The sequence below is a fragment of the Streptococcus caprae genome, assembly GCF_042649745.1.
GTDB classification, from domain to species: Bacteria; Bacillota; Bacilli; order Lactobacillales; family Streptococcaceae; genus Streptococcus; species Streptococcus caprae.
Genome location: NZ_JBHRZV010000027.1, coordinates 1 through 57671, shown reverse-complemented (window position 1 = coordinate 57671; position 57671 = coordinate 1). Strand labels below are relative to the sequence as shown.

Sequence of the window (57671 nt, the reverse complement as noted above, 5' to 3'; positions counted from 1 at the left end):
ACGATTGAAAAATGGCGATTCGAACTATGTATAGGAGACTCAAATTTTAAGAACAATTATTTAATTGAAGATTATATAGAGTGCTTTTCTATGATTCATAAAGTTTGTAAGAACTATTCTGATAAAATACTATTAGGAGGCCCCGGCTATTCTGAATATTATCACGTAGATGAAAAAATTTGGAAACTGTGGAAAAATAAAGATACAAAACCAGATTTTATTAGCTTATGTTCTTACAATTATATTGTGGATAAGAACAATACAGAACTTGGGAATACGATTCGTGATAAAAATAGGAAGAGAGTGTTTGAAGATGTTGTGGCTCTAAAGGCTGTCTTGGAAAAATTTGATATGGAAACTATTCCTATTTGGGTGACTGAGTGGAATTTAACAATATCTGATAGGAATTTTATCAATGACTCTTGTTTTAAAGGTTGTTATATCTTAGAGAATGTTTTCATGAATGATGTAAGTGTTTTGAGTTATCATTATCTAAGCGATTTAAATTCAGAGTACTACGATTCAGGTAATTTTATTTTTGGTGGTCTAGGGTTGATTGCGAATGAAAATATTATTAAACCATCTGGATATGCCTACTCATTTTTAAATCAGCTATATGATTATTGTCTTGCTAAAGGCGATGACTATATTGTTACGACTGATTTGAATGACAATTACGCGATTATCTGTCACAATAAACAAGAATTTTCCGATTTATACTATGCTACAGATGAGGACAAACTAGATATTTCAGAAATTCCTTCATATTTTGAAGATACGGATAAAACATTGAATATTGTAATATCTGACATCAGTACAGGAGTGTACAAAATTAAGACAAGGAGTATTTCTCCTAATAAAGGGAATTTAATCAATATATGGAAACAATTAAGTTTTTATCAAGATTTATCACAAAACGATATTGAATTTATCAGAATAAATTCAGCTCCAGACTTAAATATTGTTAATGTTGAATCAGTAAATAACAAAGTATCACTAGTAAGAGAGTTACAGGCTAACGAATTTATTTTAATTAGAATGAAGCGTCTATAGTAAGAAGGACAAGAAATTAATCATTTTCTTGTCCTTTTCTTTTTGGGAGATAGGTATGAAAGTGTAAAGGATGATATTTTATGGATAATTAGACAATAAAGGATAATTTTTTTATGTTTTGAAATTGTATAATTAACGTGTTAAAAGATTAAAGAAAGAGGAAAAGATATGAAACTAGGACTTGTGTCAGCGATTCTTGGTGATTCAGATTTTTATGAATTGATTGATATCGTTGCTGAAAATGGTTTGAACTGTGTAGAAGTGGCATGCTGGCCACAGGGAAAAGCTGCGCGCCGCTACGCTGGAGTGTCCCACATTGATGTGGCAAATTTGAACGTAGAAAAAGCGGAAGAGCTCAAAGCTTATGCAACTGGTAAGGGGGTGGAAATTTCATCACTTGCTTACTATCCAAATCCGCTTGATGAAGATTTAGAAAAACGTCAAGAAGTGATTGATCACTTGTACAAAGTCATTGATGCGTCAGCTCTGATGGGTGTGAATATGGTAACGACTTTTATCGGACGTATGCCAAGTAAAACTGTTTCAGTTAATATTGAGGAAGCCAAAAAAGTTTGGACACCAATTCTGACTCACGCTAAAGAAAAAGGTGTTAAAGTGGCGATTGAAAACTGTCCAATGCTCTTCACAGAAGACGAATGGCCAGGAGGACAAAACCTCTTTACAACACCAGCCATCTGGCGTCAAGTCTTTGAAGCACTGCCATTTGACAATCTAGGTATTAACTATGACCCATCGCACTTCGTATGGCAACAAATCGATTACATCGCACCGCTTTATGAGTTCAAGGATAAGATTTTCCATGTTCACTATAAAGACATCAAGGTTTATCCTGATAAATTGAAAGACGTTGGTGTGATGGCGACTCCGCTTCAGTACATGAGTCCAAAACTTCCGGGTCTTGGTGACGTTGATTGGGGTAAATATGTATCAGCTTTAACGGACATTGGCTTTGATGGTTATACAGTAATTGAAGTTGAAGACAAAGCTTTTGAAAAAACGTTTGAAGATGTGAAAAACTCAATTACACTTAGCGCACGTTATCTCAGAAATTTTGTGATTTAGAAAGAGGAAGTCTTATGAAAATTAAACTAGGTATCATCGGCTATGGTGGGATGGGAAAATGGCATGCAGAAAATGCGCCTCGTGCTGGCGTAGAGATTGTAGCGGTGTGTGATATTGTTCCTGAAAAAGTTGCAGAAGCTCGTGAAAAAGGCTTTACAGCCTATGACAGTGCTGAGGAACTCTTACAAAATCCTGAAGTCAACACTGTTATTTTGACCGTACCCAACCATCTGCATCATCCTATGTGTTTACTAGCGGCGAAGGCTGGAAAAAATGTTATCACTGAAAAACCAGCTGCGCTCAACGTTAAAGAATTGGATGAGATGGAGGCTGCTTGTAAAGAAGCAGGTGTTTTCTTTACCGCCCACCAAAATCGTCGCTGGGATAGAGATATGTTGATTGCTAAGAAGGCAATTGATGAAAACAAATTAGGGAATGTTTTTACAATTGAATCTAAATTACATTCTGGTAATGGTTACATGCATGAGTGGCATATCTATCAAAAATATGGCGGTGGGATGATTTATGATTGGGGAGTACACCTTATTGATCAAATCTTGTTTATGATGCCGACTGCGAAATTGAAAACAATTTTTGCTGATATTAAAAATGTTCTTCATGAAGAAGTTGATGATTATTTCAAAATAATTTTGAAATTTGATAACGATGTAACTGCTCATATTGAATTATCAACCTATATTTTGAATTATCAACCACGTTGGCTTGTTGGTGGTGATAAAGGAACCTTGATTATTAATACCTTTGGATGTGATGGGGAAATTTACCATACAGGAAAATTACTTGAAAAACTCCCACCACAAATAACAGAGACTGAGGCAGGACCAACTAGACAATTTGCCCCAGTTCCGCCAGGTGGTATCGTGACTGAGCAATTACCAGAAGTGCAAACGGACTGGGTAGACTTCTATCGTAATGTTTCGGATGTTCTTGATGGCAAAGCAGACTCTAAAATTAAGATTTCTGAAGTGCGTCGTGTCCTTGCAGTTATGGAAGCAGCAAGGGAATCTTCTGAATTAGGAATTGCAATAAAATTTGAAAATTAAATAAAAAGGAGAACTATAAATATGACTAAACTTGGAATAGGTATCATTGGATGTGGCGGTATTGCAAACCAAAAACATTTTCCAGCACTTAAAAATAATACAGATTTAGGTGAAATGGTTGCTTTTTGTGACATTATTGTAGAACGAGCTGAAAAAGCAAATGCAGATTTTGGTTCAGAAACATCAAAAGTCTATAAAGATTATCATGATTTGCTTGCTGATGAAAATGTTGATGTGGTACATATCTGTACGCCGAATGTGTCTCATAGTGAGATTGCTATTGCAGCTTTTGCAGCTGGTAAACATGTCTATTGTGAAAAACCAATGTCTCATAGCACAGTGGAAGCAGAAAAGATGGTTGAGGCATGGAAAAAATCAGGCAAGAAATTTACGGTTGGTTACCAAAATCGTTTCCGTCCAGATGTCCAAAACCTCCATGCTGCTTGTGCAGCAGGTGATTTAGGTGATATCTATTATGGTAAAGCTCACGCAGTTCGTCGTCGTGGTGTCCCAACATGGGGTGTCTTTCCTGATAAATCTCAACAAGGTGGTGGCCCACTTATTGATATCGGTACACATGCTCTTGACATCACTCTATGGTGTATGGACAACTATGATGTTGATAGTGTAAACGGCTCAGTTTTCTACAAACTAGGTGGTTTGAAACAAGCTACGGAAGGAAACCTCTTCGGTGCTTGGGATCCAGAAACGTTTGAAGTAGAAGATTCAGCTGTAGGTTTTGTCAAAATGAAGAACGGTGCTACTATTTCACTTGAAGCATCGTGGGCGCTCAATATTTTAGAATCACGTGAAGCATCAACAACACTTTGTGGTACATTAGCAGGTGCTGAAATCCATTCAGGTATGAGTCATAGCAAAAATGAGTTGATTTATAACCGTGGTCGTAACAATCAATTGATGGAAGAAACACTTTCACCAGTTGGTGGTGTTGCTTACTTTGGTGGCGGCGGTGGTGAAGAGGGAGCCATTGATGCGAAGCAATGGCTTGAAGCTGTTCAAAATGATACAGATCCTTTAGTTAAACCTGAAGAGGCTCTCGTGGTAACAAAGATTTTGGATGCTATTTATCAAGCAGCTGAAGCAAATAAAGAAATTAAGTTCTAGAATTTCGTTTATATTAAGGTAAGCAAACAAGCTTGCCTTAATATAACATCTGAAATTTAAGCGCTTTCAAAAAAGAAAGGAAAAGCAAATGGCTTTTGCAATGAGGATGCCTCTGAATGAGGAAATTATTAAAAAAAATTCTTATAAAGAAGAATACATTAATGGAAAAAATCAAGGTTTTAGCTTTAATATCCAATTAGCTTACTATCGTGGCCACTATTTGTCTGATATTGATCATTTGTCAGTCACAGTGGATGGTGAGGAAATACCACAAGAAGCTATTACCTTTGAACTTAATGGTAAAGAGTTACCTGTTTACAAGGTCAAAGAAGGTTATACAGAATTTTGGAGTCAGGTTGATCCTGCGACGATTCATGTGATTAAACCAGGCGGTTTAGCACCAGGTAAACATGAAGTAAAACTTGATTTAATGTTACGTATACCTTATATGGAAATCGGTCCAAATCATACTTTTATGCCACTTGATTCTGGTGATACAATTGTTTTTGAAGTGAAGGAGTAGAAGGATGAGTAAAGAAAATATTAAAATTGGAGCGACACTCTTCTGCTATGGAACTGAGTTTGCTCGCTATCAATATGATTTTGAGGAATGTGTAAAACAAGCTGCACTTGCTGGAGCAACTGGATATGAAATTGTTGGGACTCAGATGCTTGTTGGCTATCCTGGTGTGACGGATGAGTTTCTTGGTTTTATTCAAAAACTAAAGGCTAAGTATGGTATTGGCCCTGTTGGGTATGGAGCAAATAATGATAAAGGCAAGCGCCCTGATCGTAATCTGACAGATGATGAGATGCTGGCTGATGCAATTATTGATCTTAAGACAGCTCATAAACTTGGATGTAAAGTGATGCGTGCACAGATGATGTTATCTCCAGAAGCATTTGAACGTTTGGCACCTTATGCAGAGCTTTATGATGTTAAAGTCGGCATTGAAATTCATAATCCAGAAACACCACTATCTGACAATATGAAACGTTATCTGGAAGTTATCAAGCGCACAGGTTCAACCTATCTAGGCTTTATTCCTGATTTAGGATGTTTTGCGACAAAACCCAATAAGCCACATTGGGATAGGGCTCTTAAAGCAGGTGTGTCTAAAGAGCATTTACAAGCTGCAGCTCAAATGCGTTATGACGGTGTATCAGTTCAAGAAGCACAAGAGAAGTTACTTGCACAAGGTGCTAGTCCAGCTATTATTCCAGCACTTCAAGGAATGTATGGTTTTGTTCAATTTAGGCCAGAATCTTCGTTACCAGCTTTACTTGATGAATTGAAAGCAATTTTACCATATAGTTTTGAGATTCATGGTAAATTCCATTATTTGGATGACAATAATGTTGAAGCAAGTATTCCTTATGATGACATCTTAGCAGTGATTGCAGAATCTGATTTTGATGGCTACATTGTTGGTGAGTACGAAGATGAATTATATTGTGGCGGTACTGAATTTACCAAGCGACAAATTAAAATGCTTAAACGAATTTTAAATAATTAAAAAAATTAACTTAAAAGGAGTTTGTCTATGACAAAAGTAGCAGTACATACTGTGACATGCACAGAGAAGCAAGGAAAAATTTCTTTTCTTCGTAAAGTTGGTTATGGTTGTGGTGAGTTGGGTTCCTCCCTTTCTTGGACAATGATTTCATCTTATTTGACTGTATTTTATACAGATGTAGTTGGTCTGACACCATTAATTATCTCAGCCATTATGTTAGGAGCTCGTATTTGGGATGCGATTAATGATCCCATGTTTGGGGCAATTGCTGAAACTACTGAATCAAAGTGGGGACGATTCAGACCGTATATCATATATGGAGCACCCGTCTTAGCACTTTTTGGTTCATTAACATTCTTGAATCTTGATATTCCAATGTTTTGGAAAATTGTATGGTGTACCTTTACGTACGTAGGATGTGGTATGGCTTATACTGCAGTAAATATATCTGTAGGTAGTTTTGCTAATTCAATTACTGCAAATAATGATGAACGTGTACAATTAAATGCTTTTCGTGGAGCAATGGGATCAGTAGCCGGAGTTTTAATAAGCGCTGTTACGATGCCACTGATTTTATTTTTTGGAAATGGATCAACATCATCTGGGAATGGTTATTTTTGGGCGGCAGTAATTTTTTCAATCATAAGCATTCCAGCTTTTTGGATTTGTGCGTTCTCGAATAAAGAAGCTATTGGAGGAGATGGCAAAGCGCATACAGTTGGTGATACGATGCGACGACTTTGGGGAGCTTTTCGAACTATTATAATTAATCGTGATGCCATGTGTGTAGTTGCAGCTATGTTCCTATTTTTGACTGGAGTTTTTGGACGTCTGGGGATTATGGCTTATCAATTCATCTATGTGCTTAAAAATCCTATGGCAATGGGGTATTTTGCAGTAGCTCTACAATTTGGTATGGGACTGGTTAACTTATACGCACCATTTTTACTTTCTCGAGTTGACAAAAAGATTTGTGGAGCTTTAAGTAGTGCAGCTCAAGTGATTTGTTGCGTTCTATTCTTTATTTTTGGTCAGCAGGGAAATGTAATGGCAAGTGTTATTGTCGGATTCTTATATGGTTTCACGAATCTTGGAGGTCTTGTCTCTTATGGATTATGTGGTGAGATTATTGATGATAGCTGGTTGAAGACAGGTGTTCGTTTTGATGGTGTTATCTACTCTGTTATTTCATTTTCTACTAAGCTTGGGAATGCTATTGGTGGTTCAATTGGTATTGTCATACTTGCAGCAGTTGGATTTGTTGCTAATAGTGAGATGAGTAATGAGGTACTAACACGTATGAATGCCGTTATCAATTTTGGTCCAGCATTATTCTTTGCTTTAGCAATTATTCCATTCTTAATGATTTCAATGACAAATGCTAAAGGACGTGAAAATGAAAAATTGATTGCTGAAAAACAATAGTGATAAGAAAAGTAGTTGCAATAATATATCTGCAACTCTTTTTAGAAATGAGGAAAGATGAAATTATCAGCTGAACAAGAAACGAAAATTCAATCTCTCATAAGAGAAATGACTCTCGATGAGAAAATTGCTCAACTTAATCAAGCCTCTGTTTCTATCGTTGGTGGCTTTGATGTCCCCTTTAGTGAATTAATTGAAATGATGACCGATGGGCGTCTGTCCCAAGATGAGTTCCATAAGATCATGGCAACCAGTGAAAAAGACTACCATGAAGAAGAGATTAAGCAGGGACTTGTGGGATCTATTATGGTTCAAGACCCAGAAACGTCCAACCGTCTTCAAAAGATTGCCATTGAAGAGAGCCGTCTTGGCATCCCTTTGATTATTGGGCTGGATGTCATTCATGGCTATAAAACCGTCGTTCCTATTGCGCTAGCAGAAGCAGGAAGTTTTGACCGTGATTTAATGAGACGGACGGCTCAGATGGCTGCCAAAGAATCACGAGCTGATGGCATTCATTGGCATTTTGCTCCAATGCTTGATATTAGTCGAGATGCTCGTTGGGGACGTGTGTCAGAAGGTGGAGGGGAAGATCCTTATCTCTTATCACAATTTGCCAAGGCAAAGATCGAAGGTCTGCAAAACGACCAATCGTCTCACCTGAACTATGTTGCGGCTTGCTTGAAGCATTATGTCGGCTATGGCGCTTGTGAAGGAGGTCGTGACTACAATACAGTGTCCATGTCTGAGTCCCTTCTGCGCAATGTCTATCTCCCGCCGTTTAGAGCAGCTATTGATGCCGGTGCCACAACGGTTATGGCAGCTTTCAATGATTTAAACGGTGTACCTTGTACGGTTAATCGTGAGATGTTGACAGACAAATTACGTGAGGAATTTGGATTTGATGGATTTGTAGTTAGTGATGCTAATGCGATTCGTGAATGTGTCGCCCATGGTATCGCTTCAGATGAGGCAGAAGCAGGTGCTAAAGCGCTCTATGCAGGTCTTGACATGGATATGGGAACGGAAATTTATTTGAAGACTTTAAAAGGCTCTTTAGCGTCTGGAACGATTTCACTTGAAACCGTTGATCAAGCTGTTGAACGTATCCTACGGGTAAAAATGTGGTTGGGTTTATTTGACCATCCGTATGTCGAACTTCCTGAATCAGATGAACTTTCTGAAGACAATAAAGCTCTCGCTTTAGAAGCTGCTGAGAAATCCATTGTTTTGTTAAAAAATAAAGACGACCTTCTTCCACTTCCAATAGATACTAAGATTAGTATTATTGGGGAATTGGCTAATAAAGCTTCAGAAGTTTCTGGTGCTTGGGCGATTAGTTTTCGAGAAAAAGATGGCGTTTCTCTTGTCGAAGGAATCACGAAAGAATTTCCTAATAGCCGCTATTTTGAAGTTGGAGGTCTTGAGACACCAATTAATGAAGCAATACTCCAAGAAGCCCTTGCCTATGGTGATGTGATTATTTTAGTAGCAGGTGAATTGGTTTCCATGTCTGGAGAAGCGACGTCAAGAGCAGACATTTCATTGCCAGGTGAACAGAGTAAACTTTTTGCGGCTCTGGAGAACCTCGATAAGCCAACCGTTGCCATTTTGATGAATGGTCGTCCAATGGCGATTGAAAAAGAAGTTGGTCAAGTGGATGCAGTAATTGAGGCTTGGCATTTGGGCATTCAAATGGGTCATGCGGTGGCGCGCACACTTTCGGGAGCCAATAATCCCAGCGCACGTCTAACAGTTTCATTTCCGAGAGTATCAGGACAGTGTCCAGTTTATTATAATCACCCCAATACAGGTCGTCCAGCTGGCCGAAGCAAGTTCACGTCTAAATACATGGATATTGAGCCAGGGGCGCTTTATGATTTTGGCTATGGTTTAAGTTACTCGCGCTTTGCATTTGGGAATGTTGTGTTAAAAGAAACAGCTGAGAGTATTCAAATCATACTTGATGTTAGTAACATCAGTGACCGAGATGGCGAAGAAGTGGTACAACTCTATGTGACAGATAAGGTTGGTTCTCTTGTTCGTCCAGTGAAAGAGCTTAAAGGTTTTGAGAAAGTTACGGTTGCCTCTAAGGAAAAAGTGGCAGTAGAGCTCCGTGTTGATAAGAAAGACTTAGGTTTTTGGAACAATCAAGGTCAGTATTGCCTTGAGGATGGCGACTTTATTTTTACAGTTACTGATGGCAATGAGAATAGTGAGAGCTTTGAGTTAAACTTATCATTTTAAGAGGAGGAGTCTGAGATGGTAACTGTTACAAATCCTATTATTTCCGGTTTTTATCCAGATCCTAGTATCTGCCGTGTTGATGAGGATTATTATCTTGTCTGTTCTAGTTTTGAACTTTATCCAGGGATTCCAATTTTTCATAGCAAGGATTTAGCTAATTGGGAATTAATTGGGCATGCTCTAACGGTAGATAACGATTTTTATGTTCGTGCTAATAGCTATACTGGAGGTGTCATGGCACCAACAATTCGTTATTATAACGGAACATTCTATGTTATTAATGCCAACTTTGCAGATAAAGGGAATTTTATTGTGACAACTGAAGACCCTATGAAAGGATGGTCAGAACCAATCTGGCTAGATGATATTCCAGGGATTGATGCATCACTTTTTATTGATGATGATGGTTCTGCGTATATCATAGGTACTGGAAAAGTTGTTGAACGAGCAGATGGTTCAAAAGATAAAGGGATTTATATTGCACCTTTTGATTTAAAAAATATGAAAAGGACAGGGAATCCTAAAGCAATATGGGACTCTGCACTTCGTGATGCTTCTTCACCTGAGGCGCCACATATTTATAAAAAAGATGGGTATTATTACTTAGTGATTGCGGAAGGAGGAACAGAACATTTTCACTCTGTTTCAGTTGCTAGATCCAAAACTATTGATGGTTGGTATGAGGGAAATCCAGCAAACCCAGTAATGACACATCGACAACTTGGTTTTAAATCTGAAATATCAAATGTCGGACACGCTGACTTTGTAGAGGGACCAAATGGAGATTGGTACGCAGTCTTGTTGGCATCGCGAACTATTGATGGATATTATAAAAATTTAGGGCGTGAAACTTTTATTTGTCCTATTTCTTGGGAAAGAGGATGGCCTTATCTTAGTCCTGAGACAGGTAAAATAGAATCCTCTTATGAGATTGAAGGAGTTGTTGAAACGGGTTATAAGCTGAGCCAAACGATTAATCTTGATATGACTTCTGGAGTTCTACCTAATGAAATGGTATTGTGGGGAACACCATATGAAGAGGTTTATCGATTTGAAAACAATGAACTTGTGATAAATTGCCTGGAACGCAGTATTTCAGAAAGGCTTCGCCGTACAATTGATAAAGAAAAAAACACTGAGTGTAATCAAGTTGTGGGGTTTATTGGATGTCGTCAGAAGGAGCCAAACGCCCTTGTAGAAACAGCATTTACTTTTGAACCGAAAGGGAAAGAAGTAGCAGGACTTGTCATAATGCAAGCTAGTAACCATCAGTTTAAAGTACAGCTTGTTCGAAATAATGGACAAAAAGTATTAGAACTGGTTCAAGTGACAACGAAAATGAATAAACCACCACATTTTCCAGGTTTTGAATCTGAGACAGGTCAGAAGGTTTTGGCTAGTATTTATCTTAAAAATAATATAGTAGAAATCAAATTTGAGGCGGTTGGTCAAGACTATACTTTCCATTATAAAGTAGATAATGAATGGGAGTTGCTTGGCAAGACAGATGGCCGGATTATCAATCCTGAAATTGTTGGTTGTATGTCTGGAACGATGATTGGCATGTTTGCTAGTGCTAATGGGGACAAATCTGACAATGCTGCACGTTTTAGCAAGTTTTATTACACAGTTAAATAGTTTTGGTACAAAAGACAATGAACAATTATTTTTCGCTTATGGTGAATAAAGAATTATGAAGATTACATTTTAGAAATAAGTATTTAAGAAAAGGGTATCCCATGAAAAATCATATTTTCCCATTTTTATGGATGAGAGGCGAGTCAGACGAGGTGATTCGCGAAGAAATGGATAGAATTAACTATTGTGGCATTAAGGCGGTGTGTGTTGAGGCAAGACCTCATGATGATTATTGTGGCCCAGACTGGTGGCGTGATTTAGGGATTGTACTTGAAGAAGCTGAAAAACGTCAGATGAAAGTCTGGATTTTGGATGATAAACACTTTCCAACTGGTTTTGCTAATGGCTTAATTAAGGACAAATACCCAGACCGTAAGAAGCAATACATTAATTGTTCGACTGCTGACGTTTTTGGGAAATCCCGACTGATGACCTTGGATATTAATCGTATGTTAAAACCAAGTATTGGTTTTTGGCAAATTGGAGATGCTGTAGATTACGATGAGCGATTAAATAATGAAGTGGTTGCCATTGTTGCTCTCAGATTTGACGAAGATAATATTTTTCATGAAGATACGATTGATTTGACAGAACTCTACACAGTAGATAATCCTGTGATTAGGTTTCAACTACCAGAAGGTGCGTGGCGTGTCCATTTGATCTATAAGACAAGAACTGATGGTGGAGATGACACTTATATCAATATGATTGACGAAATATCTGCCTCTACTCAGATTGAAGCTGTCTATGAGCCTCATTTTGGAAAATTTAAGGAGAAATTTGGTACTACTATTGCAGGATTTTTCTCAGATGAACCACAATTTGGTAACATTTTTGAGCAATGTTTTGATACGAAAGTTGGTCATAAAAAGATGTCTCTGCCTTGGAGTGAAGAGCTAAAAAAACTATTGGTTGAAGCGTATGGTGATAGCTTTACTGAAAAATTAGTATATCTCTTTGCTAGCACAAAAGAGCGTATTTTAGAACCTCAGGTTCGATATGATTATATGGATTTTATTTCCAGACTTTATGCTAAAAATTTTGCTCAACCTATTGGACATTGGTGTGAAGAGCATGGTGTGGAGTATATTGGTCATGTTGTTGAAGATAATAGTGTACATAGTCGTTTAGGTTTAGGTGCGGCACATTATTTCAGAGCAATCAGTGGTCAGCATATGGCAGGGATTGATTGTATTGGTGGTCAAGTTGTTTATGGAGCTGGAAGGCAAACTCATGGAGGTATGAGTGATTCGGATGGTGAATTTTTCCACTATATACTAGGTAAACTTGGTGCTTCAAGTGGTCACTTAGAACCTAAGAAAAAGGGGCGTACTATGTGTGAGCTATTTGGTGCTTATGGTTGGAATTTTGGTGTTAGGGACATGAAATACGTCTTGGATCATCTGCTAGTACGTGGTGTTAATGAACTGGTACCTCATGCCTTTTCTATGGCTAACTATCCAGATTCTGATTGTCCACCACATTTCTATGCACGAGGTCATAATGGTCAATTTGATTACTTTGCAGATCTAATGAGATATGGTAATCGGATGTGTGATTTACTTAGTGATGGTCAACATGTGGCTTCTGTAGCTGTTCTCTACGATGGAGAATTAGACTGGTCAGGAGAGCGTATGCCGATGCAGAAAATCTGTCGTCAGCTAATTGAACATCAAGTCGAATTTGATATTGTTAGTCTTGATATGTTGACAAATCTTGCCGATTATAATGGTACTATCCAAGACAACGCTCTTGTCATTAACGGCATTGCTTTTAAAATGCTTCTTGTTCCGAGTGCTGAGTATATGCCACAAGCCCTATTGGACTTCGTGGAACAACACCCAGCATTTCCAGTAATAGTAGTAGGAGACAAGCCGCTTAATGTACTTCCTGTAACGGCTCATTCTTATGAAAAGTTAGATCTTTTTACTTATCAAAATTTGGAAGGACTTGGAGAAAGTATCCAGAGGCAGGGGTTATCTCGCGTAAGCTTAGAACAGCCATTTGCTGACTTGACGGTTTACCATTACGACAAAAATGGAAATATTTTTGCTCTCCTTAATGAATCTTCAACAGCAGTTTTTTCTGGAAATATTACATTTAAAGGTAGTGAAGAATTGATAGCCTATGATGTTTATGCTGATAAAAAGTACGCTGTATCTGGTCAAATAATTGGTTCTGATTATTGCGTTTCACTCAATCTAGAACCAGGACAGGCAATAGTTCTACTAGAAAATTTTAATCAGGAAATTTACCCTATTTACCAAAGTTATCAAGAAAAACGTCAAGCAAAAACAACTGAGCAAGTACTTACTGGCGACTGGACAGTTAAGCTAATGAAAGCAAAAACATATCCGACGGTCGAAGAGGAGTTCGAGACATCAGTATTAAGCCCAATTTCCGATTGTTATCCTGATTTTGCTGGAATTATTAGGTATGAGCTTGATTTTAGGACAGACGATCTCAAAAATGTCCTCCTTGAAATGGAGCATGTCCACGAAGTGGTGACTGTGGAAATTGATGGTGTAAGAGTAGGTAGAGTAATCACAGCCCCATATGCAGTTGACCTAGAGCAACTTTCCGCTGGAGACCATCATATGGCCATTGAAGTGGCAACAACGCCAGTTAGAGACCAAGCCAATTATCCGCAACCACCGTTTGACTTCTCATATGAAGGACAGGAAGCGACAGGTTTTTGGGGGAAGGTAAGCTTGCGTTATTGAGTAACAAAAATGAGAGGAAGCGTTATGTTTACACTTGAACATTCAGTTAATGACATTTTGGCGAATAATATCATAATGTCACATTTTGAATATTTGATGCCAGTATTTTTTCTTGAACTGGTACCCGAAGAATTGAGGCATTTACCATTAAAGGAAGTTCGTCATCAAGTGATAATGCCTTGGGGAGTTCCCTATGTAGCAGATGATGTTATTGAAGGAGCAAATCAATTGATAAACTTATCTCAAGATTCGGAAAACTATGAGTTTATCAAAGTTTGGTCTGAGGAGACACCAGAGGATTATTTTCCCGCATCAGATGGAGCGCGTGATGGCGTGGGGCTCTTACTTATCAAACAATCATTTAAACCAGGGAGAAAACTAGCTCTAATCTGCCCTGGCGGAGGCTATAGTGCAGTCTCTATGTTAAACGAAGGAATTCACACTGCTAAAATTTTAGTAGAGAAAGAGTATGCTGTAGCAATTCTAAATTATCGGTGTTCGCCAAACCGTTATCCTCTCCCCCAAGAAGATTTAGCCTTAGCAATAAAACGATTGAAACTTCTGGCTAGAGAGCGTGGTGTGACGAGTGAACTGTTGACAATTGGCTTCTCGGCGGGTGGACATTTAGTTGCTTCAGAAAGTTGTTATCACAAAGAAATCGAAGAATCTCTCCAGAAAAAATTGGACAAAGAGTTTCCAGGGTTAGCTGAAAATCTTCGAGATATTTCAGCTAAATCTGATATGACTTGCCTTTCTTATCCTGTCATCAGCTTTTTGTCTGAACATCACGAAGATAGTTTTATAAATTTAACGGGAAATGATGAAATCCTCAGAGAAAAATTATCAATCGAAAAAAATGTGACAGCAGATTTTCCAAAAACCTTTGTTTGGGCCTGTCAAGATGATCAACTGGTACTAGCAAGTAATGCAGAGCGTATGTACCAAGCATTGCAAAGGATTAGTGTGGATGTTTCTTATAGATTGTATCCTACTGGTGGTCATGGTATTGCGACAGCAGAAGGGACATCGGCCGAAGGTTGGTTGAATGAATTGGTTGAATATATGAGTATTGAAGATGAAAAAATCTTTTCAAGAATCTGAAGTAATCGAGATAATTTTTACTATACGTATAATCTAGGAAAATCAACTAATCAACCTGAAGATTATTAAAATTATGGCTGTAGGTAATCCCGAGACTTTGGAAAATGCAAAGTAGGGCTTCTTGCAAGCTATTAGCGCCAGCTTTTCACTAAATAAAAGTGAAGCCTTTTACCTTGAAATCATGCAAGGTGGTGATAACAAAGCAAGAGCTTTAAAAATTTTACTAAACAAGTTTAATTTATCCTCAGAGCAGCTAATGGCCTTTGGAAACAATTTGAATGACTTAGAAATGCTTACTTTTGCCCAAGTAGGTATAGCAGTTGGGAATGCCGTTACAGAGTTGAAGGAAGTAAGTGACTATGTTACTGAGACTAATGATAATGATGGTGTTGCACAGTTTTTAGAACAGTATTATGTACGAAAGGAAGAGTTATGAAAAAAATTATCGGAATAGACCTTGGTGGAACCAGTGTTAAATTGGCAATCGTTTCACAAGAAGGAGAGGTCTTAGAAAAATGGTCAATTAAAACCAATTCTTTAGAAAATGGGAAACATATTGTTCCAGATATTATTCAATCTATTACGGAACATTTAGACCTATATCAATTGACAGCCGATGATTTTGTTGGTATTGGGATGGGATCACCTGGTAAAGTTGATGCAGTACACAAAACCGTTATCGGTGCCTACAATCTCGGTTGGTCAAATCTCCAAGAGGTCGGAAAGGCATTTGATGAAGCCTTCGGCTTACCATTTTATATTGGTAATGATGCCAATGTGGCAGCTCTCGGGGAACAATGGAAGGGAGCAGGAAAAGGAAATAGTGATGTTGTTATGTTCACGCTTGGAACAGGAGTTGGCGGAGGTATTGTTACTAACGGTCAATTGGTCACAGGAGAAGGCGGAGCAGCAGGAGAGATTGGGCATTTAACGGTTGATACGGACTATTTGACTCCATGTACCTGTGGTAAAAAGGGCTGCCTTGAGGCAGTTGCTTCAGCGACAGGGATTGTGAACTTAGCTCATCATTTTTCAAGCGAATATGAGGGTGATTCTCCTATTAAAGCTAGTATTGACAATGGAGACGAAGTAACCTCAAAAGAGATTTTTGACGCTGCCAAAGAAGGAGATGTTTTCGCCAATATGGTAGTCGATAAATTTGTTAGCTACTTAGGTCTTGCCGTATCTCACATTGCCAATACCTTGAGTCCAAGTCATATTGTTATCGGAGGCGGCGTATCAGCAGCAGGAGAGTTCTTGCGAGAAAAGATTGCGACTAAGGCATATGACTACATTTTTCCACAAATTCGTGAAACCTGCCATATCGTTCTTGCAGAGTTAGGGAATGATGCAGGTATTATTGGTGCGGCACAACTCGTTAATTTAGGGTAAAATCAAATCGATTAGATAAACGTCTTATTATAAGCTTATTGCTTATTTTAAGGCCGGACATACCGCCTATGATTACTATAAAAACTACAAAGCTAACAAGCAACGTTGTGGTCGTCGTAAAACCCAACTCACTCAAAATGAACAAACAGTTATCCAAATGCATTTAAATCGCGACTGGAGTCTAGATGTTGTTGAAGGAACTTATCCTGATAAAATCTCTTGTTCTATGAGAACTCTTTATCGCCTAGTTGACCGCGGTATCTTCAAGAAAGAGAATCTACCCTGGAAGGGAAAGCGCAAGCCAAATGGTAAGACAGAAAAACGTGGCAAGCAAGCTTTTCGTCGGGATATTCGTGAGCGTTCGAAAGTCTATCCAGAATTTGATAGGGAGTTTGGTCATCTTGAAGGTGATACTATTGTTGGTAAAAACCATAAAAGTGCAGTTATCACTTTGGTAGAGAAGCAGTCTAAAGCTATTATCACGCTTCAAACAAAGGGGCGAAAAGCTAGTGATATTGAACAAGCACTAACTAGATGGCTCTCAAGATTTCCAAAACATCTCTTTAAATCAATGACCTTTGATTGTGGGAAAGAGTTCTCTAATTGCAAGACGATTTCCAACCAGCACGATATTGATATTTTCTTTGTGGATCCAGGTTGCCCTGGGCAACGTGGATTAAATGAACACTCAAATGGGTTATTAAGACGGCACGGACTTCCTAAGCAGATGGATTTTAATGACTTGTCTCAAAAATGTCTATCAGCTATAGTTGTTAGACGAAATAATATTCCTAGGAAATCACTAAACTATCAGACACCTTATCAAGTTTTTCTGAGTTACATAAAATGTCTAGCTTAATTTGACAAATTGGGAATAATAAAGAGGTTGGGATATTTTTTCTCAGCCTTTTTAGCTATTACGGCTTATTTTTTTGAAAAACTTTCAACAAACAGGAAAAACATTGGCAAACGGTTTCAAAAAATGATAAAATGATGAAAACTAATTGGCGAAAGGATACATTTAGCGTGGGACCTGTCAAAAAATCAATTACGATGAAAGATGTTGCTAAGTTAGCTGGGGTTAGCGTGGGAACAGTTTCGCGTGTGATTAATAATGAAAATGGAATTAAAGAGTTAACCTTAACAAAAGTTAAATCTGCTATTGAAGAGCTCAATTATATTCCAGATGCCTATGCGCGTGGCATGAAAAAAAATAAGACTGAGACAGTTGCCTTGATCATTCCAACAATTTGGCATCCATTTTTTGCTGAGTTTGCTTACTATGTGGAAAATGAGCTGAGCAACCACAATTATAAACTTCTGCTCTGCAATATTTCAGGCTCAAAAAAAGAGATTGAATACATCAATATGCTTCAGCAGAATAAGGTTGATGGGATTATTGCGATTACCTATAGCCCAATCGACGATTATTTGACGACCAATATTCCATTTGTAAGTATTGACCGTACGTATGATAATAAAAATATTGCTTGTGTAACATCTGACAATAAAGCTGGTGGTCGTCTAGCTGCTAAAACATTGCTTGAGAAGGGATGCCAGCATCTTGCCTTTATTGGTGGCCATAATCAGACGACAAATGAAACTAAGAACCGTCATTGGTATTTTAAAGAATACCTTGAAAAAGTTGGTCAGACATGCTATTCTCTGGATTATGATGAGGATGTGTCAGATACAAAATATCAGGTAGAATCTTTTTTAAGAGAACATTCTGACATTGATGGCATTTTTACAATCAATGATTTCTTAGCCTTGGATGTTATCGAGATTTTAAGAAAACTTGGAAGGCGCGTACCAGAAGATGTACAGGTCATTGGTTATGATGGAATCCGTCTAGCTGCAGAGAGAAAAAATCCTGTTAGTACAATCAAGCAACCTCTGGAAGAAATGGCAAAAGAAGCGGTCCAAATTTTGCTAAGTATTATAGATGGTGTACCTCATAAGGTGCAGTCTGTGTTACCGATTTCTTTTATTGAAGGTCCAACGACAAAAAATTAATTTTTTTAGAAAAAGCTATTGACAGTAATCGCTTACAATGTTAAGATATTACTGTAATCAAAAGATACAATTTTTATTTAACAAAAAATTAAAACGTTTCAAAGGTTTTTGGAGGCAAGGGCCTTTGGTTTTTTAAGAAAAATTGAAACGTTTCAAAAAGGAGGAGCTATGGCTGTTGCTAGTGTTAAAAAGACAGGTCTTTGGGACCGTATTAAGAGACAACGTTTCTTGCTCTTAATGATCTTACCTGGACTTCTATTGACCTTTGTCTTTCGCTATATCCCTATGTATGGGGTCTTAATTGCCTTTAAAGATTTTAACCCATTAAAAGGTGTTATGGGGAGTGATTGGGTAGGTTTTACAGAGTTCACTAAATTTCTCTCTTCACCAAACTTTATGGTTCTTTTGGGAAATACCTTGAAATTAAGTGTTTATGGGCTGATTTTAGGATTTTTCCCGCCAATTATCCTTGCCATTATGCTTAACCTATTGATTAGTGATAAGGCTAAGAAACGTATTCAGCTTATCCTATACGCACCAAACTTTATCTCAGTTATTGTTATTGTCGGTATGATTTTCCTTTTCTTCTCAGCAGAGGGACCTGTAAATGGAATCCTCGCGCACTTTGGCCTTAAGACAAACTTTATGACAGAACCAGATTACTTCAGACCATTATATATCTTTAGTGGTATTTGGCAAGGTATGGGGTGGGCTTCAACACTTTACACAGCAACCTTAGTTAATGTCGATACGTCCTTGATTGAAGCAGCACAGCTTGATGGGGCAAATATTTTCCAACGGATTCGTCACATTGACTTACCAGCTTTGAAACCAATTATTGTGATTCAATTTATCTTGGCAGCTGGTAATATTATGAGTGTTGGATACGAAAAAGCTTTCTTGATGCAGACCAGCTTGAACTTAACCGCTTCTGAAATCATTTCAACTTATGTATACAAGGTCGGCCTTGTTTCAGGGGATTACTCATACTCAACAGCGGTTGGTTTGTTTAACTCAGTGATTAACATGATTCTACTCTTCTCTGTTAATAAAATCGTTGAACACCTAAATGATGGTGAAGGACTCTAGGAGGTTACTATGAATACAAAATTATATACCGACTTTGACAGAAAAATTTTATTCCTTAATAAAATTTTAATCGCAGGTTTGGTTTTGATTACAGTTGTACCGATGGCCTACATTCTAGTGGCTTCCTTCATGGATCCGCAGGTGTTAGCTGTCAAAGGTATTAGTTTTAATCCAGATGATTGGACCGTTCAAGGTTATCTAAAAGTTTTTGGTGATGATTCTATCTTACGAGGTTTTATCAACTCACTCATTTATTCAACAGGCTTTGCTATTTTGACAGTAGCCATTTCAGTTTTGACAGCCTATCCTCTTTCTCGTAAAGATTTAGTTGGGCGCAAATGGATCAATTACTTCCTAATCTTCACCATGTTCTTTGGTGGTGGCTTAGTTCCAACTTACTTGCTCATTAAAAATTTGGGTATGCTCAACACAGTCTGGGCTATTATCGTTCCAGGTGCAGTTAATGTTTGGAACATTATCCTTGCAAGAACTTACTTCCAAGGGATTCCTGAAGAATTGGTAGAGGCAGCTGTTATTGATGGTGCCAATGATTTCCAAATCTTTGTAAAAATCATGTTACCACTAGCAAAACCAATCATGTTTGTTCTTTTTCTCTATGCCTTTGTAGGACAATGGAATTCTTACTTCGATGCCATGATTTACATCAAGGATCCAGACCTTGCACCTCTTCAATTGGTTCTTCGCAACATCTTGATTCAAAATGAAGTCAGTGCCAATATGATTGGTGCGCAAGCAGCTATGAATGAATTGAAGAAAATTGCTGAAATGGTTAAATATGCAACTATCATCATTTCAAGTCTCCCATTGATTGTAATGTACCCATTCTTCCAAAAATACTTCGACAAAGGTATTATGGCTGGTTCACTCAAAGGGTAATCCCTTCTCAAATCGTTATTATTTAATATAGAAAAAACATAAAGGAGTTTTCTCATGAAAAACAAATGGATGACACGTTCAATGCTCGTTGTTGCGACAGCTGCAGCAGGTTTAGCTCTTACAGCTTGTGGTTCTAAAGATTCAGCAGCGAGTCCAGACTACAAATTGGAAAATGTCAAATTCCCACTCAAAGATGAAGTTACTCTTAAATTCATCACAGGTAGCTCAACATTGGCTCCAGAAGACCCTAACGATAAATTGATTTTCCAACGTATGGAAAAACAAACAGGCGTTCACATTGACTGGACAAACTATCAAGCAGACTTTGCGGAAAAACGTAATTTGGATATCTCATCTGGTGATCTTCCAGACGCTATTCACAACGATGGTGCGTCTGATGGGGAATTGATGTCTTGGGCAAAACAAGGGGTTATTATTCCTGTTGAAGACTTAATTGACAAATACATGCCAAATCTTAAGAAAATCTTGGATGAAAATCCAGAGTATCGCTCACTAATCACAGCGCCAGATGGACACATCTATTCATTCCCTTGGATTGAAGAACTTGGTGAAGGCAAAGAGTCTATTCACAGTGTCAATGACATGGCTTGGATTAACACAGATTGGTTGAAAAAATTAAATCTTCAAATGCCACAAACAACAGATGAGTTGGTAAAAGTTCTTGAAGCCTTTAAAACACAAGACCCTAATGGTAATGGTAAGGCAGATGAAATTCCAATGTCATTTATCAACAATGGCGGTAACGAAGACTTCAAAATTCTCTTTGGGGCCTTTGGTGAGGGAGATAATGATGATCACCTTATTGTAAGCAATGATGGCAAGGCAGACTTTACAGCTGACAATGATAGCTATAAAGAAGGTGTTAAATTCATGCGTAGCCTTTATGAAAAAGGTCTTATTGACACCGAAGCTTTCGAACAAGATTGGAACAGCTACATTGCTAAAGGTGGAGAAAACCAATACGGTGTCTACTTCACATGGGATAAAAACAATGTAAGTACAAAAGGTAACTACGATGTTCTTCCGGTTTTGGCTGGACCAAGCGGTAAGAAAAACGTAACACGTACAAATAACATTGGTTTCTCTCGCGACCGTATGGTTATCACAAGTGCTAACAAAAACCTAGAATTGACTGCAAAATGGATTGACGCACAGTATGAGCCAGTTCAATCAGTTCAAAATAACTGGGGTACTTATGGTGATGACAAACAACAAAATATCTTTGAATTTGACAAAGCTTCAAAATCATTGAAACACTTGCCACTTGAAGGAACTGCACCAGCTGAACTTCGTCAAAAAACAGAAGTTGGTGGACCACTTGCAATTTTAGATAGCTACTATGGTAAAGTAACAACTAAACCAGACGATGCTGCATGGCGTTTAGACTTGATTAAAGAATACTATGTACCTTACATGAGTAATGACATGATTTATCCACGTGTCTTCATGGAAGAAGAAGATTTGGATAAAGTTGCACAAGTTGAAGCAGATATGATGGACTTTGTTGCCCGTAAACGCGCAGAATGGATTACAAATGGTGGCGTTGATGAAGAATGGGATAGCTACAAGGCTGAGCTTGAAAAATACGGTCTTTCAGATTGGTTGAAAATTAAACAAGACTACCTTGATAACTACCTCAAATCACAGGAGTAAGTTATGACAGAACGTTTTACTGTGGAAAGAGCCAATGCTTATATTAAAGCGCCTACTGAGGCTCTTGACACAACCTTTAAACCAGAAAAGCATTTTTCGGCACCGATTGGCTGGATTAATGACCCAAATGGTTTTGTGTATTTCCGTGGGGAGTATCATCTCTTCTACCAATTTTACCCTTATGATAGCGTGTGGGGACCAATGCACTGGGGCCATGCTAAATCAAAAGATTTGGTCAATTGGGAGCATTTACCAGTTGCTTTAGCACCAGACCAAGATTATGATAAGGATGGATGCTTCTCGGGCTCTGCCATTGTCAAAGACGATACCCTCTGGTTGATGTACACTGGTCATAATGTGGATCCAGATGGAAGCGTTCGTCAAATCCAAAACATGGCCTACTCAACAGACGGTGTGACCTTTACTAAGATTAAGGAAAATCCAGTAGCGACTGGTGAAATTCTACCAGAAGAGTTGGTGGCAGCAGATTTTCGTGATCCAAAACTTTTTGAAAAAGATGGTCGTTATTATGCGGTAGTTGCTGCTAAGCATAAAGATAATGTCGGAACCATTGTGCTATTGGGTTCAGATGATTTGGTGGACTGGAGCTTTGAATCTATCTTCCTTAAAGGTGAAGCTGACCAAGGCTTTATGTGGGAATGTCCAGATTACTTTAGTCTAGGTGGTCAAGATGTCCTTATCTTTTCTCCAATGAGCTATCCAAAGGCAGGTAATAACTTTGCCAACCTGAATTCATCTGTGGCCGTTCTTGGTACAGTTGATTGGGAAACCAAAACCTTCACCTTAGAATCTGTTCAAGAAATTGATCATGGACATGACTTCTACGCTCCACAAAGCCTCGAGGATGGTCAAGGACGTCGCATTATGATTGGTTGGGAGCACACATGGGGACGTACGGTTATTCCACATGAGTTGCGCCACAGCTGGGCAGGTAGCATGAGCCTTCCTCGTCAACTGACTCTTGTTGATGGACGAGTGAAGCAGACGGTTCTTTCAGAAAGCATAGCAGAGCTTCCAAAAGTAGCTTTGGGAGATGTGGTGGCAGGAGCTGGCTACATTGATCTCTCATTAGAAGCTAGCCGTCATTTCCGACTCGGCTCAGCAGAAGACTTTGTGACCTTTGGTTATGATGCTGATAAAGTAGAAGTCTACATCGACCGTAGCAAAGTGGCTTATCAGTTAGTTGGTGAAGAAAAATGGGAGACTACTCGCCGAGCAGTAACAGTGAAAGCAAAACGATTGCAAGTTGTGATTGATAAGAACTCACTTGAAATATTTGTCAATGATGGACAAGAAAGTTTGACCAGCGTTGTGTACCTTACACAAGAAAAACGACTAGAAGAGTTGTAATAAGAAGAAAACCTAGGATTCAATGAAGAGTCCTAGGGTTTTTATACTTTAGAATAGAGATTTAGTTGTTCATGAGGGCAAGAGGTCTTAAAGATGAAACCGATAAGTTGAATAGCATAATTGTAGTTATATTAAAACACCTTCTCTTATCTTTTTATAGCTATTTAGATTCCATATTTAGTATTGTATTTTTATGAGTACCTATCCTAAGATTGTGTGGAGACCTAAAAGGTCTGGGAGATCTTTTGAGGAGGGAAATGTATTGCAACTGAGACAATTTATCTTATAAGAGAGCTTGCTATTAAAAAATAACTGACCATATTATAAAGGTTTGTCCTGAGGTTTCTTAGAGGGAGGGGATTAATTATCCCAAATTGTAAAATTAAGCTAGACAGAAAAAGCCATCTATGTTAGTCTCAGATAAACTACCACATTTGTCTGAAAGGAACTAACATAAATGACCTACACTCATCTTACCACAAACGAACTCGTAATGATAGAGGCTTACTACCAAGAAGGCATGGCAGTTAGCGCTATTTGTCACTCTCTCAAAAGATCAAAACAAACTATTTATAAGATTATTGCTTATTTTAAGGCTGGACACACTGCCTATGATTACTATGAACACTACAAAGCTAACAAGCAGCGTTGTGGTCGTCGTAAAACCCAACTCACTCAAAATGAACAAACAGTTATCCAAATGCATTTAAATCGCGACTGGAGTCTAGATGTTGTTAAAGGAACTTATCCTGATAAAATCTCTTGTTCTATGAGAACTCTTTATCGCCTAGTTGACCGTGGTATCTTCAAGAAAGAGGATCTACCCTGGAAGGGAAAGCGCAAGCCAAATGGTAAGGCAGAAAAATGTGGCAAGCAAGCTTTTTGTCGGGATATCCGTGAGCGTTCGAAAGTCTATCCAGAATTTGATAGGGAGTTTGGTCATCTTGAAGGGGATACTATTGTTGGTAAAAACCACAAAAGTGCTGTTATCACATTGGTAGAGAAGCAGTCTAAAGCTATTATCACGCTTCAAACAAAGGGGCGAAAAGCTAGTGATATTGAACAAGCACTAACTAGATGGCTCTCAAGATTTCCAAAACATCTCTTTAAATCAATGACCTTTGATTGTGGGAAAGAGTTCTCTAATTGCAAGACGATTTCCAACCAGCACGATATTGATATTTTCTTTGCGGATCCAGATTGCCCTGGGCAACGTGGATTAAATGAACACTCAAATGGGTTATTAAGACGTCATGGATTACCTAAACAAATGGATTTTAATGACTTGTCTCAAAATGTGTTATCAGCTATAGCTGATAGACGAAATAACATTCCTAGGAAATCACTAAACTATCATACACCTTATCAAGTTTTTCTGAGTTACATAAAATGTCTAGCTTAATTTGACAATCTGGGAAATCATAAATGGTTTAGAACAGCGTCATCAAGAAACGTTCACTAAGCCATTTTTTATTTTTCAATTTTTACGAGCAAAATTCAAAAGTAAGTTTGTGCCTAGCTTCTTCACTAATAAGGATACCCTATGACGAAAGAAACACTTTATCCTCATGACGTCTATCAGTCATTGGTAATATTAGAGGCCATTTGTTGATTTTGAATGAGTACTACGCTATATTTAGCACTATTGCACTTGTTTTTTAGAATTCCTAAACTCTGTTATAATTAACTTAATACGACACAGGGGAAATAGAAAGATATGATCCTTATGCAGATGGCAAAAATCCCGTATTCAGAGATGAAAAATTGTTATGGTTCTAATAGCAAAAAATAGCGGACGCAGTAGCCACAAATTCATGGCTGCCGCGTCCGTTTTCTCTTTGAATTTTTACTTGTGTTACGCAGTTAAACCTCATTTTTAAGGATTTGAGGTTAAATCCCTGCCATAAGCTGAAACGCTCCTAAAAAGCAAGGATATATAAAAGATATCAATTCTTTGGATTAGAATTTGCCAAGGCAGGTTTCGGTTTTGTTAACTTTAACTACCGATTACCACTAGATGTTATTTTCCCGGGTGAGTTAGATGATGTCAATCTAGCGATGCATTGGGTGGCTGAACATGGCGCTCAGTACGATATTGATACTGACAACATCGTTATCATGGGGGATAGCGCAGGTGGACAAATGGCATTACAATATATAACCCTTTTAACTAACAAGGAATAGCTGCATTTCAAGTTCTCTGTTTCGCTTTCTAAGAGCTATCAGCTCACGCTGTTCATCGGTGAGGTTATCAACCGTTTTAAATGACCCCGTTGTTTTGGCCTGTTTCACCCATTTGTCAAAGGTAGAGGGGGTTAACTCATATTCCTTAATGAGCTCGCTACGTTTCATCCCTGCATTGTGAAGGTCAACGATTTGTTGTTTAAAGTTATCTGTAAAATGACGGCGTATTTTTCTAGACATGTCTGTTCTCCTGTTTTCTTTAAGTGTAGAACACTTTATAAGACTGTCTAGTTTAGTGTAACCGATTCATTAATATATATCCGAACTTCTAAATATATTTCACAAAAAATGTAGTCAAAAATGTAGTCTTTGAATAAGAGTTTATTGTTTTCCAAGTCTTCCTCAAATGCTGTGAACTATGCTTGAAGTTCTGCTTGTGAAAGATATAAATCCTCATCGCGCTTAGATTCTTGCAACTTAATTTTTTTAGTAGCCTTGATGCGACTTATTGTTTTTGATAGTCGGTTCGTCTCGATATATTCCAATTCCTCAGCCCAATCAAAGATTGAATTGACATAGCTTCTAATAACCTTGAAGTTTGCATATTCTTCTGCTTTTTGGGTCAATAGGTGCAAGACAACTTGTTTATTTTGGTTGAGAAAGTCAATAATTGAATGTGTATAATCATAATGTTGAAACTCTCCCTGACATGTTTCATTTCCGCCAGGAGGTCTATCTTCGAATATAGTTTTAAGGAGAAGTTTCAGTAATATGTAAATAATTGCTAGTTCTTCTGCGGAAAGACTTTTAAATAGTGTTTTGTACATTGTTGTCCTTCTCTTTTTTAATATTGGATAACCAACAGTTTATTTCATTTTGTTAAATCTAAGAATTTAGTGAAGTATTTAGGTGTTGTGCACGTTGCTTGGAGTATGATATAACAAACTTCAAAAAGTATATCTATTCAATTCACACAAAAACGGCAAAAATATTTGACTTGTTTTAGGCTTTGTGATATCTTAATTGTTATAAAAGTAAAATAATTTTACTAAAATCCAGGGGGATGTTATGCAGCACCACATCACAATGACAAAAGATAACTTTGAAGCAGTTAATACAAAGATATTAGAAACGAATTTGGATGGAGAAGCGGTTCTTGAGGTGCATAAAACGGAGAAGTTGATGGTTTTTGATGAGAATACTTACGCTAAGTTAAAACATTTCTCGTTTAAAAATGGAACTATCGAAGTAAGTGTCCGTAGCAGATTGTTACCTGATGCACCTGATTTTGCTAGAGGCTTTATTGGTATTGCTTTTAGAATTAGCGAGGATAATGAGCAATTTGAATCTTTTTATGTGCGTCCGACTAATGGTAATCACGAGGATTCTATAAGAGCTAGTCGTGCCAGTCAGTATTTTGCCTATCCAAATTATAAGTTTGATTACTTTAGAGAGCAAGGTATTGCCGACTACGAGGCGCCAGCTGCAATTTCTTTGGATGAATGGATTGCTATCCGAGCTGAGATTTTAGATGAACGAGCTGTCTTTTATATCAACGGGCAGGAAACGTTAGGAGTGAATGATTTGAAATTGGGTGAAGAGGCAGTAGGCAGTATCGGGTTATTTGTCGATATTGGTACACAAGGCTTTTTCAAGGATTTAAAGGTGACAGTTTATGATGAATACTAAGACAATGCGAGCTGTTGTGGTGACAAATCCCGGTGATTCATCTGTTCTTCAGCTTAAACCAATGCCTAAACCACAACTCAAGACTGGCTGGTCCCTGGTCAAAGTCAAGGGTTTTGGTATCAATCGTTCTGAAATCTTTACCAGAAAAGGATTGTCGCCCAGTGTGACATTTCCAAGAATCCTTGGGATTGAATGTGTAGGGGTAATAGAAGAAACAACGGATGCGACGGTTTTACCTGTTGGTAAGAAAGTAGTTTCTATCATGGGAGAAATGGGCAGAGAGTTTGATGGCTCTTATGCAGAGTATGTGTTACTACCTAATAATCAAATTTATCCAATCGAGACAGAATTTGACTGGGGGACTTTAGCAACGATTCCAGAAACCTATTATACGGCATATTTAGCGCTTTTGAGTTTGCAAATTAATCCAAATGATACGGTTTTGGTACGCGGGGCAACGAGTGGCGTTGGTGTCGCTTTTGCTCAACTATTAAAAGCAAAGTTCGCTGACATGACCTTAGTAGGCTCTACGCGTAGTTTGTCAAAAAAAGAGCGTTTGTGCCAGGCGGGGTTTGATCAAGTCATTGTAGAGAACGATGGTATATTACAAACAGATAAAAACTTTGATAAAGTCTTGGAGTTGATTGGTCCTAAAACGATATTGGATAGTCTGAAACACACTAAAGATTACGGAATTGTCTGTAGTGCAGGTCAACTGGGTGGTCAGTGGTTTTTGGAAGATTTTGATCCTATTATGGCACTACAAGGGAATCGCTATTTGACAACCGCTTACTCTGGTCGTGTGTCACAAAAAAGTCTTCAAGATTTGTTTGATTACATCAAACGTTATGATATAGCAATTAAACCAGAAAAAATTTATAGATTAGAGCAGGTAGGTCAAGCCCATCTTCGTATGGAGACAACGAATAGTTTTGGTAAAAATATCGTTTTAATGGAGGCAAACGATGAAGGTAGCTAAGCAATACGCAAAATTAAGAGATGAACAGTTTTCTTTGTATGAGTATTATGCTAGACAACATGGAATGAATTATAAAGGTCTTTTAATTCTTTTATGGCTTTATAATGATCCTAAAGGCATTTCGCAAAAAATACTTTGCGAGAAGACTTATTCAACGAAGCAGGTGGTTCATGCCATTATTCAAGGATATCTTCAAAAAGGTTATGCTATTTTAGAACCATCAGAGACAGATAAACGCCAGAAAAGAGTGCTCCTAACAGAGTCAGGATATCACTATGCAGAAGCTATTATAGCACCTCTTGTTCGCATGGAAGAACAAGCGATAGCGCAGTTAGATGATCGTCAGAGAGAAGCGTTACTTCGAGGTACTGATTTTTTTACCCAGTCTCTCAAACGTGAGATGGGGGTGAGGTAGTTGTTTGAGGATATTATCGTCTATTTTAGTCAAAATAGTTCTCAATATTGGACAGCTGTTTGGGAGCATCTAAGTATTAGTTTATTGGCTTTGCTAATCGCTCTACTCATTGGTTTGCCATTGGGATACCTATCTTGGCAATTGCCATTAATAAGGCGAATAAGTCAAGGGAGTATTCAAGCGCTTCGGGTTATTCCCAGTCTAGGGATTTTGTTTATTTTGATTCCTATCATTGGTGTCGGAAGGGGACCTGCCCTAATTGCTCTTGTGATACTGGGATTACCTGCTATTTTATTGAATACTGTTGTTGGTTTTCAAGAAGTCTCTCCTGTACTTGTTGAAACAGGTATAGGCCTTGGAATGACACAGTGGCAACTTTTATTTAGAGTACAATTACCTCTCGCCTTACCTCATATTCTTAACGGTATCAAGTTAGCTCTGGTTGAAGTGATTGCGAGTGCGACACTAGCCACCTATATCGGAGCAGGCGGCTTGGGAGAAATTATTTTTACTGGACTCGGTCTTTATCGATTAGATCTCTTAGTTATTGGAGGCGGATCGGTAGCTGTTTTATCATTTCTGACAATGATTATTTTTGATTTTACAATTAAAGGAGTGACATCACATGAAATCTAAAAAAACAGTTTTAGCCCTTTTGTTGGGCGTTCTACTTTTTGCCGTTTCAGCTTTTGCTTTTTTTAATAAAAGTAATCAATCTTCTGAAAACACCTCCACTCAATCTGGCGAGTCGATTCGCATTGGCTCAAAAGATTTTACGGAGAACCTAATTGTGGCAGAAATTTATGCCCTAGCTTTAGAAGACAAGGGGTACAGTGTTGAACGTGTATCAAATATTTCTAGTTCTTTAATTCATAACTCGTTTGTTAATGATGAAATTGATATTTATCCTGAATATACAGGTACAGGCCTCTTATCGATTCTTAAAGCCGAAATGGAAACCGATCCAAATAAGGTTTATGAAACTGTTAAAAGTCAGTACAAAGATAAATTCCAAGTAACTTGGTTAGACTATGCTGCTGCAAATGATGGTCAAGGTTTGGTTATTCGTACAGAAGTTGCGAAGGAACTTGGTATTAAAACTATTTCAGATTTGCAGAAACATGCTAGTGAGCTTCGTTTTGCCTCTCAAGGGGAATTTGACCAACGTGAGGACGGTATTCCAGGTCTTGAAAAAGCTTATGGTAAGTTTGCCTGGAAATCTTCTAAGGTTTATGATAATAGCCTTAAATATGCTGTGCTTGAAAATGAGGAAGCGGATGTTACGCCAGCTTATACAACAGAAGGGCAACTGGTTAACACAGATAAATTTACTTTGCTTGAAGATGACAAACAGTTTTGGCCACCGTATAACCTTGCACCAGTTGTACGTGACAGTGTTTTAAAAACAAATCCCGAAATTGCAGATGTTCTAAATAAAATTTCTGTTCAATTAGACACCGCAACAGTCACCTCTCTTAACGCCAAGGTTGATGTAGACGGTGAGGAATATAAAGATGTTGCTAAAGAGTATTATGACAGTATTAAAAATAAGTAAGGAAAATTCATGAAAGAAGTTATGATTGAACTGCGACAGGTTAGCAAATCTTATGGTGAAAAAACCGTTGTCGATAAGGTTAATCTGACAATTGAAAAAGGGGAGTTTGTGACCATTCTAGGCACCTCAGGTTCAGGAAAAACGACTATCCTGAAGATGATGAACCGTTTGTTAGAGCCTTCTGAAGGGCAGATTTTATTTGAAAATCAAGATATTTGTCATCTAAATCCAGTAGACCTTAGACGACAAATTGGCTACGTTGTCCAACAGATTGGTCTTTTTCCACACATGACTGTTGCTGAAAACATTGCCACCGTGCCTAAACTTCTTGGCTGGGATAAAGAAAGGATTGAAGCTCGAATTGTAGAATTGCTTGCTTTAATTCAGTTACCTGCACAAGATTATGCAAAGCGTTATCCAAAGGATTTGTCTGGTGGTCAACAACAACGAGTCGGTGTTGCCAGAGCATTAGCAGCTAATCCTGATGTGATGCTTTTTGATGAACCGTTCGGAGCTATCGATGCTATTACACGTAGCGATTTACAAGTGCAATTACAAAGAATTCATCAGTCTTTGACTGATAAAACATTTGTCTTTATTACTCACGATATTTATGAAGCTTTTAAACTCGGTACTAAAGTCATTATTATGAATCAAGGGAAGATTTGTCAATACGATACGCCTAAGGCTATTTTGAACAATCCTGGTAATGGCTTTGTGGAAAAATTAATCACAACAGCGCGGCAACAAGAAGGTCTCTTGGAGATGGCCTATGATTGAATATTACCAAAAATCCTCTGAACAACTCTTCTTAGCAACAAGTCAGCACCTATTTCTTGCGGGAATTAGCTTGGGACTTGCCATTGTGTTAGCAAGCTTGCTAACGATTGTGCTACATTTTAATCCTAAATGGCAATCAGCCTCTACTTATTTTTTAAGTCTTCTCTATGCCATTCCGAGCTTTGCATTATTTGCACTTTTAATTCCTTGGACTGGACTTGGTCGAACTTCCGCAATCATTGTTTTGGTTATCTATGCTCAATACAGTCTTGTTGGAAGCTTTTTATCAGGTTTATCACAAGTTGAAGCAAGTATAAAAGAAGCAGCAGTGGGAATGGGGATGACGCCTTGGCAAGTTTTCTATAAGGTAGAAATTCCTTTAGCACTTCCAGCAATTTTTGCAGGTATTCGGATTACAGTGACAGCCATTATAGCGATTGCAACTATTGCAGCAACTATTAATGCTGGAGGTTTGGGAACAATCTTATTTGAAGGTTTACGAACGATGAGTATGCCCAAGTTGCTCTGGGGCATTCTGTTAACTGTTGGCATCAGTTTACTTGTTAATCTCATTTTATATCTAATTGAGGAGTTGTTGAAGCAGGACATTTCCTAATGTTATGATTTTTGTAAATTTCTCTTTAAGTTAAGAATAGTTGGATTAATAAATATGGGCTTAAAAAATGAACTGCTACCTGTTTATTATCTGCATGTTCTACTATCTTTTTATTATCTAAAAAATATAGAGATTAGAATGATTTTTATTACAATATACTGAATATCAAAAAATTAGAAAGCGCATAAAATTAAGGTTTTCAGCAAGTGAAGTGCTGACATGTAATGAAACCTTGTTTCACCTCTGTAATAATGAAAAAAAACTACCTCAGAATTGAGATAGTTGACTAGTCTATTTTATGGTGTTAATTGGTGTCAATTTTATCCAAATTTATAGATTTTAGTCCATTTTCATGGAAGTTTCAAACTGTAAGATGTTGATATAAAGGGATTTATAAGGGATGAGTATCCTTAGTTTTCAATGGGGAAATTCTCAAAACGTTGATTTTCGGCAAAATCCACACCAGATTCCCACCGTCTAGGTGAAATATGTTAAAATTGGTAAAAGAATACTGGTTGCGATTTTTTATACTCACTCAAAATCAAAAACTAGACAAGGCAACTTGACGTAGGCATAACTGAAGTTAGCGAGCCAAGTTAATGACGTTTAGCTTTGATTTTGGAAGAGTATTAGTTATAGAGGTATGAGATGTTTGAGGAGTTACAGGAAGTTTTTCCGCGAGGCTGGGTATCAGGGGTTGGAGATAGTGACGAGAGTTTAGCCATGCCCTTGGCTGATGGACGTTTTTTCCATGTGCCTGAAGATGGTCTACAGGCTTCTGAAAAGGCGCTAATTAATCATTTTTCAGGTCTCTTGGCTGGCAAGGTCACTACCGTCAATCCTTGGCAGGCTTATTTGACCAAGGAGCGCACGCATTTGCCATCTGAGCAAGCTCGTATTCAGTTCGTTCATGTAGCGGTTGAATGGACCAATCCATTGACTGCTGATAAGAGAGGTCTTCAGGAGGTACTGACCCCTATCTATCCTCAGTTGGAGTCTAGCTTTTGGCTGGATTCAAATCGCTTGGCCATGGTGCTTCGAGCCGAATTGCTTCAAGCATCGGTGATAGAGTTGCAAGGACTTATCCCGATTGTGGAGGAAGATTTTGATTGTCGACTAACGGCCTTGGTGGGTCAGGTCTGGTCCGACCAAACCAAGGATCAGTGGCCGGATATTTTCCAGCGGGAAGTCGCTGCCTTTACCCGTTACCACCAGCAGTCTAGTCGTTCCCAGTTGATCACTTTTTTGGACTTGCTCTATTGGCTGTCGGTCCACTCAGCCCTGGATTTTCAGTACTTTGTCAGGGTCTTTTATCAGTTTATCCATTATTTTGAAATGGAAGATCTGATCTTGGCCTTGTGGAAAGAGCGGGGAGTTCAAACCAAGGCTGCCCAACGCTTGTATTTGCACCGCAACACCTTGCAAAATAAGCTGGATCGCTTTCTGGAGCGAACAGGCTTGGATTTGAAAAATCTAGATGATCTCTCTCTCTGCTATCTAGCCATCCAATCACAGACCCTGTAAAGCTTGTGCAACCTGCACAGGCTTTTTGTCTGCTCTGCCATTTGCAAACGGTTACGAAAATGATAAACTGAAGGAAAGTAAAACGAAAAGAGGACTAGAAATGGTACAAATCGACTTAAACAGCATATACAAACGCTACCCAAATAGTGAGCACTACTCTGTTGAAAATTTTAATCTCGATATCAAGGATAAGGAATTTATCGTTTTCGTTGGGCCATCTGGCTGTGGGAAATCTACAACTCTTCGCATGATCGCGGGGCTGGAAGACATCACTGAAGGGGAACTTTACATCGACGGAACCCTCATGAATGATGTGGCGCCAAAAGACCGTGATATCGCCATGGTTTTCCAAAACTACGCTCTTTATCCACACATGACAGTTTACGATAACATGGCTTTTGGTCTTAAACTGCGCAAGTATGACAAGGCTGATATTGACAAGCGTGTGAAGGAGGCGGCTGAAATCCTTGGCTTGACTGACTTCTTGCAACGTAAGCCAGCGGACCTTTCTGGTGGTCAACGCCAACGGGTTGCCATGGGACGTGCGATTGTTCGTGACGCGAAGGTGTTCCTTATGGACGAGCCTTTGTCAAACTTGGATGCTAAACTTCGGGTATCCATGCGAACTGAGATTGCTAAGATCCACCGTCGTATCGGTGCCACTACCATCTATGTAACCCACGACCAAACAGAAGCCATGACACTGGCAGACCGTATCGTTATCATGAGTGCGACTAAAAATGCTTCAGGTACAGGTACTATTGGCCGTGTAGAACAAATCGGTTCTCCACAAGAACTCTACAATTCGCCAGCTAATAAGTTTGTCGCAGGTTTCATCGGAAGCCCAGCTATGAACTTCTTTACTCTAACCTTTGATGGTACACATGTGAGCAATGGTCGCAACCTCAACTTAGAAGTGCCAGAAGGCCAAGCTAAGCAATTGCGTGATAAGGGATACCAAGGAAAAGACTTGATTTTGGGTATTCGTCCTGAAGATATCAAGAGTTCCCAAGTTGTCTTGGATACCTATCCTGCTTCTAAGGTTACAGCTGAAGTTGTGGTCTCTGAGTTGCTGGGTTCTGAGTCTATGCTCTACAACCGTATCGACGATACAGAGTTTGTTTGTCGCGTTGATGCCCGTGACTACCACCAACCAGGTGAAAAAGTGGAACTTTCCTTCGAATTGAACAAGGCACACTTCTTTGACCTTGAAACTGAGCAATCTATTTTACGCTAAATAAACCTGCTCCTAAAATGTCAGCTGTCAATCGAGAGATTGGCAGTTTTTTCTTGTCTTCGCCAACCCTCGTTCAAAATTTCATCAGACGAGACAGGTTGGCGCAAAGATAAGAGAGTATGGAAAGATAGCTTTACGACCTAGGTTTTGATTTTGGATTAGTAGATAAAGTTAGAAGATTTTTTGAAATTTAGTATAAAAATCTTTCGAGTGGAATTAAAAAAATGCAGTTTAGAACAAGCTGGGGAGGGGTGGTGCAACGAGCCATTGAAAAGGTTCCAGATGCTAGCTTTGATGTCTTGGCGGAAACGGTTAAGAAAACAGCTTTCCGGATTACCCGCGTCGGGCAATTGGTTGGTCAGATGGCCTCTGAGCGCCTGGGAGTAGAGTTCGGGATTGTGGATTTGTCTCTGGCACCAACGCCCGCTGTAGGGGATTCCGTGGCGCGTGTTCTTGAGGCTATGGGGCTTGAGATTGTCGGGACTCACGGAACGACAGCAGCCCTTGCCCTGCTCAACGATGCGGTAAAAAAAGGCGGAATCATGGCCTGCAATCAGGTCGGAGGCTTGTCAGGTGCCTTTATCCCTGTATCAGAGGATGAGGGGATGATTGCGGCGGTTCAGGCTGGTGCCATTAATTTGGAGAAACTAGAGGCCATGACTGCGATTTGTTCGGTTGGTTTGGACATGATTGCCATTCCAGCGGACACGCCAGCGACGACCATTGCTGCTATGATTGCTGACGAAGCGGCCATCGGCGTTATCAACCAAAAAACAACAGCAGTGCGGATTATTCCTTACGGTGAAGTTGGGGATATGTTGGAACTGGGAGGCTTATTAGGCTCCGCTCCGGTCATGAAGGTTAGCCAATATTCTTCAGCCGATTTTATCAATCGTGGTGGCCAAATCCCAGCACCTGTGCATAGTTTTAAAAACTAATATTCTTTCAAAATCAAAACTATAGATTATTGGGTTTCCTTACCTTGTCTCTTTAGGTTTCTTTAAGCCAGCTTGGCTATACTATAACCATCCTAGTAGTGGATGTCATCGAATCGTTACGGACTTCATCCTAACTGACGGACGTCTCTGCATGGCAAGTACTAAGCGACTAAAGTCGCAAGAACTTGCTCAAAAACTTTTTCTTTTTCATAAATCTCCTGAAAACACCGGTTCACACGAATCGGTGTTTTTGTTTATTTGATGATTGGGACCTCAATAATTGGTTTTCGTTCATTAGGTAAGACGGTGGGAGAGGTTTCTAGATTATCAGAGTACTGTAATGAAGTGTCATTTTAATTTTGAAGAGTGCTTCAATATGTGTAATTGTCAAAAATCAAGGTAACTCGATTACTTATCTCTTAATTAAAAGGGGTTAATGATGAGTTGTAATCAGCATGCAATCATAAGATAGGAGGACTGAACATTTTCTGTTGGCAGGAAACGTGCTATAATAGATAGAGATAAAGGAGAGAAGAATGACACCGATAAAATTATATGTTGTACGTCATGGTAAGACGATGTTTAATACCATTGGTCGGGCTCAAGGTTGGAGTGATTCTCCGCTGACTGAGGCTGGTGAGGAAGGAATCCATGAACTAGGAGCTGGTCTTAAAGCAGAGGGGGTTCCTTTTAAAATGGCCTTTTCCAGTGACTCTGGTCGGACAATGTTGACCATGGATATCCTCTTAGAGGAGCTAGGCTTGACTAACCAAATTCCTTACCAACGAGATAAACGGATTCGCGAGTGGTGTTTTGGGAGTTTGGATGGTGGCTATGATAGTGAATTATTTGTCGGGGTTCTTCCTAGAACTGATATTTTTGCTGGCCGTGATTTGAACCAAGTTCCTTACCCAGAGTTGGCTCAGGGTATTTACGAGGTCGATACTGCAGGTTGGGCTGAAACATGGGAGGAGCTACGTGGTCGCCTATTAGATGGATTTATGTCTATCGCAAAGAGCTTGGAAGCAGATGGCGGTGGGAATGCGCTAGTCGTTAGTCATGGTATGAGTATCGGAACACTTGTCTGGCTTTTAGACCCCAAACGTCCTAAGCAACATATTGAGAACGGCAGCGTTACTATTTTGGAATTTGAAGATGGACAATTATCTGTCGTTAGTGTAGGAGATTTGTCCTACCGTGAGAAAGGACGAGCAATTAGAGATGCGGAAGCAAAATAAAGGTCTTAAGCTAGCAATGGTTTTGGCTTCATTGGTAATTTTTGGTGGAATCTGGTATTGGTTTCTGTCAGGTTCCCATATCAATCAAATGAAAAAAACTGAGCCTAAGGTTCAGACAACAGAATCAACATCGACGAGTACAACGACAAGTCAAAAAGACTCGGATTTACCAGATGTTTCAACGAGTGATTGGAATTTAGTCTTGGTCAATCGTGAGCATTTAACCGAGGAGCTGAGTATTGACTTGACGGAGGTTGAAAGCATCCCAGTTGACTCACGGATTGCTCAACACCTTACGGATTTCTTAGCAGCGGCACGAACAGTAGAAGCCAGTGAGACACTTGTGTCAGGATATCGTAGTGTTGCTGAACAGGCTAAGTTATATACGGAGACCTTGCAGGAAGTTATGGCCAATGACCCGAGCTTGACTCAGGAGGCGGCGGAAGCTGTTGTTCAGGCAACAGTTCAGCCAGCAGGCGCCAGTGAACATCACACTGGGCTTGCTGTTGATATGAGTAATGCTGCGGAATTGAATACGAGTTCAGAAGAAGTTGTCGCTCAAATTAAAGCTCTAGCTCCACAATATGGATTTATCCTGCGCTACGAAGAGAGTAAAACAGCCATTACAGGTATCGGTTATGAGGATTGGCATTGGCGCTACGTCGGTGTGGAGTCCGCTAAGTATATGACGGAGCATAATCTGTCTCTGGAAGAATACATCGCCCTGCTCCAAGAACAAGAGAAGAAATAGCGAGGCTTTATCAGAAAAAAATCGCCTAAAGTTATACTGATCATTGGAATTGCCCTCGTGGTGGGACTCTTGTTGCCCATGATGACTGCCCAGAAATCTACTGCCACACAATCCGTGCAGACTGGGGAAAGTCACGCATCCTTTGTTAAGAAGTTAGCACCTCAGGTACAGGAGTTGGCCAAATCTTATGGGCTCCGCCCCTCTATTTTGCTAGGGCAGGTCATTCTTGGTTCGGATTACGCCAGACCTACCTGACCCACAAATACCATAACCTCCTTCAGTTGGAGGCTAAAAATGGCAGAGCAGGGATTGCTCTTTTAGCCCCGCCCTACGATAACAAGGCTAAAAAGCAGACCAAGTCTTATCAGATTTACCATACTGACTTGGAAAGCTTGGAGGACTATTTGACCAGGCTCAAATCAGGGGAGTGTGGAGACACGCTCTACACAACTCTGGCGACATCAGATGGTTATAAGACTGCTGCCAAGGCCCTGCAGAAATCAGGTTTTTCTGAAGATCCTGACTATGCTAGCAAGCTAATCGCAGTCATCGAGTCTGAAAATCTAACCCAGTATGACTAATTGCTCTGCTATCTTGCGGGGTAAAATGCTTATGAAATGGCTGAAAATGCGCTATAATAAGGGATATCAATCGAGGAGGAACAGCAATGGTAATCGTAAAAACCGTAACATTTGAAGTTAAAAAAGAGGCGCGCGAGAAATTCGAAGCCAAGTTCAAACATGATGCAGAATCGCTAGCTAACTGGGAAACCTGCCTAGCCAACGAAGTATGGATTGCAGAAAAAGAGGCCGCGGTAATCTTGACGGCGATTTCTAAATGGCACTCCGAGGACGATTTCAAGGCTTGGATGAAACGTCCTGAGCATGCCCAAGAGCACAAGGCTCACGCAGCTGAGCGCCGGAGCGAAGACTCTCCGCTCATCAGCAAGAACATGATGAGCTATGAAGAAGTCACTGCGACTACGAAATAATAAGAAGAAAGGCTGATGCAAATCGGTCTTTTTTCATGTCTTCTTGGGAGCACTACGTCGGTTGGCGTGGTGCTTTCTTTTTTGAAAAAATGTTTATCTTCTCTCGGCAAATACATCTCACTACGATATAATCAAGATACAATATAACGGACTACGATACATCGAAGTACGAAAAAGGAGAAGCTATGGAAGACAAAATCAAACGGGTCTACATTCCCATGACCGAGACGGCCTTTTACATCTTGTTTGCTCTGCAAGAAGAGCGTCACGGCTATGAGATTACCCAGGAAAGCAAGCGGTTGACGGCTAATCAGGTTGTCATTAGCCCGGGAACCATGTACGGCACCCTGTCCAAGATGGAAAAGGACGGCCTCATCGCCTTTCACCGGGAGGAGGACAAGCGCAAGATTTACCGCATCACAGATCTTGGACGAGAAGTTTTAGAACTCGAGTTGGCACGAATTGAACGTCTTTATAAAAATAGTAAGGGAGAAATACTATGAAAACCAAAGTAGAATGGAAGAAATTTTTTATCACGGATTTTGAACAAGAAGAAAGATACCTAACTGAGATGCACCGCAAGGGTTGGAAGTTTGTCAGAGTACGCTTTGGCATGTTCTACCATTTTGAAGCGGTGGAATCTGCAGAAGTTACCTATAAGTTGGACTTTGTACAGTTGAAAAAGGCAGAGCGGGAATCTTACTTGCAGATGTATGCGGACTATGGCTGGGAAAACGTTGCTCGTTGTTGGAATTTTGGATTTTTGCAAGGAAGCTAGTCAAGCGGAGGATGCTGAGATTTTCAGCGATAAGGTCAGTAAGCTTGCCATGATTAAGCGGATTTATCGGTCACGGGTTGTCTTGAGTGTGCTTATTTTCATGCTTGCATTTCATGCAGAAAAAGGACCCGTTTTTCGACTGGTATTGGGCCTGATTTACCTCCCACTGATGGCCTATGTCTTGTATTTTTTTACCAGCTGCGCAAGAGCCTTAAGGAGGACTAAAAAATGAAATCTTCATCCCCACAAACCAAGCAAGCTTGTCTAGCGATACTAGGACTAAACATCATCACCTTTACCCTGTTTGTTTTGCCACGGGTCAATTTGTCAGCGACTAGCTTTGCTGGTTGGGCTATCAATGGCGTAGCGGTAGTGCAGGTGGTGTTGATGATAGGATTGGTTGTAAGGATTCTAACCGCTTTCTCTGAGAAGTCTAATAAATAGAAAAATAGCCTACGTTTGTGGGCTATTTTTTTGGCGGTATTGATAAGGAGTGATGTGGTAGGCCTGTTTGAATTGGCGATTAAAGTTGGCTATATTTGTGAATCCAACCTTTTGAGCAATTTCGCGTACAGGTAATCTCGTTTGGACGAGTAAGTCACAGGCGTTGTTGAGTCGGACTTGGATAATAAATTTAAGGCAGCTTCTCCCGATATGTTGTTTGAAAACCGCCATAAAATGCGTACGGCTATAGCCAAAATACTCGGCTAATTCTGAAATCGTCAACTGTTCATGGGCGTGTTGGTAAATGTAATCAATCAGATCTCTTAATTTTTGGTATTTTTGGTAGGTATCATCTGTGTAATGGCGGTTGACATAGCGGTGTTTAAAAACCAAATACAGAAATTCATGTAATTTGGATTTGAGAAGCATATCAAAATAGAGATTCTGTTCGCGGACGATAGAAAAAATCGATAAAAGGCATGATTTGAGAGCTTCGTAGCCAGGCATACCTGGTTGGATACGGGGTGTGAGTTCAAAGTGGTGAATGTAGATGGGCTGCAAGTAACGTTGACTGTATTTGTCGACATTGGAACGCCCTAAGTGATCCAGATGAATAGCAAATGTATCACTCTCTTGCTCCTCGTAAGGCAGCTGTGAGATTGCATGGACGTTGTTTGGCTGAATCAAAATGATGTCTCCAGCCTGACTGTTGAAAACGGTATGGTTAATATGGTAGCAGGCGCTTCCTTTTTGGACATAAATGATTTCGAGCTCTGGATGCCAATGGGATAGGATATCAGATGAGTTACTCGCTAGCGTGGTGTGGTAGCATTCATAGGAAAAGCCTGAAGGGTCGTCTTTGATAGGTTGATTCATGTAGCGTTCCTCCATTACTTCATTATATCATAAAGAAAGCAGTCCATTTTGAGGGATAGAAAAAGACCTGCAGATTTAGAAGCTGCAGGCCTATTACCGTTGTTATTTTTTAGCCGTAAGCTTCATATAGGTAGCATTGAGTGCCAAACCTATTAGAGCAAGAGCGATGGCCACGTAGAAAGCATTGCTATAGTTTCCATTGTTGGCAGCGGCCATTTGAACCGCTACGCGTGGTGCAAAGAAAGCAGCCAAGGAATACCCAGTAAAGACGATACCATAGTTGACACCTTGATTAGCTGGGCCATAATTTTCCATGACAATAGACGGGAATACACCCATAACGCCACCAAAGCAAAGGCCCAGCCCGATAATACCAAGAGCAAAGCCGAATTGACCAGGGATGAGGGTCAAAACGAGAAGGGCACAAGCAACGACTGAGAAGATAATCATGAGGGTTTTGCTCCGACCGATTTTATCAGAAACTGTTCCCCAAATGAACCGTCCGCTGGAGTTACTAATCGAGTAGAGGCTGACATAGAGTGCGGCAGTACCAGCACTTAGTCCGAACATGGATTGGCCAATTGGCGATGCTTGAGATGCGATCATCAAACCAGAGAAAGCCCCTACGAAGAACATTGAAATTATGACATAAAAGATAGGTGTTTTCAACATATCGGTCCAATTTTTGTTTACAGCACCACCACGAGCTTGTGCAGGTGGGGTCCAACCTTCTGGCTTGTAGCCTGCTGGAGCTGGCTTGATAAAGAGTGAAGCAATGAGAACGACGACAATGTAAGCTAAACCGATTGTTTTAAATGCAAAGCTAGCGTTGTGAGATTGGATGAGGTTGCTAGCAATTGGAGAAGCAAGTACAGCAGCAAAGCCCATACCTCCTGTAAGGATACCTGAAGCCAAACCACGTTTATCTGGGAATAGGCGAAGGGTGTTACTGAGTGCACCAGAGTAGGCAAACCCTTGTCCGAGCCCTGCCATCAATCCGTAGGTCACATACAACATACCTGGACTGGTGACATAACCTGTCAGATAAAATCCGATAGCAAACAGCAGTCCGCCAAGAGCGATTGTCCACTTGACATAGCCCTTATCTACCAAGTAACCACCTAAAATCATTGGGATTGGGCCGATTGCTGAGTTAATCGTAAAGGCCATCATAATCTCAGGCATGCTCCATCCTGTTTGTGCGCTTAAAGGTCCAGCAAATACACTAAAGGCATAAACGGCACCTGTACAGAGCAGAATGGCAGTGGAAGCAAAAATGACTTGCCACCGATTCAATTGTTTTTCCATAACAAATCCTCCTGATAATTTGTTTTGTTTTTCACAAGTAATATACCAAACCAGAAAAAGGGTGTCAATCTGATTTTCAGAAAAAAACAGGAAAATTGTTAAAAAAATCACAAAAAGATACAAAGGTCGGAAAAAATGATACTATTGTCTTAAATATACCGCTAATGTATTTACAAAAACCTAGATAATAGTATAATGGCATTAAAATAAAAATGTGAAAGAGGTAACAAACATGAAGTTAGTTGCTATTGTAGGAACCAATTCTTCGCGTTCAACCAATCGAAAACTGCTGAAGTTCATGGCTAGTCACTTTGTGGCAGAGGCGGATATTGAGATTTTAGAAATCAAGGACTTGCCCGCTTTTAATGAACCGGAAGACAAGACAGTACCCGCTGCAGTTGCGGCCTTTTCGGAGGCTATTTTGGCAGCAGACGGTGTGATCATCTCGACGCCCGAGTATGACCATACGATTCCAGCACCTCTAGCTAGCGCACTGGAGTGGATTGCCTATACGACACGAGCATTGGTCAACAAACCAACCATGATTGTTGGCTGCTCGCTTGGTTCTCTAGGGACATCTCGTGCACAAGCTCACTTGCGTCAGATTCTCGATGCACCAGAACTCAAGGCCCGTGTCATGCCAGGCACAGAGTTTTTCTTGGGGCATTCAGAGCAAGTTTTGTATGATGAAGGTCATCTGAACAATCCTGAAAAAGTCGCAGAGTTGGAAGAACATTTTAGTGAATTTATTGAATTTGTCACTTTGACCAACCAGCTAGTAAAGCCAGCAGATACCCATCGGAAAAAATCCTTTATTTGGGAAGAATGGCTTAAGGCATAAAAATATAGAAAGGAATACCGCATGAAATTGATTGGAATTGTTGGTACCAATGCCAACCACTCATACAACCGAATGCTCTTGCAATTCATGCAGCAGCACTTTGCCAAGAAAGCGGACATCGAGATTCTCGAAATCAAAGATATTCCGATGTTCGACGAAACCAATGACCAAACGGATTCGGCTCCAATTCAGCTTTTTAATGAAAAAATTACCGCAGCAGATGCCGTCATCATTGCCACTCCTGAGCACAACCACACCATACCATCTAGTCTGAATAGCTTGCTGGAATGGCTGAGCTTTAACATTCATCCACTGGCTGGCAAACCGACGATGATTGTGGGAGCGTCTTATGATGTGCAGGGTTCATCACGTGCTCAGCTTCATTTGCGCCAAATTTTGGATGCTCCAGGTGTGAATGCCGTTGTCATGCCAGGTTCTGAGTTCTTGCTGGGTAAGGCCCATCGTGCCTTTGACGAGGCTGGGAATCTTAATTCTCAAGGGACTATTGATTTCTTAGAATCTTGTTTCTATAAATTCTTGCGCTTTGCAGATATCACCAACCAGCTCAATGAACCAGAGAAAATCAGCTTTATCCCTGGAACCTATCAGGTGACAACAGTTGGTCACAATGGTGATTTGCCAATGTCTGTAACCTTGTCAGAAGAACGGATTGAAGCAATCAATATTGACTCATCTGGAGAAACCGGTGGGATTGCCGATATCGTCTTTACCCGTGTGCCAAGTGAAATCATCGAGGGACAAACCCTCAATGTCGATGCTATTTCAGGTGCTTCTGTGACCTCAAATGGTGTTTTAGACGGGGTAGCTCGTGCCGTTCGTCAGGCGGGGGGCAACCCAGATGTATTGCGTAGTCGTCCCAAAGCACCATCTGCCCTGGATAAGGAAGATAAGACTTACGACACAGACCTTGTTGTTGTCGGTGGTGGTGGTGCAGGGCTTGCCGCAGCGGCTCGAGCGCTTCAATGTGGCAAACAAGTCATTGTTGTTGAAAAATTCCCATCTGTTGGGGGCAACACAGTTCGTGCAGGCGGTCCTATGAATGCACCAGATCCAGCATGGCAAAATACCTTTGCGGCTCACCCAGGTGAAGACCACAATTTGCAAGAGTTGCATGATATCGATGAAGCGACCATTGACCCAGAGTTCTTGGACGATTTCCGTGCCCTCAAGGTTGAACTGGAAAATTACCTCAAAGATCCAACCTATCTTTTTGATTCAACGCTTCTTTATCGTATCCAGACCTATATTGGTGGGAAACGTAAGGACTTGCAAGGAAATGAAATTCATGGGAACTATGAATTGGTCAAAGTTTTGACAGAACGAGCGCTTGAGTCAGTTCGTTGGTTGGAAGATATCGGTGTCGAATTTGTCCGTGATGAAGTGACTATGCCAGTTGGTGCTCTTTGGCGCCGTGGCCATAAGCCAAAAGTGCCGATGGGAGTGGCCTTTATCTCTGTCCTTAAGGAATTTGTTCTAGAAAATGGCGGGATTATCTTGACCGATACACCAGTTAAGGAACTGCTGGTAACAGAGGGTGTCGTGACGGGCGTGAAAGGTGAAGGACGAAATGGTCAGGCCATCACCGTCAAGGCCAAGGCTGTTGTACTGACGACTGGTGGTTTTGGAGCCAACACCAAGATGCTTCAACAGTACAATACTTACTGGTCAGAGATTGATGACAATATTGCTACATCCAATACACCAGCCGTGACTGGTGATGGGATTCTGCTTGGTCAGTCTGTTGGGGCAGATCTTGTTGGTATGGGCTTTAGCCAGATGATGCCTGTGTCTGATCCAGTGACGGGCGCCCTCTTCTCTGGTTTGCAAGTGCCACCAGCCAACTTTATCATGGTCAATCAACAAGGGAAACGCTTCGTGGATGAGTATGGTAGTCGTGATAAGCTGTCTCAAGCAGCCATTGATAACGGCGGTCTCTTCTATCTAATTGCGGATGATAACATCAAGGCAACGGCTTATAACACTAGCCAGGAGAAAATTGATGCCCAAGTAGCAGCAGGGACACTTTTCCGTGCAGAAACACTAGAAGAACTAGCTACTCAAATCAATATTGAGCCAGCTGTCTTAGTTGAAACCATTACCAATTACAATTCTTATGTTGATGCTGGCTTTGACCCAGAGTTCAATAAAGGTGGCTTTGATCTGAAGTGTGTGCAGGCACCGTTTTATGCAACACCACGGAAACCAGCGGTTCACCATACTATGGGTGGTCTCAAGATTGACACACAAACTCATGTCATCGGTGAAGATGGTCGCATCATCAACGGCCTTTACGCAGCAGGCGAAGTTGCTGGAGGTTTACATGCGGGGAACCGTCTAGGAGGAAACTCTCTAACAGATATCTTTACCTTTGGTCGTATCGCAGCGGACACTGCAATTGCAGAGCATATTGTCTAAATGGTCGGATTGTCTCGGTCTTAAGATGTATTTTTAGCACTCTTGGTTAAAGAGTGCTAATTTTTGTGCTTTTTGGCTTGACACAGGGTGGAAAAGGGGTATAATTAAATCATGAGTTAGCACTCTAACACATCGAGTGCTAACATTACTAGCAGTCTGAGACGGCAGTTGCAAGAAGCTCTGCTATGGACCGCTAGAAACCATCGATGAAGGGAGTCCTTATGATCACCCAGCGTCAAAATGATATTTTAAATCTGATTGTGGAGCTCTTCACCCAGACCCATGAACCGGTTGGGTCTAAGGCGCTCAAGGAGTCCATCGCCTCCAGTTCGGCGACGATTCGAAACGACATGGCAATCTTGGAGCAATTGGGCTTGCTGGAAAAGGCCCATACCTCCAGTGGACGGATGCCGAGTCCGGCGGGCTTTCAGTACTTTGTCAAGCACTCACTCAATTTGGAGCAGATCAACGAGGAAGATGTCTACCGGGTAATCAAGGCCTTTGATTTTGAAGCCTATAAGTTGGAAGATATCTTAGCCAGAGCCAGCCAGCTCTTGGCAGACCTGACGGGCTATACGTCGGTTATCCTGGATGTGGAGCCCAAGCAACAAAAGCTGACGTCCTTTGATATCGTTCCCTTGTCCAGTCACGACGGCTTGGCTGTGTTGACCTTGGACGACTCGCGGCCAGTGACCGTTCAGTTTGCCATCCCCAAGAATTTCCTGCTGAGAGACTTGGAGCGACTGACAGAGCTGGTTCAAGAGCGGTTCCTCAACCAAAGTGTCCTTGACATTCACTATCGCCTGCGGACTGAGATTCCTCAGATTGTCCAGCGCTACTTTACCACCACGGATAACGTTTTGGATTTGATGGATTACATCTTTTCTAGCCTCTTTGAGGAGACGGTCTTCATGGCTGGTAAGGTCGCGTCGCTCAACTATGGCAGTCTAGAGACTTATCAGTTTTTGGACCATAGCCAAGCTGTTGCAGTCAGTTTGCGTCAGGACATGGACGAGGTCACCAAGATCCGAGTGGCGGATCACCCAGAGCCTGCGCTCCAGCAGGTGACGGTCATCAGCCATCCCTTCCCCGTTCCTTATCGGGGGCTGGCCCTGATGAGTCTGATAGGCCCAATTGACATGGACTATCGTCGTCAGATGAGCTTGATCAACGTTATCTCCCGTGTCCTCTTTATGAAACTCAGTGATTACTATCGCTATCTCAATAGCAATCACTATGAAGTGAATTAAAGACAAGGCTGAACAGAGAGCTCTGCTATTATAAAAAGAAGAAAGAGGTATACCCTTGACAGAAGAAGTTAAAGACGAGGTCCAAAATGAGGACCTGCAAGATCAGCCGGTTGTGGAGGAAGCTGAGAAAAAAGTAGAGGAGGCTCCTGAAAAATCGGAGCTGGAACTGGCTAACGAACGGGCGGAAGACTTTGAAAATAAGTACCTCCGTGCCCACGCTGAAATGCAAAATATTCAGCGTCGTAGCAACGAGGAGCGTCAGAGTCTCCAGCGTTATCGTTCTCAGGATTTGGCCAAGAAAATCTTGCCGAGCCTGGATAACCTGGAGCGTGCACTAGCAGTTGAGGGCATCAGTGAAGACGTGGCCAAGGGTATCAGCATGGTGCAGGACAGCCTCATCCAAGCCCTCAAAGAAGAAGGTGTCACAGAAGTTGCGGTTGAAGCTTTTGACCACAACCTTCACATGGCGGTTCAAACCCTGCCAGCAGATGATGACCATCCAGCTGACACCATCGCCCAAGTCCTCCAAAAAGGCTACCAACTCCACGACCGACTCCTTAGACCAGCTATGGTTGTGGTGTATAACTAGTCAATAATGATGGGCGTTAAAACGCCTCATCATTATACGGCAACCGCTATGGCGGATTGCCTAGACTCCTTACTAGTTCGATAGTAAAATGGTATCGATTTTGCTATCGAACGTCGCAATTACACTATACAATGTTAATAGCTAATCAAAAAAATAAATTTGTCCGAAATGACAGAAAACTAGGCGGTAAGTCAGAAATCTTTGATTTCGTCGACGCACTCCCGCAAGGCTGATGAGACCTTTCACAGTCCGAAGGACGAAGAAATGACCATCAGCTACTGCGAACTAAGAAATTACAGCGAGCGCATGCGAGCTGACCAAATGCTCTCTGCCGTAGTCAAAAGAAGATAACCGTTAGGTTATCTGCGAGGGAAAAATTGAGACCTTAGGCTCAATTTTTAGCCACGAGACACCAAAGGTGGCTACTGGTGTTCCGACTACTTAAGGAGAGCATGAAAGAAAAATTTAATTAAAAGAGGAAAAAACTATGTCTAAAATCATCGGTATCGACCTTGGTACAACCAACTCAGCAGTAGCAGTTCTTGAAGGAACTGAATCAAAAATCATTGCCAATCCAGAAGGCAACCGCACAACACCGTCTGTTGTGTCTTTCAAAAACGGTGAAATCATCGTTGGTGATGCCGCAAAACGTCAAGCTGTAACCAACCCAGACACAATCTTGTCTATCAAATCAAAAATGGGAACAGCTGAAAAAGTAGCTGCCAACGGTAAAGAATACACACCACAAGAAATCTCTGCCATGATCCTTCAATACTTGAAAGGTTATGCTGAAGATTACCTTGGTGAAAAAGTAACCAAAGCCGTTATCACTGTACCAGCTTACTTTAACGACGCGCAACGTCAAGCGACAAAAGATGCTGGTAAGATTGCAGGTCTTGAAGTAGAACGTATCGTTAACGAACCAACCGCAGCTGCCCTTGCTTATGGTCTTGATAAGACAGATAAAGATGAAAAAATCCTCGTCTTTGACCTTGGTGGTGGTACCTTCGACGTGTCAATCCTTGAACTTGGTGACGGTGTCTTCGACGTACTCGCAACTTCAGGTGACAACACTCTTGGTGGTGACGACTTTGACGACAAAATCATCGAGCATTTAGTTGCTGAATTCAAAAAAGAAAACGGCATCGACCTGTCTAAAGACAAGATGGCTATGCAACGCTTGAAAGATGCTGCTGAAAAAGCTAAGAAAGACTTGTCTGGTGTAACATCAACACAAATCAGCTTGCCGTTCATTACAGCTGGCGATGCTGGACCTCTCCACTTGGAATTGACCCTCACACGTGCTAAATTCGACGATTTGACAGCTGACTTGGTAGAACGTACCAAAGCACCTGTTCGTCAAGCCCTCTCTGATGCTGGCTTGTCAGCAAGCGACTTGGATGAAATCATCTTGGTTGGTGGTTCTACACGTATACCAGCGGTTGTCGAAGCTGTCCGTAAAGAAACAGGCAAAGAGCCAAACAAATCAGTTAACCCTGATGAAGTTGTTGCCATGGGTGCAGCCATCCAAGGTGGTGTTATCACTGGTGATGTCAAAGACGTTGTCCTTCTTGACGTGACTCCATTGTCACTCGGTATCGAAACTATGGGTGGTGTATTTACAAAACTCATCGACCGTAACACAACTATCCCAACTTCTAAATCACAAGTCTTCTCAACTGCAGCAGACAACCAACCAGCGGTGGACATCCACGTTCTTCAAGGTGAGCGTCCAATGGCTGCGGACAACAAGACCCTCGGTCGTTTCCAATTGACAGACATCCCTGCAGCGCCTCGTGGTATTCCACAAATCGAAGTAACCTTCGACATCGACAAGAACGGTATCGTATCTGTTAAGGCTAAAGACCTTGGTACGCAAAAAGAGCAAACCATCGTTATCCAATCTAACTCAGGCTTGACAGACGAAGAAATCGAAAAAATGATGAAGGATGCTGAAGCAAACGCAGAAGCAGATGCTAAACGTAAAGAAGAAGTTGACCTTCGCAACGAAGTTGACCAAATGATCTTTGCAACAGAGAAAACCATCAAGGAAACTGAAGGCAAAGGCTTTGACACAGAACGCGATGCAGCTCAAGCTGCCCTTGACGAACTCAAGGCTGCTCAAGAAGCCAACAACATCGACGACATGAAGGCCAAACTTGAAGCCCTCAACGAAAAAGCTCAAGCCCTTGCTGTGAAAATGTACGAACAAGCAGCAGCCGCTCAACAAGCAGCCGCAGGTGCACAAGGTGCTGAAAACACAAGCGCAGATAACGCAGGCGACGACGTCGTAGACGGCGAGTTTACGGAGAAATAAAACAGTCCTGTGGACTGTTTTATCCCTCGAGCCTGGAAACTAGGAGTGAGGGTAATAGGTAAGCTACTATGATGGTCTGCCTAGTAACATACAAACAAAGACTGACGTGGTCAGAGAACAATATATCGAAACCAGAGGTTGAACCCCAGCCTCTGGTTTTGAGAATAAGACAGAAATCGGTCAGCAAAGCTGCGATTTCGTTGTCTTATCTCCGCAAGGCTGACGAGGCTAGTCACAAGCAAAGGCGATGTGAACTGTCCGTCAGCTACTGCGACACATCTGTTGCTATAGAAAAATGTGTCGCTGAGAAAGATACTTTTCGCCATGGTGGAAAGTATATGACTCATGAATTGAATCATATACTCGGAAGTTTGAAGACTTTAGGCTTCAAACTTAGGTATGGAACTCCGTTAGGAGGTTGCTACCGTTCGCACCATTTCAGAAAAGTATCAATAAAAACCTAAAGGTAAAAAACATGAATAATACAGAATACTACGACCGCTTAGGTGTTTCTAAATCCGCGTCGCAAGACGAGATCAAGAAAGCCTATCGGAAATTATCAAAAAAATATCACCCTGACATCAATAAGGAAGCTGGGGCTGAACAAAAATATAAGGACGTCCAAGAGGCCTACGAGACTCTCGGTGACGAGCAAAAACGGGCCAATTATGACCAGTTTGGAGCAGCAGGAGCCAATGGCGGCTTCGGCGGTGGTGCAGGTGGCTTTGGTGGCTTTGATGGTGGTGGCTTCGGCGGTTTCGAAGACATCTTCTCTAGCTTTTTCGGCGGTGCTACAGGTGCTTCACGCAATCCTAATGCGCCCCGTCAAGGGGATGACCTTCAATACCGGATCAATCTGAGCTTTGAAGAAGCCATCTTTGGTATCGAGAAGGAAATCAAATACAACCGTGAGACAACGTGTCATACCTGTACGGGTTCTGGTTGTAAGCCAGGGACAAGTCCAATCACTTGTAGCAAGTGCCGTGGAACAGGGGTTATCAATATTGATACCCAAACACCGCTTGGTATGATGCGCCGTCAGGCAACCTGTGATGTCTGTCATGGCCGCGGCCAAGAAATCAAGGATCCTTGCCAAACCTGTCGTGGAACAGGTCACGAAGACGAATCGCATAGCGTTTCTGTTAAAATTCCTGCAGGTGTGGAGACAGGACAGCAAATTCGTCTGCAAGGTCAAGGTGAAGCCGGCTTTAACGGTGGTCCTTACGGAGATCTCTTCGTCGTTATCAGCGTACAACCTAGCGACAAATTCAAGCGTGATGGGTCAACCATTTACTATAACTTGGACCTTAACTTTGTTCAAGCGGCGTTGGGAGACACCATTGATGTACCAACGGTACACGGTGATGTAGCCCTGTCTATTCCGGCGGGTACCCAAACTGGTAAGACCTTCCGTCTCAAGGGTAAGGGAGCTCCGCGATTGCGCGGTAATGGCCAAGGTGACCAACACGTGACGGTAACAGTTGTCACTCCAACTAAACTCAATGATGCTCAAAAACAAGCCCTTAAGGACTTTGCGGCTGCTTCTGGTATGAGCGATGTCCATCCTAAGAAAAAAGGGTTCTTCGACAAGATGAAGGATGCCTTTGAGGGAGAATAAGTCTAATCAACCAATCTTCGTGTGGAGGTTGGTTTTTTATGATGACATGATTAGATATCTTATTCTGTACCCGTACAGTGATTCTTCTTTTTTCTCCTTTGTCTTCCAGTCCAGTGATACAATAGCTTCATGACACGATATAAAGCGATTATTTCCTATGATGGGACCTTGTTTTCAGGCTTTCAGAGACAGCCTGGGGAGCGGACGGTCCAGGAGGAATTGGAAAAAACCTTACAACGATTAAATAGTGGTCAGCCTGTCATCATTTTTGGAGCTGGACGGACCGATGCTGGCGTTCACGCTTATGGCCAGGTTATTCATTTTGATTTGCCCCAGGCTCGTGATGTGGAAAAGCTCCGCTTTGGTCTAGATACCCAAGCCCCAGAGGATATTGATGTAGTTTCTGTTGAGCAGGTGGCGGATGATTTTCATGCCCGCTATGATAAGCACAACAAGACCTATGAGTTTTTGGTGGATACGGGGCGACCAAAAAATCCCATGATGCGCCACTATGCGACCGCCTATCCCTATCCACTGGATTTGGATCTCATGCAAGAGGCAATTAAGGACTTAGTGGGAACCCATGATTTTACAGGCTTTACTGCGACGGGGACCAGTGTGGAAAATAAGATCCGTACTATCACAAGGGCAACTGTAGAACCAGAGGGAAGACCTAATATGCTGGTCTTTACCTTTACAGGCAATGGTTTTCTTTACAAGCAGGTTCGCAATATGGTCGGTACGCTACTCAAAATTGGGAACCATCGCATGCCAGTCTCTCAAATTAAAACCGTTTTGGAGAGTCGTGATCGAAACCTAGCTGGTCCAACTGCCGCAGGCAATGGCCTCTACCTCAAGGAGATTATCTATGACAAGTGATTACATTTTAGCCCTTTCAGGCAATGATATTTTTAGCGGTGGTGGCCTCCACGCAGACCTAGCTACCTATACGGTCAACCAGCAGCATGGATTTCTGGCCTTGACCTGCATGACAGCTATCACAGAAAATGGCTTTGAGGTTTTTCCTGTGGATACTGCCCTTTATCAGGCTCAACTCCAGTCTCTTAAAAAGGTGCCCTTTTCAGGCATCAAACTGGGTCTCTTGCCCAACGTCGAGGTCGCTGAAGTCAGTCTAGCCTTTGTCAAGGAACATGCGGGAATCCCTATCGTCCTTGATCCCGTTCTAGTCTGCAAGGAGACCCACGATGTGGAGGTGAGCAGTCTGCGGGCAGAGCTCCTCAAGTTCTTCCCCCATGTCACCATCATCACGCCAAATCTGGTAGAAGCTGAGCTATTGTCCCAACAAACCATTAAAACTCTGGACGATATGAAGGCAGTCGCTAAGCTCCTCCACAGTTACGGTGTCCCCAATGTGGTTATTAAGGGAGGGAATCGCCTCAGCAAGACAACGGCAATCGATGTTTTTTATGACGGGGAGACCCTGAAGGTCTTTGAAAGTCCGGTCCTTGACAAGAACAATACAGGGGCGGGCTGTACCTTTGCTTCAAGCATCGCCAGCAATCTGGTCAAGGGCTTGATTCCGCTTGACGCGGTTCGCGAGGCCAAGAATTTTGTCTACCAGGCCATCCAAGCATCCAATGAATACGGAGTTGTCCAATATGCAAACCACTAAAACCAAAGAACGTGCCCTTTTAGCGATTTTAACCGCCCTCTCCCTAGTCCTGGCCCACGTGATCCTGCCGACTCCTACGGGCTTTGTGACCTTGCTGGACGTCGGAGTCTTCTTCACCGCCTTTTATCTAGGAGGCCGTCAGGGGGCTATTGTCGGTGGCTTGGCTGGCTTTCTCATCGACCTGCTCCTAGGCTATCCCCAGTACATGGTCTTTAGTCTCCTCGCTCATGGTCTTCAGGGCTATTTTGCAGGTTTTTCTGGGAAAAAGCAGAGCCTGGATCTGGTTTTAGCCAGTCTTGTCATGGTCGGAGTCTATGCGGTTGCTGCCCTGGTTTTGGGTTATGGATTTCCAGCAGCAGTGGCCAGCATCCCGACCAACCTTGCCCAAAATCTCGTCGGTATGGCCCTCGGTTATGCCCTCTACCGTCTCCTCAAAGGCCGTCTGCCGTTCTAATGCTCAATAGGAGGTTATTATGACTCTTTCACATACAGAACTGGCCCAACAAACCCGGGTCATTACAGAAGATATCGTTGATCGCTCTGCCATTCAAGCGGGTCAGATTTTTGTTCTTGGCTTGTCGAGTTCTGAGGTCGCTGGCGGTGTTATCGGCCAAGCGTCTAGCCTGGAAATTGGCGAAATTATCGTCCAAACGATCTTAGAAGTCCTGACACCACGTGGCATCTATTTGGCAGTTCAAGGCTGTGAGCATCTCAATCGAGCCCTGGTGGTCGAAGAGGATGTGGCCCTCGTCAAGAACCTGGAAATCGTCAACGTCTTACCAAGCCTGCATGCGGGTGGTTCAGGCCAGCTGGCTGCCTTCAAGTACATGACTCATCCGGTCGAAGTGGAGGAAGTGGTGGCCCATGCGGGACTGGATATTGGGGATACCTCAATCGGCATGCATGTCAAGCGCGTGCAGGTACCCCTACGTCCCATCCAGCGTGAACTGGGAGGTGCTCACGTCACAGCCCTTGCCAGCCGACCAAAACTGATTGGTGGTGCGCGTGCGGAATATCAACAAGACCCAATCCGGAAATTTTAGGAGGCATGCATGTATCATTTGATTGCCTTTGACATGGACGGGACCTTGCTTAATAGTCATAAGGAAATTAGCCCAACTACGCAAGAGGCTATCCGTGAAGCTAGCCTGGCTGGGAAAGAAGTGGTCCTGTCAACGGGGCGCGCCTTGTCGGAATTAGCGGACTATCTGCCTGATCTTCCATGTGTGCACTATGGTATTTTGGCCAGCGGAGCGGTGCTCTGCGATTTTCAAAACCAAACCGTTCTGCAGAAAACTCCTATCCCTATAGATTTAGCTCTCAACCTTGCGACCTATGCCCGTCAGGGGCAGGTGATGGTGCTGGCTATGAAAGATGGCCAGGGCTACCTGCAGCGGTCTCACCTGGAGACGATTGAGCGTTTTCACGTCTCCCATTATCGTCAACTCTATGAGAAGACGGCTGTTCTAGTCGATAATATCTATGATTTTGTGGAAGAGCATGCTGGGGATTTGGAGAAAATCAACCTCTATCATCAAACAGCAAATGCTCGTGACGCTGGCTATGAGGTTCTCCTTTCGGACCGTTTAGCTGTGGTAAAAGCAGAGCAGTCAGGATTAGAATTCACGGCCGCCGGTGTCCACAAGGGAGCAGGACTCGATCAACTCTGTGACTTGCTAGGACTATCAATCGCAGCAACTATTGCTGTTGGTGATGCGGATAACGACCGTGAAATTCTAGTCCAAGCAGGTCTTGGCCTTGCTATGGGAAATGCTAGCGATGATATTAAAACTCTTGCAGATCACATTCTACCTACAAACGACCAAGACGGTTGTGTCAGAGCTATTACAGATTATTTGTTGCAGTGATTTTTAAAACTTAAAGTCCTAAGATATTGCATCACACAGGAGTTTCTTGCTCAGATTCATGAATATATGAAAACCACCCAGAATCAAAATTCTGGGTGGTTCTTTTAGTCGGTTGGCTGTTGTTCGGTTGCCAGTGGCCGTTCAGACAGGAGTCCCTGTCGCCTGAGGGCATCTTGGTAAAGGTGGTAGAAGTGGTAATAAATCTGTCCTTGTTTACCGTTCTGCGTTTGGATATCCACGCGGAAAATAGGCTGACCAGTCGTGCTGGTTCGAGCTCCCTGGATGATAGGTTCAGCCAAGATTTCAGGGAATTGGGGCACCTTACTTGCGTTGATTTGGGCAATGGTTTGGGAAATCTTGTCCAAGTCTGCATCCATTGGCACAGGCAAGTCAATCTGGGCCCGCATGGGCCCACGAGATAGGTTGCTGACGAGGGTGATATTGCGGTTGGGGATAAAATGAAGGGACCCATCCTGGTCACGAATCTGAGTGGAACGGATGCCGACGTCGGAGACGGTCCCAGTCACTGTCTGAATTTTAACCGTATCACCGACATCGTATTGCCGTTCCATCAGGATAAAAACGCCATTGACCACGTCTGTTAAAAAGCCTTGGGCACCAAGCCCGATAGCAAGTCCAGCGATTCCAGCCCCAGCGAGTAGACTCGAAATGGGGAGTCCAAGGATTGCCAGCACCGCATAAATCAAAATGAAGTAGAGGCTATAGTTCCATACGTTTTGAAAGAGTTTGGTCAGGGTCCGCTGTCTGGCTTCGCTACTAAAGGCAAAGGGGTCGGATTTAAAGTGGATTTTTTCAGCGACATGGCGGGTTAACCGCTTAAAAATACCCCAAACGATAATGAAGAGGACTAGATTGATACAGCGTGTGATCAGACTTAGTCCCAAAGCTTCCAAGTTTAAGGAATCTAAATAATGTTGAATATAGGTCATAAGGTATCCTTTACAGTAAACGTCAGTTCGATAGGTACTCTCTTAGTCTACCAAAAAAAGTTAAAATTGCCTAAAGTGAACTAATCAAAGAAAAGCAATGCCTATCAGCTCCATGCTCTGCTATTGTCCAAAAGCCTTAAAACCAAGAAATTTAAAGAAAATAGTTTGAAAAATACCTAAAATATGGTAAACTGAACTGTACTATAATTATTTAAGGAGAATGACATTCATGTCTGTATCATTTGAAAATAAAGAAACAAACCATGGTGTGGTGACCTTTACAATCGGTCAAGACCAAATCAAACCAGCCTTGGACAAAGTCTTCAACCGTATTAAGAAAGATATCAACTTGCCAGGTTTCCGTAAGGGCCAAGTGCCACGTCCAATCTTCAACCAAAAATTTGGTGAAGAAGCCCTTTACGAAGATGCCTTGAATGCCCTTCTTCCGGCAGCTTATGAAGCAGCAATTGCAGAGCTTGGACTCGATGTTGTCGCTCAACCAAAAATTGACGTTGTTTCTATGGAAAAAGGTCAAGACTGGACAATCACAGCTGAAGTTGTGACAAAACCTGAAGTTAAATTGGGTGACTACAAAGACCTTGCAGTTTCTGTAGATGTTACTAAAGAAGTAACTGATGAAGATGTTGATGCAAAAATCGAGCGTGAGCGCAACAACTTGGCTGAGTTGGCAATCAAAGACGGTGCTGCTGAAAAAGGCGACACAGTTGTGATTGACTTCGTTGGTTCTGTTGACGGCGTTGAATTCGACGGTGGAAAAGGCGACAACTTCTCACTTGAACTTGGTTCAGGCCAATTTATCCCAGGCTTCGAAGATCAATTGGTTGGTAGTAAGGCTGGCGATGAAGTGAAGGTTAACGTAACCTTCCCAGAAGACTATCAAGCTGAAGACTTGGCTGGTAAAGATGCCCTCTTCGTAACAACAGTTCACGAAGTTAAGGCTAAAGAAGTTCCTGCTCTTGACGATGAATTGGCTAAAGATATCGACGAAGAAGTCGAAACACTTGATGAGTTGAAAGCTAAATACCGTAAGGAACTTGAAGCAGCTAAAGAAATCGCCTTTGACGATGCGGTTGAAGGTGCTGCAATCGAGCTTGCTGTGGCAAACGCTGAAATCGTTGACCTTCCAAGCGAAATGGTTCACGATGAAGTTCACCGTGCTATGAACGAATTCCTTGGAAACATGCAACGTCAAGGTATCAACCCAGACATGTACTACCAATTGACTGGTACAACTGAGCAAGACCTCCACAACCAATTTGAAGCGGACGCTGAAAAACGTACGAAGACAAACTTGGTTATCGAAGCAATTGCTAAGGCTGAAGGCTTTGAAGCAAGCGACGAAGAAATCGAAAAAGAAATCAACGATCTTGCGACTGAGTACAACATGGAAGTTGCTCAAGTACGTAGCCTCCTTTCAGCTGACATGCTAAAACATGACATCGCTATGAAAAAAGCAGTTGAAGTGATTACAAGCACTGCAAGTGTAAAATAAGACAAATGAATGAAAGTCAGGACTTGGTCTTGGCTTTTGTCTTTTTGATAAAAGGCTATAAATACTTTGACGAAAAGGGAATTTTAGCGTAAAATAGTAAGGAATGATAAAAAAGGAGAACTGCCTTGGAATTAGATGTATTTGCAGGACAAGAAAAAAGTGAACTCTCGATGATTGAAGTGGCCCGTGCGATTTTAGAGGAACGTGGTCGTGAGCAAGAGATGTACTTCAGTGATTTGGTAAACGAGATTCAAAACTACCTCGGTAAATCTGACGAGGAAATCCGTAACGCTCTGCCATTTTTCTATGCAGACCTTAATACAGATGGTAGCTTCATTCCGCTTGGCGAGAACAAATGGGGCTTGCGTTCATGGTACGCTATCGATGAAATCGATGAAGAAATTATCACTCTTGAAGAAGAAGAAGAAGGTGCTCCAAAACGTAAGAAAAAACGTGTTAATGCCTTCATGGATGGTGATGATGATGCCATTGATTACAGTGATGATGATCCAGAAGATGACGATTATGAATCTACTTCAGACGAAATGGAATACGATGAAGAAAATCCAGATGATGAAAAGTCAGAAGTGGATTCCTATGATTCTGAATTGAATGAAATTATCACAGATGACGATGTTGATGAGGATGTCGAGTTAAACGAAGAAGATGATGACGTTGATGAAGAAGAAGACGCCGAATAATCTAAACATATGATTATTGAGTAGATGAAAAATCTACTCTTTTTTTGTCGAGTATGGAAAAAATAGCTTGTGGTAGGTCAAGTCGATTAGAGGAGACCTTCTTTGTTATCACTTGAAAGAAGGTTTTGAAAATAGAGTTGAAAGTTCTAAAATGAAGTTAGCCAGTTGAGAGTATGAAAAAACATCCCAGAGAGATATAATGTAGTTCACCACAAACACATTAAAAGGAACTCTGAG

At 41.3% G+C, this 57671-nt stretch carries 51 protein-coding genes and 5 pseudogenes (1 of these 56 running past the window's edge); 51 read left to right on the top strand and 5 right to left on the bottom strand.

Annotated elements, in window-relative coordinates:
• From ACFORF_RS03730 to ACFORF_RS03630, 21 genes and pseudogenes are all read left to right on the top strand, one after another.
• Positions 1–1053: the final stretch of a GH39 family glycosyl hydrolase gene (locus tag ACFORF_RS03730; protein WP_380425612.1), read on the top strand. The gene continues 1305 nt to the left of window position 1, outside the view; the window shows 1053 of its 2358 coding nt (coding positions 1306–2358); its start codon lies beyond the left edge, outside the window; it ends in the stop codon at positions 1051–1053.
• A gap of 168 nt (positions 1054–1221) precedes the next feature.
• Positions 1222–2136, top strand: coding sequence for a sugar phosphate isomerase/epimerase family protein (locus ACFORF_RS03725; protein ID WP_380425610.1), 915 nt, complete (start codon positions 1222–1224; stop codon positions 2134–2136).
• 14 nt (positions 2137–2150) lie between these two features.
• Positions 2151–3200: a Gfo/Idh/MocA family protein gene (locus ACFORF_RS03720; protein ID WP_380425608.1), complete on the top strand. Its 1050-nt coding sequence runs from the start codon at positions 2151–2153 to the stop codon at positions 3198–3200.
• Between the two features lie 21 nt (positions 3201–3221).
• Positions 3222–4325, top strand: a complete 1104-nt coding sequence (locus ACFORF_RS03715; protein WP_380425606.1) for a Gfo/Idh/MocA family protein — start codon at positions 3222–3224, stop codon at positions 4323–4325.
• Positions 4326–4413: 88 nt separating this feature from the next.
• The gene (locus tag ACFORF_RS03710; RefSeq protein WP_380425605.1) at positions 4414–4848 is read left to right on the top strand and encodes a C-glycoside deglycosidase beta subunit domain-containing protein; all 435 of its coding nucleotides are present in this window, start codon (positions 4414–4416) and stop codon (positions 4846–4848) included.
• Positions 4849–4852: 4 nt separating this feature from the next.
• Complete coding sequence (locus ACFORF_RS03705) at positions 4853–5842, top strand: sugar phosphate isomerase/epimerase family protein (protein WP_380425603.1); 990 nt, start codon at positions 4853–4855, stop codon at positions 5840–5842.
• 27 nt (positions 5843–5869) lie between these two features.
• The gene (locus ACFORF_RS03700) at positions 5870–7267 is read left to right on the top strand and encodes an MFS transporter (RefSeq protein WP_380425602.1); all 1398 of its coding nucleotides are present in this window, start codon (positions 5870–5872) and stop codon (positions 7265–7267) included.
• Positions 7268–7324: 57 nt separating this feature from the next.
• Entirely contained in the window at positions 7325–9514 is a 2190-nt protein-coding gene (locus ACFORF_RS03695; protein ID WP_380425600.1) for a glycoside hydrolase family 3 N-terminal domain-containing protein, read from the top strand.
• Between the two features lie 15 nt (positions 9515–9529).
• Complete coding sequence (locus ACFORF_RS03690; protein WP_380425599.1) at positions 9530–11152, top strand: glycoside hydrolase family 43 protein; 1623 nt, start codon at positions 9530–9532, stop codon at positions 11150–11152.
• 101 nt (positions 11153–11253) lie between these two features.
• Positions 11254–13875 (top strand): glycosyl hydrolase, encoded by a 2622-nt coding sequence (locus tag ACFORF_RS03685; protein WP_380425598.1) that lies wholly within the window; start codon positions 11254–11256, stop codon positions 13873–13875.
• A 24-nt stretch (positions 13876–13899) separates the two neighbouring features.
• Positions 13900–14976 carry an alpha/beta hydrolase gene (locus tag ACFORF_RS03680; RefSeq protein ID WP_380425596.1) on the top strand — a complete coding sequence of 359 codons (1077 nt, stop codon included), beginning with the start codon at positions 13900–13902 and terminating at the stop codon, positions 14974–14976.
• A gap of 121 nt (positions 14977–15097) precedes the next feature.
• A complete protein-coding gene (locus ACFORF_RS03675) occupies positions 15098–15412 on the top strand; it encodes an HAD family hydrolase (RefSeq protein ID WP_380425594.1) in 315 nt (104 codons plus the stop codon).
• Positions 15409–16368 carry an ROK family glucokinase gene (locus ACFORF_RS03670; RefSeq protein ID WP_380425592.1) on the top strand — a complete coding sequence of 320 codons (960 nt, stop codon included), beginning with the start codon at positions 15409–15411 and terminating at the stop codon, positions 16366–16368. The genes ACFORF_RS03675 and ACFORF_RS03670 overlap by 4 nt, the downstream gene beginning before the upstream one ends.
• A gap of 28 nt (positions 16369–16396) precedes the next feature.
• Positions 16397–17227 (top strand): annotated as a pseudogene (locus ACFORF_RS03665) (IS30 family transposase); the annotation flags it as partial.
• 134 nt (positions 17228–17361) lie between these two features.
• Positions 17362–18384: a LacI family DNA-binding transcriptional regulator gene (locus ACFORF_RS03660; protein ID WP_380425687.1), complete on the top strand. Its 1023-nt coding sequence runs from the start codon at positions 17362–17364 to the stop codon at positions 18382–18384.
• A gap of 168 nt (positions 18385–18552) precedes the next feature.
• Positions 18553–19473: an ABC transporter permease gene (locus ACFORF_RS03655; RefSeq protein ID WP_380425590.1), complete on the top strand. Its 921-nt coding sequence runs from the start codon at positions 18553–18555 to the stop codon at positions 19471–19473.
• A gap of 9 nt (positions 19474–19482) precedes the next feature.
• Positions 19483–20370: a carbohydrate ABC transporter permease gene (locus ACFORF_RS03650; protein ID WP_162011897.1), complete on the top strand. Its 888-nt coding sequence runs from the start codon at positions 19483–19485 to the stop codon at positions 20368–20370.
• 54 nt (positions 20371–20424) lie between these two features.
• Positions 20425–22044: an ABC transporter substrate-binding protein gene (locus ACFORF_RS03645; protein WP_380425588.1), complete on the top strand. Its 1620-nt coding sequence runs from the start codon at positions 20425–20427 to the stop codon at positions 22042–22044.
• Between the two features lie 3 nt (positions 22045–22047).
• Positions 22048–23415, top strand: coding sequence for a glycoside hydrolase family 32 protein (locus tag ACFORF_RS03640; RefSeq protein WP_380425586.1), 1368 nt, complete (start codon positions 22048–22050; stop codon positions 23413–23415).
• A gap of 457 nt (positions 23416–23872) precedes the next feature.
• A complete protein-coding gene (locus tag ACFORF_RS03635) occupies positions 23873–24817 on the top strand; it encodes an IS30 family transposase (protein WP_380425584.1) in 945 nt (314 codons plus the stop codon).
• A gap of 542 nt (positions 24818–25359) precedes the next feature.
• Positions 25360–25596 (top strand): annotated as a pseudogene (locus ACFORF_RS03630) (alpha/beta hydrolase); the annotation flags it as partial.
• Here the strand turns inward: ACFORF_RS03630 and ACFORF_RS03625 are convergent.
• Both ACFORF_RS03625 and ACFORF_RS03620 read right to left on the bottom strand, forming a co-directional pair.
• Positions 25597–25839 (bottom strand): annotated as a pseudogene (locus tag ACFORF_RS03625) (transposase); the annotation flags it as partial.
• A 110-nt stretch (positions 25840–25949) separates the two neighbouring features.
• A pseudogene (locus ACFORF_RS03620) lies at positions 25950–26267 on the bottom strand (site-specific integrase); the annotation flags it as partial.
• Between the two features lie 400 nt (positions 26268–26667).
• Here ACFORF_RS03620 and ACFORF_RS03615 point away from each other — a divergent pair.
• The 17 genes and pseudogenes from ACFORF_RS03615 (at position 26668) to ACFORF_RS03535 (ending at position 39534) form a co-directional block, all read left to right on the top strand.
• On the top strand, positions 26668–27288 hold the full coding sequence (locus tag ACFORF_RS03615) for a hypothetical protein (RefSeq protein WP_380425582.1): 621 nt from the start codon (positions 26668–26670) through the stop codon (positions 27286–27288).
• Between the two features lie 4 nt (positions 27289–27292).
• Complete coding sequence (locus tag ACFORF_RS03610; protein WP_380425685.1) at positions 27293–28267, top strand: alcohol dehydrogenase catalytic domain-containing protein; 975 nt, start codon at positions 27293–27295, stop codon at positions 28265–28267.
• On the top strand, positions 28254–28682 hold the full coding sequence (locus ACFORF_RS03605) for a MarR family winged helix-turn-helix transcriptional regulator (RefSeq protein WP_380425580.1): 429 nt from the start codon (positions 28254–28256) through the stop codon (positions 28680–28682). Before ACFORF_RS03610 ends, ACFORF_RS03605 begins: the two co-directional genes overlap by 14 nt.
• Complete coding sequence (locus tag ACFORF_RS03600; RefSeq protein WP_380425578.1) at positions 28683–29318, top strand: ABC transporter permease; 636 nt, start codon at positions 28683–28685, stop codon at positions 29316–29318.
• Complete coding sequence (locus ACFORF_RS03595) at positions 29308–30237, top strand: glycine betaine ABC transporter substrate-binding protein (RefSeq protein ID WP_380425576.1); 930 nt, start codon at positions 29308–29310, stop codon at positions 30235–30237. Before ACFORF_RS03600 ends, ACFORF_RS03595 begins: the two co-directional genes overlap by 11 nt.
• Positions 30238–30258: 21 nt before the next feature.
• Positions 30259–31017 (top strand): ABC transporter ATP-binding protein, encoded by a 759-nt coding sequence (locus ACFORF_RS03590; RefSeq protein ID WP_380425683.1) that lies wholly within the window; start codon positions 30259–30261, stop codon positions 31015–31017.
• Positions 31010–31633 (top strand): ABC transporter permease, encoded by a 624-nt coding sequence (locus ACFORF_RS03585; protein WP_380425574.1) that lies wholly within the window; start codon positions 31010–31012, stop codon positions 31631–31633. The genes ACFORF_RS03590 and ACFORF_RS03585 overlap by 8 nt, the downstream gene beginning before the upstream one ends.
• A 648-nt stretch (positions 31634–32281) precedes the next feature.
• Positions 32282–33157, top strand: a complete 876-nt coding sequence (locus ACFORF_RS03580; protein ID WP_380425572.1) for a helix-turn-helix domain-containing protein — start codon at positions 32282–32284, stop codon at positions 33155–33157.
• 100 nt (positions 33158–33257) lie between these two features.
• Positions 33258–34394, top strand: coding sequence for an ABC transporter ATP-binding protein (locus ACFORF_RS03575; RefSeq protein ID WP_380425570.1), 1137 nt, complete (start codon positions 33258–33260; stop codon positions 34392–34394).
• Positions 34395–34642: 248 nt separating this feature from the next.
• Positions 34643–35332: pseudogene (locus ACFORF_RS03570) on the top strand (DUF711 family protein); the annotation flags it as partial.
• A 536-nt stretch (positions 35333–35868) separates the two neighbouring features.
• Positions 35869–36570 carry a histidine phosphatase family protein gene (locus tag ACFORF_RS03565; protein ID WP_380425568.1) on the top strand — a complete coding sequence of 234 codons (702 nt, stop codon included), beginning with the start codon at positions 35869–35871 and terminating at the stop codon, positions 36568–36570.
• Positions 36554–37321, top strand: a complete 768-nt coding sequence (locus ACFORF_RS03560; protein WP_380425681.1) for a M15 family metallopeptidase — start codon at positions 36554–36556, stop codon at positions 37319–37321. Before ACFORF_RS03565 ends, ACFORF_RS03560 begins: the two co-directional genes overlap by 17 nt.
• A gap of 182 nt (positions 37322–37503) precedes the next feature.
• Positions 37504–37902 carry a glucosaminidase domain-containing protein gene (locus tag ACFORF_RS03555; protein ID WP_380425679.1) on the top strand — a complete coding sequence of 133 codons (399 nt, stop codon included), beginning with the start codon at positions 37504–37506 and terminating at the stop codon, positions 37900–37902.
• Between the two features lie 86 nt (positions 37903–37988).
• Positions 37989–38312: an antibiotic biosynthesis monooxygenase family protein gene (locus tag ACFORF_RS03550; protein WP_380425566.1), complete on the top strand. Its 324-nt coding sequence runs from the start codon at positions 37989–37991 to the stop codon at positions 38310–38312.
• 185 nt (positions 38313–38497) lie between these two features.
• The gene (locus ACFORF_RS03545) at positions 38498–38815 is read left to right on the top strand and encodes a PadR family transcriptional regulator (RefSeq protein WP_380425564.1); all 318 of its coding nucleotides are present in this window, start codon (positions 38498–38500) and stop codon (positions 38813–38815) included.
• Positions 38812–39090 (top strand): DUF2812 domain-containing protein, encoded by a 279-nt coding sequence (locus tag ACFORF_RS03540; RefSeq protein ID WP_380425562.1) that lies wholly within the window; start codon positions 38812–38814, stop codon positions 39088–39090. The genes ACFORF_RS03545 and ACFORF_RS03540 overlap by 4 nt, the downstream gene beginning before the upstream one ends.
• 228 nt (positions 39091–39318) lie before the next feature.
• A complete protein-coding gene (locus ACFORF_RS03535; protein WP_380425560.1) occupies positions 39319–39534 on the top strand; it encodes a hypothetical protein in 216 nt (71 codons plus the stop codon).
• A gap of 9 nt (positions 39535–39543) precedes the next feature.
• Here ACFORF_RS03535 and ACFORF_RS03530 read toward each other — a convergent pair whose 3' ends face one another.
• Positions 39544–40410: a helix-turn-helix domain-containing protein gene (locus ACFORF_RS03530; protein WP_380425558.1), complete on the bottom strand. Its 867-nt coding sequence runs from the start codon at positions 40408–40410 to the stop codon at positions 39544–39546.
• Positions 40411–40512: 102 nt separating this feature from the next.
• A complete protein-coding gene (locus ACFORF_RS03525) occupies positions 40513–41718 on the bottom strand; it encodes an L-lactate MFS transporter (RefSeq protein WP_380425556.1) in 1206 nt (401 codons plus the stop codon).
• A 232-nt stretch (positions 41719–41950) separates the two neighbouring features.
• Here ACFORF_RS03525 and ACFORF_RS03520 point away from each other — a divergent pair, with 232 nt between their 5' ends.
• The 11 genes from ACFORF_RS03520 to ACFORF_RS03470 all read left to right on the top strand — a co-directional run bounded on the left by ACFORF_RS03520 (position 41951) and on the right by ACFORF_RS03470 (position 54270).
• Positions 41951–42559, top strand: coding sequence for an NADPH-dependent FMN reductase (locus ACFORF_RS03520; protein ID WP_380425554.1), 609 nt, complete (start codon positions 41951–41953; stop codon positions 42557–42559).
• A gap of 21 nt (positions 42560–42580) precedes the next feature.
• Positions 42581–44995 (top strand): flavocytochrome c, encoded by a 2415-nt coding sequence (locus tag ACFORF_RS03515; protein WP_380425552.1) that lies wholly within the window; start codon positions 42581–42583, stop codon positions 44993–44995.
• 221 nt (positions 44996–45216) lie between these two features.
• Positions 45217–46245, top strand: coding sequence for a heat-inducible transcriptional repressor HrcA (hrcA, locus tag ACFORF_RS03510; RefSeq protein ID WP_380425677.1), 1029 nt, complete (start codon positions 45217–45219; stop codon positions 46243–46245).
• Between the two features lie 55 nt (positions 46246–46300).
• Positions 46301–46834: a nucleotide exchange factor GrpE gene (grpE, locus tag ACFORF_RS03505; RefSeq protein ID WP_380425550.1), complete on the top strand. Its 534-nt coding sequence runs from the start codon at positions 46301–46303 to the stop codon at positions 46832–46834.
• A gap of 487 nt (positions 46835–47321) precedes the next feature.
• Positions 47322–49151, top strand: a complete 1830-nt coding sequence (dnaK, locus tag ACFORF_RS03500; protein ID WP_380425548.1) for a molecular chaperone DnaK — start codon at positions 47322–47324, stop codon at positions 49149–49151.
• Positions 49152–49626: 475 nt separating this feature from the next.
• Positions 49627–50769 carry a molecular chaperone DnaJ gene (gene dnaJ / locus ACFORF_RS03495; RefSeq protein ID WP_380425546.1) on the top strand — a complete coding sequence of 381 codons (1143 nt, stop codon included), beginning with the start codon at positions 49627–49629 and terminating at the stop codon, positions 50767–50769.
• Positions 50770–50898: 129 nt separating this feature from the next.
• A complete protein-coding gene (gene truA / locus ACFORF_RS03490) occupies positions 50899–51648 on the top strand; it encodes a tRNA pseudouridine(38-40) synthase TruA (protein WP_380425544.1) in 750 nt (249 codons plus the stop codon).
• Positions 51638–52402, top strand: coding sequence for a bifunctional hydroxymethylpyrimidine kinase/phosphomethylpyrimidine kinase (locus ACFORF_RS03485; protein WP_380425542.1), 765 nt, complete (start codon positions 51638–51640; stop codon positions 52400–52402). Before truA ends, ACFORF_RS03485 begins: the two co-directional genes overlap by 11 nt.
• Positions 52389–52856 carry an ECF transporter S component gene (locus tag ACFORF_RS03480; protein ID WP_380425540.1) on the top strand — a complete coding sequence of 156 codons (468 nt, stop codon included), beginning with the start codon at positions 52389–52391 and terminating at the stop codon, positions 52854–52856. Before ACFORF_RS03485 ends, ACFORF_RS03480 begins: the two co-directional genes overlap by 14 nt.
• A 19-nt stretch (positions 52857–52875) precedes the next feature.
• Entirely contained in the window at positions 52876–53445 is a 570-nt protein-coding gene (locus ACFORF_RS03475) for a TIGR01440 family protein (protein ID WP_380425538.1), read from the top strand.
• 9 nt (positions 53446–53454) lie between these two features.
• Positions 53455–54270 carry a Cof-type HAD-IIB family hydrolase gene (locus tag ACFORF_RS03470; RefSeq protein ID WP_380425536.1) on the top strand — a complete coding sequence of 272 codons (816 nt, stop codon included), beginning with the start codon at positions 53455–53457 and terminating at the stop codon, positions 54268–54270.
• Positions 54271–54374: 104 nt separating this feature from the next.
• Here ACFORF_RS03470 and ACFORF_RS03465 read toward each other — a convergent pair whose 3' ends face one another.
• Entirely contained in the window at positions 54375–55220 is an 846-nt protein-coding gene (locus tag ACFORF_RS03465) for a mechanosensitive ion channel family protein (protein WP_380425534.1), read from the bottom strand.
• 229 nt (positions 55221–55449) lie between these two features.
• Between ACFORF_RS03465 and tig the strand changes: the two genes are divergently transcribed.
• Both tig and rpoE read left to right on the top strand, forming a co-directional pair.
• Positions 55450–56733, top strand: coding sequence for a trigger factor (gene tig, locus ACFORF_RS03460; RefSeq protein ID WP_380425532.1), 1284 nt, complete (start codon positions 55450–55452; stop codon positions 56731–56733).
• Positions 56734–56858: 125 nt separating this feature from the next.
• Positions 56859–57434: a DNA-directed RNA polymerase subunit delta gene (gene rpoE / locus ACFORF_RS03455; RefSeq protein ID WP_380425530.1), complete on the top strand. Its 576-nt coding sequence runs from the start codon at positions 56859–56861 to the stop codon at positions 57432–57434.
• Positions 57435–57671: the final 237 nt, after the last annotated feature.

What these genes read in the sequence shown, in the direction of transcription:
- ACFORF_RS03530 (WP_380425558.1), bottom strand. Translation starts at nt 40,410, where the DNA reads ATGAATCAACCTATCAAAGACGACCCTTCAGGCTTTTCCTATGAATGC.
- ACFORF_RS03695 (WP_380425600.1), top strand. Translation starts at nt 7,325, where the DNA reads ATGAAATTATCAGCTGAACAAGAAACGAAAATTCAATCTCTCATAAGA.
- ACFORF_RS03725 (WP_380425610.1), top strand. Translation starts at nt 1,222, where the DNA reads ATGAAACTAGGACTTGTGTCAGCGATTCTTGGTGATTCAGATTTTTAT.
- ACFORF_RS03660 (WP_380425687.1), top strand. Translation starts at nt 17,362, where the DNA reads ATGAAAACTAATTGGCGAAAGGATACATTTAGCGTGGGACCTGTCAAA.
- ACFORF_RS03605 (WP_380425580.1), top strand. Translation starts at nt 28,254, where the DNA reads ATGAAGGTAGCTAAGCAATACGCAAAATTAAGAGATGAACAGTTTTCT.
- ACFORF_RS03575 (WP_380425570.1), top strand. Translation starts at nt 33,258, where the DNA reads ATGGTACAAATCGACTTAAACAGCATATACAAACGCTACCCAAATAGT.
- ACFORF_RS03705 (WP_380425603.1), top strand. Translation starts at nt 4,853, where the DNA reads ATGAGTAAAGAAAATATTAAAATTGGAGCGACACTCTTCTGCTATGGA.
- ACFORF_RS03470 (WP_380425536.1), top strand. Translation starts at nt 53,455, where the DNA reads ATGTATCATTTGATTGCCTTTGACATGGACGGGACCTTGCTTAATAGT.
- dnaK (WP_380425548.1), top strand. Translation starts at nt 47,322, where the DNA reads ATGTCTAAAATCATCGGTATCGACCTTGGTACAACCAACTCAGCAGTA.
- ACFORF_RS03560 (WP_380425681.1), top strand. Translation starts at nt 36,554, where the DNA reads ATGCGGAAGCAAAATAAAGGTCTTAAGCTAGCAATGGTTTTGGCTTCA.
- ACFORF_RS03700 (WP_380425602.1), top strand. Translation starts at nt 5,870, where the DNA reads ATGACAAAAGTAGCAGTACATACTGTGACATGCACAGAGAAGCAAGGA.
- ACFORF_RS03720 (WP_380425608.1), top strand. Translation starts at nt 2,151, where the DNA reads ATGAAAATTAAACTAGGTATCATCGGCTATGGTGGGATGGGAAAATGG.
- ACFORF_RS03635 (WP_380425584.1), top strand. Translation starts at nt 23,873, where the DNA reads ATGACCTACACTCATCTTACCACAAACGAACTCGTAATGATAGAGGCT.
- ACFORF_RS03715 (WP_380425606.1), top strand. Translation starts at nt 3,222, where the DNA reads ATGACTAAACTTGGAATAGGTATCATTGGATGTGGCGGTATTGCAAAC.
- ACFORF_RS03645 (WP_380425588.1), top strand. Translation starts at nt 20,425, where the DNA reads ATGAAAAACAAATGGATGACACGTTCAATGCTCGTTGTTGCGACAGCT.
- ACFORF_RS03690 (WP_380425599.1), top strand. Translation starts at nt 9,530, where the DNA reads ATGGTAACTGTTACAAATCCTATTATTTCCGGTTTTTATCCAGATCCT.
- ACFORF_RS03680 (WP_380425596.1), top strand. Translation starts at nt 13,900, where the DNA reads ATGTTTACACTTGAACATTCAGTTAATGACATTTTGGCGAATAATATC.
- ACFORF_RS03580 (WP_380425572.1), top strand. Translation starts at nt 32,282, where the DNA reads ATGTTTGAGGAGTTACAGGAAGTTTTTCCGCGAGGCTGGGTATCAGGG.
- ACFORF_RS03535 (WP_380425560.1), top strand. Translation starts at nt 39,319, where the DNA reads ATGAAATCTTCATCCCCACAAACCAAGCAAGCTTGTCTAGCGATACTA.
- ACFORF_RS03655 (WP_380425590.1), top strand. Translation starts at nt 18,553, where the DNA reads ATGGCTGTTGCTAGTGTTAAAAAGACAGGTCTTTGGGACCGTATTAAG.
- hrcA (WP_380425677.1), top strand. Translation starts at nt 45,217, where the DNA reads ATGATCACCCAGCGTCAAAATGATATTTTAAATCTGATTGTGGAGCTC.
- tig (WP_380425532.1), top strand. Translation starts at nt 55,450, where the DNA reads ATGTCTGTATCATTTGAAAATAAAGAAACAAACCATGGTGTGGTGACC.
- ACFORF_RS03550 (WP_380425566.1), top strand. Translation starts at nt 37,989, where the DNA reads ATGGTAATCGTAAAAACCGTAACATTTGAAGTTAAAAAAGAGGCGCGC.
- dnaJ (WP_380425546.1), top strand. Translation starts at nt 49,627, where the DNA reads ATGAATAATACAGAATACTACGACCGCTTAGGTGTTTCTAAATCCGCG.
- ACFORF_RS03595 (WP_380425576.1), top strand. Translation starts at nt 29,308, where the DNA reads ATGAAATCTAAAAAAACAGTTTTAGCCCTTTTGTTGGGCGTTCTACTT.
- ACFORF_RS03485 (WP_380425542.1), top strand. Translation starts at nt 51,638, where the DNA reads ATGACAAGTGATTACATTTTAGCCCTTTCAGGCAATGATATTTTTAGC.
- ACFORF_RS03650 (WP_162011897.1), top strand. Translation starts at nt 19,483, where the DNA reads ATGAATACAAAATTATATACCGACTTTGACAGAAAAATTTTATTCCTT.
- ACFORF_RS03610 (WP_380425685.1), top strand. Translation starts at nt 27,293, where the DNA reads ATGCGAGCTGTTGTGGTGACAAATCCCGGTGATTCATCTGTTCTTCAG.
- ACFORF_RS03585 (WP_380425574.1), top strand. Translation starts at nt 31,010, where the DNA reads ATGATTGAATATTACCAAAAATCCTCTGAACAACTCTTCTTAGCAACA.
- ACFORF_RS03685 (WP_380425598.1), top strand. Translation starts at nt 11,254, where the DNA reads ATGAAAAATCATATTTTCCCATTTTTATGGATGAGAGGCGAGTCAGAC.
- ACFORF_RS03710 (WP_380425605.1), top strand. Translation starts at nt 4,414, where the DNA reads ATGGCTTTTGCAATGAGGATGCCTCTGAATGAGGAAATTATTAAAAAA.
- ACFORF_RS03590 (WP_380425683.1), top strand. Translation starts at nt 30,259, where the DNA reads ATGATTGAACTGCGACAGGTTAGCAAATCTTATGGTGAAAAAACCGTT.
- ACFORF_RS03540 (WP_380425562.1), top strand. Translation starts at nt 38,812, where the DNA reads ATGAAAACCAAAGTAGAATGGAAGAAATTTTTTATCACGGATTTTGAA.
- ACFORF_RS03465 (WP_380425534.1), bottom strand. Translation starts at nt 55,220, where the DNA reads ATGACCTATATTCAACATTATTTAGATTCCTTAAACTTGGAAGCTTTG.
- ACFORF_RS03525 (WP_380425556.1), bottom strand. Translation starts at nt 41,718, where the DNA reads ATGGAAAAACAATTGAATCGGTGGCAAGTCATTTTTGCTTCCACTGCC.
- ACFORF_RS03670 (WP_380425592.1), top strand. Translation starts at nt 15,409, where the DNA reads ATGAAAAAAATTATCGGAATAGACCTTGGTGGAACCAGTGTTAAATTG.
- ACFORF_RS03615 (WP_380425582.1), top strand. Translation starts at nt 26,668, where the DNA reads ATGCAGCACCACATCACAATGACAAAAGATAACTTTGAAGCAGTTAAT.
- truA (WP_380425544.1), top strand. Translation starts at nt 50,899, where the DNA reads ATGACACGATATAAAGCGATTATTTCCTATGATGGGACCTTGTTTTCA.
- ACFORF_RS03520 (WP_380425554.1), top strand. Translation starts at nt 41,951, where the DNA reads ATGAAGTTAGTTGCTATTGTAGGAACCAATTCTTCGCGTTCAACCAAT.
- ACFORF_RS03640 (WP_380425586.1), top strand. Translation starts at nt 22,048, where the DNA reads ATGACAGAACGTTTTACTGTGGAAAGAGCCAATGCTTATATTAAAGCG.
- ACFORF_RS03565 (WP_380425568.1), top strand. Translation starts at nt 35,869, where the DNA reads ATGACACCGATAAAATTATATGTTGTACGTCATGGTAAGACGATGTTT.
- ACFORF_RS03515 (WP_380425552.1), top strand. Translation starts at nt 42,581, where the DNA reads ATGAAATTGATTGGAATTGTTGGTACCAATGCCAACCACTCATACAAC.
- ACFORF_RS03545 (WP_380425564.1), top strand. Translation starts at nt 38,498, where the DNA reads ATGGAAGACAAAATCAAACGGGTCTACATTCCCATGACCGAGACGGCC.
- ACFORF_RS03475 (WP_380425538.1), top strand. Translation starts at nt 52,876, where the DNA reads ATGACTCTTTCACATACAGAACTGGCCCAACAAACCCGGGTCATTACA.
- ACFORF_RS03480 (WP_380425540.1), top strand. Translation starts at nt 52,389, where the DNA reads ATGCAAACCACTAAAACCAAAGAACGTGCCCTTTTAGCGATTTTAACC.